Source organism: Aestuariivirga sp. (genome assembly GCF_046093005.1).
GTDB lineage: Bacteria > Pseudomonadota > Alphaproteobacteria > Rhizobiales > Aestuariivirgaceae > Aestuariivirga.
Map to the genome: position 1 here is coordinate 1 of NZ_JBJTER010000162.1, position 52,218 is coordinate 52,218.

Sequence of the window (52,218 nt, forward strand, 5' to 3'; positions counted from 1 at the left end):
CCCGGCTGCGGCACATAGCGGGGACCCAGTGGTCAACGAAACGGTACATGAACATGCGGCCTCTGTTTCAGGCCGACGAAAACCCAACCGAAGCCGCCGTGGCTTGAAAAAATGTGCGAAAGAATCTGGACACTGCCCAGATTCGAGATGCTGGAGAACAAGACTATGCCTAAAACAATACACCAGCTTCACTGTCTTGCAACCCTCATGTGACCATGATACAATCGATTACATCAGGGTAAGTTTGTTGGGGTTCCAGGCTGGCGGCCTCATTTTGTTACGACAAGAAAGCTGGCTTAAACACATCTTCTAGGAAAGATCTGATGATGCTACGGTACGGAACTAAAGTTACTTTAAGTCTCTTCGCGCTCGCCGCCGTCATGGGGCAGACGTCAGGAAGCGCTCAGGCGCAAGCATGTGTGCTTGGGACAAACAGCACGGGGACGTTGACCTGCATCGGAACGAATTCTCTCGACTCTAACACAACTGGCGAGAGGAATAGCGCGTTCGGAGTAGATTCGCTGACGGCCAACACGGCTGGCAGTGAGAACAGTGGTTTTGGCTTCAACTCATTGCTGCTGAACACAACGGGGTCCAGGAATAGCGCTTTTGGTAGGTCTGCTCTAGCAGCCAACACCACTGGCGTTGACAACAGTGCTTTTGGCAACTTGGCTCTTTCAACAGGCAACGGCAGCAACAACAGCGCGTTTGGGTCTAACGCGCTCAGGGCAAATTTAGGCGGCGGGTCTAACACCGCTGTTGGCACCAATGCGCTGCAACTTAATACCTCCGGTAACAACAATGTCGCCATTGGCTCAGCTCTTGGATCGAACACCCAAGGCAGCAGCAATATCGCGATTGGAGTAAACTCGCTCAATGCGAACCTGACTAACAATGACAACATCGCGATCGGCGTAAGCGCACTGAGCGTCAGCGTATCGGATGGTAACACGGCGGTCGGTCGGTTGGCTCTAGCTGGCAATACCGTCGGAGGTCAAAACACCGCCATAGGCTCGCAGGCTGCGCAAAACCAGACCGGCACCGCTACCCGAAACATCGCCGTCGGGTTCCAAGCGGGTTTAAGTTGGACGACGGGGTCTAACAATATTGCCATCGGCAGCTTCGGCGTGAGTTCGGATAACGGAGTAATGCGCCTTGGAACGCCGGGATTGCATAGCACGACGTTTATCGCGGGCATACATACAACACCGATCACCAATGGCCGTATCGTGGTAGTCGATGCGTCAAACCGGTTGGGCGTTGCGTCAGGTTTCCTCGGCTCAAACACCGGCTTCGGAAACAACGTCTTTCTGAGGTCCCCCACAGGCTCCAGCAACGTTGGGCACGGCCAGAGCGCTCTTCAGGAGTTGACCACGGGCAGTTTCAATACGTCGATGGGCACGTCTGCCTTGTATAGCCTCGCAAACGGCAGCAGCAACACCGCGGTTGGCTTCGAAGCGGCGGCCAATCAGATTGCTGCGAGCAATAACATCGCGATTGGCTTCCGGGCTGGCTCCAACTGGATTACGGGCAGCGACAATATCGCCATCGGGAGTCTGGGCGAAGAAATCGATTTGAGGACGATTCGCATTGGCCAACAGGGCCTTCAGAAGAAAACCTACATCGCTGGCATCAGGGACAACACGATCGTCGGCGGGTATGCCGTTGTTGTCGACGCCAACGGAGAGCTTGGCGTCGCCTCCGGTACTTCACCCATACCAGGCGAGAACAATACCGCACTGGGTGTCAGCGCCCTCTCAAGCAATACCGTAGCTGGCAGTAATAATACAGCCGCGGGCTGGTCGGCGCTCTCCTCAAACACGACCGGCGTTCTCAACACCGCGAGCGGCGCCGGCGCCCTGCGCGCAAATACGGGAGGCAGCTTCAACACCGCGAGCGGCGTGAATTCGCTCAGCAAGAACACGGGCGGCGGCGCCAACACCGCAAGCGGGGTCGCGGCGCTACAGGAGAACACCACCGGCAACAACAACACCGCAGGCGGCATCAACGCGCTGAACAAGAACACGACCGGAAGCAACAATACGGCCAACGGCTCCGGGTCCATGTTCAATAACACCACCGGCAGCGACAACACCGCTGTTGGCAACAGCGCCGGCAGCAACTGGACCACGGGCAACAACAATGTGGCCATCGCCGCGCCCGGCGTGGCCGGTGAAGCCGCCACCATCCGCATCGGCGTGCAGGGAACCCAGACCCGCGCCTTCATGGCCGGCATTCGCGGAACGCGGGTTACCGGCGGGCAGGCCGTGCTGGTGAACGCCCTGGGGCAGCTTGGCGTCGCCAGGAGCTCGCGCCGCTACAAGGAGGACATCCACACGATGGGCGATGCCAGCAACGGGCTCATGGACCTCCGCCCCGTTACCTTCCGTTACAAGGAAGCGGAAGACGACGGCAGCAAGCCCATTCAGTTCGGGCTGATCGCCGAGGAGGTCGAGAAGGTGATGCCGTCGCTCGTTGTCTATAACAACGATGGCACGCCGGAGTCGGTGGCCTATGATGTTCTGCCGAGCCTGCTGCTCAACGAGTTTCAGAAGCAGGGCCGCGAACTTGCCGCCGCAAACGCGAAACTCGAAGCGATGGAGGCCGAGATGGCCGCTCTCAAGCTGGCAGTGAGCCGCCTCGCGGCAGCTTCATCGCCGGAGGGTTCGTCCTTCGCGGCGCTGGAACCCGCCACGCTGAACGTTCCGGCGCAGCCATAGGCGCGCCGCTCCGCCAGGCTTGAACAGCAATCTGCGGCCGGGTCACTCCGGCCGCAGTTTTTTTTTCCGACGCCGCTACTCACGCTCGTCAGGGCGGCCCAGAGCAATTACCGGCCTGATCCACAAGCCATCCATCTTTTCATGGCTATTGAAGTGGATGCGCCATTGCTGCCGGCCCTTCTCAAAGACGGCATCGTAGACATCCCAGCCGTCCGGCCCCACGCCTTGGAAGCACAGAGACAGCAATGAACCAGCCTTAACGATATCGCGTGCGATGGCGGTTTGCTGCTTCCGTAAGGCCTCCGCCATCTGAGACGTCATTTCCGCCGCATCCATGCTGCCAGCCTGCGCATCGGCGATCAGCCCGCGGATTGCGGTTTCGCTCCGCGCGAATGGCCTCTGATTGGAAAGTCTCTCCGCGAAGGCCGTGGCGGCGGCATTCGCTTCGGAAACCGCGGTCCGGCCTGCCCTGTGCTCGGCGCCATGCTGGTGAATGACGAGACAGCTGACGGCGCCGTCTGCATCGCGTTCGAAAGTGACTTGCAGCGGCATCTGCTTGCTGAAAAACTTGTCAGGCGCTTCCGGCGACAGGGTCACAGCGCTTTGTCCGGTTACGGCAAGGCTGATCGCATGATCGCCCGGCTCTATTGTCACAAAGACGTTGTCATCCAGCTTGTAGCAGCCCGCATAATCCTTCAGCAGCGCAGGCGAGAGCCTGGTTTCGGTCCGGGGCCGGGCCTGCTCGTAGCGGCGCCAGGCGGTATCATCGGCGGGGGTCTTTGTCATGGTCATCTCCTTGGCGAGTTTGGTCAGCGCCGAAACGGTGGCGGCGCCGCCGGAGAGTTCCCGGCGCGCCCCGGCAATGGTCATGAGGCTCTGGTCGATATGGCCGCGCTGCCGGGTCAGCGCCTCGGCCTGGGTGGCCAGCACGCCGTCAAGGTTGGCCTCCTTGCCGACCAGAAGCCGCGCGATTCGCGCCAAGGGCAGGCCGAAGCTCTTGAGGATGATGATTTCGTTGAGCCGTTCGATCTCCCTAATGCCATAGAGACGCCAGTTCTTGGCGGTGCGGCCGGGCGAGATCAGCCCGTATCGCTCATACACCCGGAGCGCGCGCACGGTAAGCCCCATGCGCGCCGCGCAGTCGGCGGCAGTCAGGGTTTCATCGGGCGGGGGCTTTGTCATGGCGGCAAGGATAGGGTGTGACCCAGGGTCCGGCGCAATAGGAAGACCTGGGCGCTGACCGGTGCTTGTGTTGCCGGCGGCCGGGCGATAGATTTGCAAGTGCGGGGCTTATCCCGGCAGCAAGGATTGCGGCGAACAGCACCTATGACATCCGCCATGAAGAACCTCGATGTACGCTGCGCCGCTGACAGCCGCGACGATCTTGGTGAAGGGGCAATGTGGTGCCCCGCCGAGCAAGTCTTGTATTGGCTGAATATTCCCATGCCCTCCCGGCTGCATCGCCATGATCCGGCCACGGGCCGGCACGAGTCCTGGGCGATGCCCGAGATGATCACCGCGCTCGCCAAGCGGCGTGACGGCACGCTGCTGATCGCCTCCCACCATGGCCTTAACCGTTTCGACCCGCGCGAGGGGCGGCTGATACGTGTTGCCGTGCCGGAGGCGGACAAGCCTGAAAACCGCAGCAATGACGGCGCGCCCGATGCGCAAGGGCGGTTCTGGATGGGAACCATGATGAACAATCTGGGGCCCTCGGGCGAGGACCTGCCGATCGCCGCGGCCACCGGCGCCCTATGGTGCGTCAACCCGGATTTCACCTTTCACAAGGCGATCGACGGCATCATGATCACCAATGGCGTGGCCTGGAGCCCGGACCAGCGCACGCTCTATGTCGCCGATTCCGCGGCGCAGGTGATTTACGCCTATGATTTCGACCCCGCGAGCGCAACCGTCTCTAACCGGCGGGTGTTCAGCGATGACAAGAGCCTCGGTTATCCGGACGGCGCGGCGGTGGACAGCGAAGGCGGATTGTGGAGCGCCCGCTGGGAAGGGCAATGCGTGGCGAGGTTCCGGCCCGATGGCAGATTGGATTTCACTGTGCCGATCCCGGCGCCGCGTGTGACGTCGATCGCGTTCGGTGGCCGGGATTTCCGCACCGCTTATGTCACCACCGCGCGCCACGGCGCCAGCGCCGGAGAGCTGGCGCGTTTTCCGCGGCAAGGCAGCCTGTTCGCTTTCGACTCGCCCATCGCGGGGCTGCCTCGCCCGCAATTCGCCGGGTGAGCGCGGCCCCGCAGCCCCGTTAATCGAGATCCGCCTGCTTTTCCTTCAGCACCTGGGCATAGACGTTGATGATCAGCGCTGCCAGCAGGATCAGGCCGCGGATGAGGATCTTGAGGAAGGAATCGATCTGGATGTGGTCGAGCCCGTTGTTGACGACGCCCAGCACCAGGAGCCCGATGATGGTGTTGCCAATGCCGCCCCGCCCACCGAACAGAGACGTTCCGCCCACCACCACCGCCGCGATGGCGTCCAGCAGGAAGGTGTCGAACTGGTTCTGCTGGGCTGAGCCGAAATAGGCCACGCCCAGCATGCCGGCGATGCCGGAGCATACGGCGCAGATCACCATCACCGAGCCGATGATGAACTTGACGTTGACGCCGGAATATTCCGCCGCCTCGCGGTTGCCGCCCACCATGTAGATGTAGCGGCCGTAGCGGGTGTATTTCAGCACCAGGTGCCCGACCAGCAGGAAGATCAGGCAGACGATGATCGTCCAGCCGATGGGGATGAACATCGCCTTGCCGGCGGCATCGACGCCGAGCGGAATGGTGAAGGCCGTGCCGGAGCCCAGCGTGGTGATCAGATCAGGATATTGATAGGCGATCTGGCCGCGCACCAGCATCGCCGAGACGCCGTTGGCGATCTGCATCATCGCCAGCGTCATGATGAAGGAGGGGATGCCGATGATGGTCATGCCGCCGGCTGTGACCAGGCCGAAGGCGAAAGCGGCGGCCAGCGCCAGGATGATGGCGATCCAGCCCTGCACCGGCACATTGGCGATGTTCACATAGTCGGGCTGGATGGTGAAATAGGCAACCGTGATGCCCACCGCGTTCGCGACCGCCGCCACCGAAAGGTCGATCTCGGCGCAGAGGATCACATAGGTGAGGCCCACGGCGATGATGCCGGTGATGGAGAGCTGGCGCACGATGTTCAGCGCATTGTCCAGCGTCAGGAAGGAATCGCTGGCGAAGCTGAAGAAGACCACCAGCGCCACCAGCGTGAACACCGGCGCGATGTTCCGGAGCTGGTCGCCCAGGAAGCGCTTCAGGTTGAAGCTCTTTGGCGCAGAAGTTTCCGCCGTCGACATGTGTGTTCTCCCCCCAGCGTCCTCAGGCTGCCGACAACAGATCGGCTTTCTCGATATTGCCGGACGCGAACTGGCGCGCCACGGTTCCCTTCTTGATCACCGTCACCCGGTCGGCGAGCGTCAGGATGGTTTCCGGCTCGGTCGACAGCACCAGGATGGCCACGCCGCGGTCCCGCAGCGACTTGACGATGCGGATCACGTCTTCCTTGGCGCCCACATCCATGCCGCGGGTGGGCTCCGACAGGATCAGCACGCGCGGCAGATGGGTGAGCCACTTGGCGAGCGCCACCTTCTGCTGGTTGCCGCCGGACAAGGAGCCCAGCGGTATGGCGGTGCGGGGCGGCCTGATCTGCAGGTCCTTGATGTGGTCTTCGGTGATCTTCTTTTCCTGGCGCGGTTTCACCAGCAGGCGGTGGATGCGGCCGAGAATGGCGATCGAGACGTTCTTATAAACAGGTTCCTGGCGGAATAGCATCATGCGCCGGTTCTCCGGCACGAAGGCGATGCCGGCGGAACGCGCCGCCGCCGTGGACTTGAACTTCACCGGCTTGCCGTCAAGCCTCACGGTGCCGCGGCGCAATGGCACCTTGCCGAACAGCGCGCGTGCAAGCTCGATCTGGCCCGAACCCATGAAACCATAGACGCCGGTGATCTCGCCGGCGCGGAGCTCGACCGAGAAATCACGCAGGTTGCGGCCGTCGCTCACCCCCTCGACGGACATGACGACGGGCTTGGAATCGTCGCTCTTGAGGGCGGCCTCCTCGCCCATGTGCATGCCTTTGGAGCCGCGGCCGATCATGTGCGAGATGACCGAATCCTTCGTCAGGTTCCTGGTATCCTCGGTGATCACCTTTTGGCCGTTGCGAAACACCGTGACGCGGTCCGAGATCGCCAGCACGTCGTCGAGGAAGTGCGAGATGAAGATGATCGAGCGGCCTTCCTTGCGCAGCCTCCGCAGGACTTCGAACAGCTGCTTCACTTCGGGCGGCGAAAGCGCCGAGGTGGGCTCATCGAGAATGATGATCTGCGCGCCGGAAAACAACACGCGTGACAGCTCCACCAGCTGCTGCAGGCCAACGGGAAGCGAACCCATGGTGGTGGCCGGATCGATGTTGAGGCCCAGGCTGGCGAGAAGCTGTTTCGCCTCGCGGTTCATGCGCCGCCAGTCCACCGCGCCGATGGCATTGAGCGGCTGATTGCCGAGAAAGACGTTCTCCGCCACCGTGAGATCGGGAACGATCGAGAGTTCCTGGTGCACCATGCCGATGGAATTAGATAGCGCATCGCGCGCCGAGCGCAGCCGCACTTCGCGGCCCTTGATCTTCATCACGCCGTCGAATTCGGTATGCACACCGGCGATGATCTTCATGGTGGTGGATTTGCCGGCGCCGTTCTCGCCCACGAGACCGTGGATCTCGCCCGCCCTGAGCGAAAAATCCACGTTCTGCAGCGCCATCACGCCGCCGAAGTGCTTCGAGACGTTGGTCAGTTCGAGCAGGGGCGTGTCGCCCCCGCTCGCGGTTCGTGTGGAGTCCTGCATCCGTCTGAGATCAGATCAGGAAGTTCTTCTGCAGCCACAGGTGGCCCGGCGCTGTGTCCTTGGTGATGACCGGGCCGTCGGCGAGGATGAAGTCCGGAATGTCCTTGCCGGCCTGCTCGCCGCCCTGCACCGCCGCCACGCCAGCCGCCACCGACCAGCCGTGGATGCGGCAGGACGGGTTGCGCACGGTCGCCACCATCACGCCCTCCAAGACCGCGTTCACCGCGGGCGGCATGGCGTCGACGCCGGCGATCAGGATGTCGGTGCGGTTCTTGGCCTTCATCACGTTGTGGGCGGCAAGCGCCATGTCGTCATTGTGGAAGAAGGCGCCCTTGATGTCCGGATACTGGGTGAGGAGCGAGTCCCAGATGCGGGCCACCTTGGTCACATCCCAGTCGGCGGGCTGCTCGTCCAGCACCTTGATGTTGGCGTTGCCGTCGACAACCATGTGGAAGCCCTTGGCGCGGCCCTGGGCGCCCGAATGGCCGAGCGCGCCCTGGGTCATCACCATGTTGCCGGCACCACCCATGGCGGCGACCAGCGCCGAGGTGACGACCGAGCCCATCATCACGTTGTCGGGCGCGATGAAGGTGTGGATCGGAACCGTGCCGGGCGGGGCCACCAGCGTATCCATGGCGATCACCGGCGTGCCGCCATCGATCATCTTCTTGATGGGGTCGGTGAGGGTGCCGATGCCGAAGGTCTGGATGGCCACGAAATCCCATTTCTGGGAGGCCATGTTGTCAATGGCGGCGCGCTGCTTGGTGGCGGAAAGCTCGCCGTCGAACCAGGTGATCTCGACATTCATCAGCTTGCCCCAGGCCTCCGCCGCCTGCTTGCCCTGGGCGCACCAGGTGGCCTGAAGGCCGGCATTCGAGAACGCGGCTTTCATCGGCTTGCCCGCCGGGGCCAGGGCCTGGGCCATCGCAGGATCAAAGCCGGCATCGGCGAGCAGCGCCGCGCCGAGCGCCGTGGTTCCCAGTTTCTTGAAAACATCGCGGCGGTTTGCCGCTTCCTTGATGAGATCGTTGAGCATTGCTTGGGTCCTCCTGGAACTTTGTGGGTCGATCGCGCGTCCGGAACGCCGATCGTGAAAACATCCAACAGAGGCCTCGCTTTGTCCAGCGCAATTGTCCGGCGGCCATGCATTGCTGCAGAGCATCATGGCTGTTGCGGTTGCGAAAGCTCCAGACCTGCGGTGCGTTGTACTTGCATTTCCGGCCGGTTTCGGTGCTCATATGCCATCAGCCAACAGCAATGTGTGACTGCCATGATCGAAACCCGCGAAGGATATGCGCCGCAATCGCCAGCCACACTCGCGGCCTATCTGGGCGGCATTCCGCGCGTCGCGGCGCTGCTGGGCGGTGCCCCTTCCGGCTGGAACATCGCCGAAGTGGGCGATGGCAACCTGAATCTCGTGTTCATCGTCAAGGGGCCGGCGGGCGGCGTGGCGGTGAAGCAGGCGCTTCCCTATGTGCGGCTGGTGGGCGAAAGCTGGCCGCTGCCACTGTCGCGCGCCCACTATGAGCACATGGCGCTCTCCGAACAGGCCCGCCTGACCGGCCGGCTGACGCCCGAAATCTATCATTATGACGAAACACTGGCGCTGATCGTCATGGAACTGCTCGAGCCTCATATCATCATGCGCCGCGGCATGATCGCCGGCATCGAATATCCGAAGTTCGCCGAGGATATTTCAACCTTCATGGCGCGCACACTCTATTTCACCTCGGACCTGGCGCTGACGGCCGATAAGAAGAAGGCCATGATCGCCGCCTTTGCCGGCAACACCGCGCTGTGCAAGATCACCGAAGACCTGATCTTCACCGACCCTTACCGGGTGGCGCCGCTCAACCGCTGGACTTCGCCGCAGCTTGACGCCTATGCCGCCGAGTGGCGTGACGACGGCGACCTCAAGGTGGCGGTGTCGCGGCTCAAGCTCAAGTTCCTGTCCTCGGCGGAGGCCATGCTGCATGGCGACCTGCACACCGGCTCGATCATGCTCACACCCGCCGATACGCGGGTGATCGACCCCGAATTCGCCTTCATGGGGCCGATGGGCTTCGATGCGGGCGCGGTCATCGCCAATTTCCTGCTCAACTATTTCTCGCAGGACGGGCATGAGAAAGAGCCGGGCGGCCGCGATGGCTACCGCGAATGGGTGCTGGCGACGCTGCAGCAAATCTGGGTCTTCTTCCGCGCCAAGTTTCTGGCCCTGTGGCGGGGCGACGGGATGGGGGACGCCTATCCGGCTGCGCTGTTCGAGGATGCGGAGGGCCAAAGCCGCCTCGAGCAAGAACGGCAGGCCTATATGGACCGGCTGTGGACAGACACGGTCGGTTTCGCGGCGGCCAAGATGACCCGCCGCATTCTGGGCCTCGCCCACAACATCGATCTCGAATGGATCGAGGACAAGGACCGCCGCGCCCTGTGCGAGGCGCGGGCGCTGATCCTTTCCCGCGACATGATGGTGAACCCGGGGAACTACGCCTCGGTTGAAGCCCTGGCCGAGGCGGCGCGGCGGACGCGGCGGAATGTGTTGAACTATTGAGGCGTTGACTGCGCTGCCGCAAGCTGTTGCGTTGCCAGTTCTAGCTCGACGGCCTGCCCGCGAGCGCGGCGTCTAGCTTGCGGTCTCGTCCATAAATGTCCGGACGGAACTCGAGGGTGCCACCGTCGCCCTCGAACGCCGTGGCATAGACGAGATGCACGGGAATGAGCTGCGGCAGGCTCACCCGCGTGGTCTTTCCGCTGGCGAAGGCGGCGTCAATTCTGGGCTTGGGCCAGCCGGCGATTTCGCCAACCAGCCGGTAAGCCAGGTCCATCGGCCGCGACAGCCTGATGCAGCCATGGCTGAAGGCCCGCGTCGTGGCCAGGAACTTGTCCTTTGCTGGCGTATCGTGAAGATAGATGTTGTGCGGGTTCGGCAGCATGAACTTGACCTTGCCCAGCGCATTTTTCGGGCCCGGCTTCTGGCGAAACGTGAAGGGAAACTTGCCAGGGCCATAGGCATTCCAGTCGATGCCGCCCCAGGATGAAAGCTTGCCATTGGCGAAAATCTCGAAATCGCCCGAATAGGCATAGGGATTGCGGCGCAGCTTCGGCAGCATTTCCTTGGTTGCTATGGAGTAGGGCACCGTCCAGGTCGGATTGATCTCGACATATTCGAGATCATCCGAGAACTCCGGCGTCTGGGTGGCGACCGCGCCGACCACCACGTCCATGCGGTCCACGAGATCGTCATTCTCGATCTCGCGCATGTCGAAGGCGGCCAGATTGACCATGAAATGATGTTCGCCCAGATTCTCGGGCATCCAGCGCCAGCGCTCCATGTTGAGCATGATCTGGCGGGCGCGTTCGGCGGGCGGCACGTTGAGTGCAAGGATCGTTTGTTTGCCGATCAGTCCCTTAGCCTCCAGCCCATGTCGCGTCTGGAAACTCTTCATCGCAAGCGCGGTTGAAGCATCGTAAACATCACCCTCGACACCGCCCGGGTGATCGCCCGTGAGAATCAGGCGCTCGCGGATCTGGCGAACGCGCGGGTCCTTGCCGCCAGGTTCGATGTTGTCGCCCGCCGGAATCGCCGGCCATTCGACAGACTCCGCCATCGCGCGGTAAAGCACGAGCATGCGCTTCAGCGCCTGGTAGTGCGGGTTTTGCGATTCGAAGCCGGCGAGGAACGCGATTGGATCGCCGCTGGCAGCCAGATCATTCAGAATGCGCAGTACATCGACTGTTCGGCGGTTGCGGAACAGCCGCGGATCGACCTTCTGGGGCGTGGTTCGCCCGATCTTAAGGTCGGTTGCATAGGACACGAGGAAGGCGGCAAAGTAGAGTTCTGTGGCCGCCGCAGTTTCAGCATCGTCGGGCTCCAGGCTGTCGCGCAGGTCGATCAGCGCATCGATGGGATAATCAGCGGGATTGAGCCCATCGTCGGCGGCATCGGCGAGCCGCTGCAGGAACGGCGTCATGCGGCCGGTGCCGACCCAGAAAACCCTTGCGCCGTCACGCAGATAGTGGGCCGCGAGGGCGGGCCGTATGCGCTCAAGCGGCAGCGGCAGACGGTCCTGCGACTGGATGATCTCGGTGATAGCCACAATGATATCGGCCTCCGGTGGAACCTGGCGGCCGCTCTGGGCCGTTGCAGGAACCCAAGACACCACGCAGAGCAGCAGGACAAGAAACGTCGTCTTTACCGCACGCATGCCAGCTCCTCACACATTGAGCAGAAGATATTCGCGTTCCCAGGAACTGATCACCCGGCGGTAATTCTGCATCTCCTGGAACTTGACGTCGTTATACGCCTCGCAGAATTTTTCTCCCAGCACCTGCTTCAGGGGCTTGGTGTAGTTCAGCTTGTCGAGGCTCTCGTCGAGGCTGATGGGCAACGTGTGAGCATAGCGGTAGGCTGATCCTTCGACGGGGTCGGATGGCTTGATGCGCTCGACCATGCCCAGATAGCCGCAGGCCAGCGATGCCGCGAAGGCCAGATAGGGATTGGCGTCAGCCCCCGGCACGCGGTTTTCGACCCGCGTGTTGCCCGGATCGGAGGACGGCACGCGCAGCGACACCGTGCGGTTATCGATGGCCCAATGGACGTTGGTCGGCGCGTCCGAGTCCGGCACCAGACGCCTGTAGGAATTGACGTTAGGCGCGCAGAGAGACAGCGCCGCCGCAAGATAGCGCTGCAGGCCCCCAATATGGTTGAGGAACTGTTTGGAGAACTTGCCATTCTTGTCAGCAAAGATGGTGCGGCCGGTCTTCGCGTCCATCACCGATTGGTGGATATGCATGGAAGACCCAGGCTCATTCTCATGCGGCTTGGCCATGAACGTCGCATACATGTCATGCTTCAAGGCGGCCTGGCGCACCGTGCGCTTGAACAGGAACACCTGGTCCGCGAGTTCCAGCGGGTCGCCGTGGTTGAAGTTGATCTCGAGCTGCGCCGGGCCACTCTCATGGCTCAGCGTATCGACATCGAGTTCCTGGGCCTCGCAGAAATCATAGATATCCTCGACGATCGGATCGAAATCATTGGCGGCGTCGATGCCATAGGCCTGGCCGCCCGGCTCCTTGCGCCCCGACCGGCCCACGGCAGCGTCCAGTGGATAATCCGGATCGATGTTCTTCTTCACCAGATAGAATTCGAGCTCCGGCGCCACAACGGGCTTCCAGCCCTTCTCGCGATAGGCGGCAAGCACCCGCTTCAGCACATGGCGCGGCGAGATATCCACCGGGCTGTCGTCAAGGTGAAAGGCATCGCAAATCACCTGGGCGGTGGGCTCGGCATACCACGGCACCACGCGGATCGTGTTGGGATCAGGTTTCAGGTAGACGTCGATCGCACTGTCGCTGACGGCGCGTGTGTCCTGGACGAAGCGTCCGTTGATGGTGAGCGTGAACACCTCCTCCGGAATGCGCAGGCCCCGCGAGCGATTGCCGGACAGGAACTTCTTGGGCGGCAGGATCTTGCCGCGCGCCGTTCCGTTCATGTCGGCAACGAGGCATTCAACCTCGCTCACCTTGCGTTCGTTCAGCCAGTCCTCGAATTGCGCTTGGGTCATGATGTTCCGGATATTGTTACCAGTCCGGTAATCTAACCCGGAAGCTTGACCCAGCAAAAGGGGGGCGGCTAAACCCTTCACATCATGCGGAAATCCATCAGCGCACCGAGCTACTACCAGGCCACCGCGCAGGCCGCTTCGGTTCATGCGCCACTTTCAGGCGATGTGACGGCGGATGTGTGCATCGTGGGCGCCGGATACACGGGGCTTTCGGCGGCGGTCGCGCTGGCCGAGGCTGGACACAAGGTGGTGGTACTCGAGGCGGAAACCGTAGGCTTCGGGGCATCTGGCCGCAACGGCGGCCAGATCTGCACCGGCTTTTCGGCGGGGCAAGAGAAGATCGAAGCCCAGCTCGGCAAGGATGATGCCAGGAAATGCTTTGCGCTTGCTGAGGAAGCGAAGCGCTTGCTCGTGGATCGTATCACCCGCTACGGCATCAACTGCGATCTGCGCTGGGGCTATCTTCATGCCGTGCCCAAGGCCAGCCGCTTTGACAGTCTCAAGGCCTGGAAGGATGAATGGGACGGGCTCGGCTATACCGATACCCAAATCCTCAGCCGGGATGAGCTGGCAGAAAAACTCAAGACCGATGTCTACCACGGCGCGCTGCGCGAGGGCGGTGCGGGGCATTTCCACCCGCTCAACTATTGCCTCGGCCTGGCGCGGGCTGCCACTGCGGCCGGCGCCGTCATCCACGCACATTCGCGTGCCCTCGAGGTTGATACCGGGACCAAACCCTTTGTACGCACCGCGCAAGGCAAGGTTGCCGCCAAATTCGTGATCATCGCCTGCAACGCCTATCTCGGCCGGCTGGTGCCCAAGCTCTATGGCCGGGTGCTGCCGGTGACGAGCTACATCATCGCCACGGAACCGCTGGGGGAGACGCGCGCCCACAGCCTGATCCGAGATGGCGAGGCGGTGGCAGATACCAATTTCATTGTCGACTATTTCCGCCTCACGCCTGACACGCGCCTGCTGTTCGGCGGCAGGGCGAGCTATACGACCCGCGAACCGCCAGACCTCGGCGCCTACATGAAGCCACGCATGACCAGGATCTTCCCCCAACTTGCCGATGCGCGGGTTGACTTTGGCTGGGGCGGCTACATCGCCATCACCGTCAACCGTATTCCCGATTGCGGCCGCCTGAGTCCGACCGCCTATTACGCCCATGGCTATTCCGGCCAGGGTGTGGCACTGGCGGGGCTCTACGGTTTGCTGATAGCAGAGGCGATCCGCGGCACGGCAGAGCGCTTCGACCTGCTCTCCCGTGTGCGCCACCTGCCTTTCCCGGGCGGCCCGGTCCGCGTACCGTTGCTTGCCGCAGCCATGCTGTTCTACAGACTGAAGGATATGTTGAGCTAATGAGCAAGCTGTTTTCGCCTGTGACCTACCGCGGCCTCACCCTCAAGAACCGGGTGATTGTCGCGCCCATGTGCCAGTATTCCTGCCGCCACGGCTTTGCCAATGACTGGCATCTTGTGCATCTCGGACGCTTTGCGCTGGGAGGCTTCAGCCTGGTGATCGCCGAGGCGACAGCGGTTTCACCGGAGGGGAGAATTTCCTACGCCGATCTCGGGCTGTGGGAAGATGGGCAGATTGCTCCTTTGAAGCGGGTGACGGAGTTCCTGCGCGCCCACGGGGCGGCGGCAGGGTTGCAACTCGCTCATGCCGGGCGCAAGGCGTCCGCTCCGCTGCCATGGCGCGGTGGCTTTACCGAGACCGAGGCGGAAAAGGAAGCGCTGGGCTTCGAAAGCTGGACGCCCGTGGCGCCTTCGGCCGAGCGGCACAGCAGTTCCTACGCCATGCCCGAAGCGCTGGACGAGGCTGGCATGACAAGAATCCGCGACGCTTGGGCGGCGGCGGCGCGGCGCGCTGATGCGGCGGGCTTCGACATGATTGAGCTGCACTCGGCGCACGGCTATCTGCTGAACCAGTTCCTCTCGCCGATCGCCAACAAGCGAACAGACAAGTATGGCGGCAGCCTCGAGAACCGTATGCGCTTTCCGCTCAGCGTGGCGGAAGCGGTGCGCGCCGCCTGGCCCGCCGCCAAGCCTGCCTTCGCGCGCATCTCGGTGACGGACTGGATCGAGAGCGGCATGACCGCCGATGACAATGTCCTATATGCCAAGGCGCTCAAGGCTATTGGCTATGACCTGATCCACTGTTCATCCGGCGGCTTTGACGGCGCGAGCGTGCCGGTAGGGCCGCTCTACCAGGCGCCGCTCGCAGAAGCCATTCGCAACCGGGCCGATGTGCCCACCGCCGCGGTGGGACTCATCACCAAGGCGCAGGAAGCTGAACAGATCCTTGAGCGTGGCCAGGCCGACCTGATCGCGCTCGCGCGTCAGGCACTCGACGACCCGAACTGGCCCGTCCATGCCATGCGTGAACTGGGTGCTGAAAATAGCTATGGTCAATGGCCGCAGCAGGCCGGCTATGCGGTGCGCGCCAAGGACAAGGCTTTGGGCGTCACTCGCTGAACGGTGCGGCCCGCGCCCCGCGCGCAGCCGCCTTGAGGCAGAGATATTCCATCACCAGCGACGCCGCGGCAAGCGATGTGATCTCGGCATGGTCATAGGGCGGTGAAACCTCGACCACGTCCATGGCTATGAAATGGATGCCCATGAGCCTCCGGATGATCGAGGCTGCCTGGTGATAGGTCAGCCCACCAGGAATAGGTGTTCCAGTCCCCGGCGCGGCGGACGGATCGAGGCAGTCGATATCGAAGGTGAGATAGGCCTTGTTGCCGCCGACCACCTGCCTGATGATATCAGCGACGGCGGCGGGAGAGCTGTCATGCACCTCATCGGCGTAGACGATGCGAAAACCATAGGTACGCTCGCCGGTGAACACGGTGCGGATGCCGATCTGCACCGAGGCACGCGGATCGATGAGCCCTTCCTTCACCGCGTAGTTGAACATCGTACCATGATCGATACGGCCGCCATCGTCGGGCTCCACGTCCCGGTGGGCATCGAAATGAACGAGTGACAGCGGCCCATGCTTGCGGGCATGGGCCCTGAGCAGCGGATAGGTGATGTAGTGATCGCCGCCCAGCGCGATCATTTCCGCGCCGGATGCAAGGATTTCGGCTGCGTGATCCTCCAGCCGCTGCGGGAAGTTCTCCTTGCGGCCCCAATCAAAGAAGCAATCGCCATAGTCGGTGACCGCCAGGGTGTCGAAAGGATCGAAGTTCCATGGCCAGAACGGGCCCCAGGCATTCTCCGCGGAGGCCTTGCGGATACCCTCCGGGCCCAGGCGGGTGCCGGGGCGGTGCGAGGTGGCCTGGTCGAAGGGAATGCCGGTGACCGCGATGTCAACGCCCGTCAGATCACGGGTGTATTTGCGCCGCATGAAGGACAGCGCACCGGCATAGGTAGGCTCCCACTGCGTGCCTTTGAGGGACTCGCGGCGAAAGGCATTGTCGCCCGGCAGCGGGCCATGTGGGTTCATCTCCAGCGTCATGCCCCTACTCCGTGAGTACGATCGAATCTTCAGGCGCCCAATGCACCCAGACTTGCTGGCCCCGCTCCACGCCTGCGCCACCGCTGCGGCGGTCATTCTGGACGGTCACCGACAGGCCGAGGCCATCCACAGCCTCGATTGTCACATGGCTGGTATCGCCATAATAGGCGACATTCTGCACCACGCCGCGCACCCGGATGCCGTGGGCCGGCTCAGCCATGGATAGCTTGAGTTTCTCTGGCCGAACCGCGACCGCAACCTTGGCGCCGACCAGCCCATCGCTCTGTAATTCGAGGCGGCCGAGCCCCCGCGCCTCACAATCGAGCTTGCGGCCGATCTGGCGCAACACGCGGGCCTCGATGAGATTCACCTTGCCGATGAAGTCCGCCACGAAGCGGTTACGCGGGTGCTCATAGAGTTCCGCGGGCGTCGCCACCTGCTGCACGGCGCCCTTGTCCATCACCGCGATGCGGCTCGCCATGGAGAGCGCCTCGTCCTGGTCATGGGTGACGATGATGAAGGTGATGCCCACGGTTTCCTGCAGCCGAGTGAGTTCCATGCGCATGTCATCACGCAGCTTGGCATCGAGCGCCGACAGCGGTTCGTCGAGCAGCAGAACCTTGGGACGCTTCACCAATGCGCGCGCCAGCGCCACGCGCTGGCGCTGGCCACCTGACATCTGGTCCGGCTTGCGGTTGGCCAGCGCCTGCAACTTCACCATCTCGAGCGCTTCGCCGACCCGTCGCCGCGTCTCGTCCGCCGGTACGCCCGTCACCTTGAGGCCATAGGCCACGTTCTGCTCCACCGTCATGTGCGGGAACACCGCGTAGGACTGGAACACCATGTTGGTCGGCCGCTTGTTGGGCGGCGTGAAGGCCATATCCTCGCCGCCGATGATGATCTGGCCGGAGGTTGGCGTCTCAAGCCCCGAGATCATGCGCAGAAGTGTCGTCTTGCCGCATCCCGATGGCCCCAGCAAAGCGAAGAACTCGTTCTGCGCGATGTCGAGAGAGACATTATCGACTGCGGTGACCCCTCCCGGAAAGGCCTTGGTGACGTTGCGGATCGAAACGATGATGTCGGACATGTGTTCTAACCCTTGTCCGCCTTGGGTGGCGCCTGGAGTTTCATTGCGATGACGGTAGCGATCACCGTGATGACGATCAGCACGGTGGAGGCGGCATTGATCTCCGGCGAGACGCCGCGGCGCACCAGCGAATAGACCTTGACCGGGAAGGTGACGGTTTCAGGACCCGAGGTAAAGAAGGTGATCACGAAATCATCAAGCGACAGGGTGAAGGCGAGCAGCGCCCCGGCGATGAGGCCTGGCTTCATATAGGGCACGATGATCGACCAGAAGGTCTGCCATTCGCTGGCGCCCAGGTCCTTGGAGGCTTCCTCAAGCTGGCGATTGAAGCCCACGAGCCGGGAGCGCACCACCACCGCCACGAAAGGAAAGCAGAAGGTCACATGCGCGAACACGATGTTGCCGAGGTTCAGCGGCCAGGGCATGCCCACAAAGAACTCCATCATGCCGCTGTTGACGAAGAACAGCAGCAGCGCCACGCCCATGCAGATTTCCGGAATGACGATGGGAAGCGCCATCAGGCCTTCATAGCCACCCTTGAAGGGGAAGCGGAACCGCCACAGGAGCAGCGCTGCCAAAGCGCCCAGAACAGTGGCGAAGACAGTGGCGATAAGGGCGATGACCAGGGAGTTGGTGAGTGCCTCGATCAGCGCGGCGTTGTTCCATGCCTTGACATAGTTGTCGAGGGTGAAGCCCCGCCAGACGACACCGCGCTTGTCGGTGTTGAAGGAAAAGGCGATCAGCGTGACGATCGGCGCATAAAGTACGAAGAAGATCGCCGCGAACAGCAGCTTGAGCCAGGCACGGCTGCCATAGTCGAGGGGTCCCTGCCCCGGTTTCAGCCGCGCGGCCATCACACATCCACTCCCTTGCTGCGGAGCGTGAACAGATAGCGCAGCGCCAGTGCGCCAAACGTGGCGTACATCAGCAGGAAGGACAGGGCTGCGCCGAAAGGCCAGTCATTGGCAGACTTGAACTGGCGCTCGATGACGTTGCCGATCATCAGCGCATTGGCGCCGCCCAGGAGATCCGGCGTCAGGAACGACCCAAGGCACGGAATGAAAACCAGGATGATGCCGGAGATGATGCCGGGCATGGTAAGCGGCACGGTCACCCGGAAGAAGGTCTGGGCCTGCGAGGCGCCAAGATCGAGGCTCGCTTCGAGATAGGATTTCTCAAGTCGTTCAATGGTGGCATAGAGCGGCAGCACCATGAAAGGCATGTAGACATAGACCAATCCGAAGATCACCGCGAAATTATTGTAAAGCATGTCGTAGGGGCCGAGCCCGACGACCCCCAATATCTTGTTCACATAACCCTGGGTGCGGAATACCGCGATCAGCGCATAGGTGCGGATCAGGAGATTGATCCAGAACGGCAGGATCACCAGCAGCAGCAGCAGCGGCTTCCATCGGTCCGGCGCGAAACAGATGCCGAAAGCGATCGGATAGGCCAGTAAAAGGCACAGTGCCGTGGCCAGCGCGCTGATCCACACCGACTTCCACATGATCCCGAGATAGAGAGAGTCGAAGGAACGGATGTAGTTTCCGAAGCCCGTCAGATAATCGTATTCGGTGATCGAAACCTGGCCGTCGATCACCGCCTTGTCACTGAACGACATGACAAACAGAAACGCCAGCGGGATGACGAAGAACACCAGCAGCCAGAACGAAGTCGGAAGGCCTAGGGTCCAGAACACCCGCGGGTTCTGCTTCCAGTTCTCCAAGGCGACGTCACTCCGTTGCATTAACTGTTAAGGGAAGCCTAGCCCAGCACCGCCCCGCCCGGCAACCCCGCCCTAGAGCCGGTTCAGCGCCCGGTCCACCGCAGCAACGGCGATGTCGGCATGCGCGCGGGTAAACACGATGGGCGGCCTGATCTTCAGGATGTTACCATGTTTGCCCTCACCGCCGATGAGGACGCCCTCGTCACGCAGTAATGACAGGAGACGCGTGGTTTCCGCTGGGGCAGGCTCCTTGCTGGACCGGTCCCGCACAAGTTCAACGCCGGTCGCGAGCCCCACCCCGCGCACATCCCCGATCAGCGCATGTTTGTGCATGAGGGAGGCCAGGCCTTCACGGAGATAGGTCCCTGTCACGCGGGCATTCTCGACCAGGTTCTCATCGCGGATCACGTCCAAAACGGCGATGCCGGCGGCACAGGCCACGTTGTTGCCGCCGAAGGTTGAGAAGAAGGGGCCGAATTTGAGGAAATGGGCGAGAATCTCCGGCCGGGTGATCACCGCGCCCACCGGATGGCCATTGCCGGCCGGCTTTCCAATGGTGATGAAATCCGGCGCAACGCCATGGTGGCGGTGGCCCCAGAAGGCGGTTCCCATCCGGCCGAAGCCGGACTGCACCTCATCGGCGATGAACAATCCTCCGGCGCGCCGCACGCGATCCACAATGCCCGCAAGATAGCCCTGTGGCGCATCAAGAATGCCGTTGGTCATGAAGGCAGAGTCGATCATCGCGGCGGCGACGCCCAAGCCTTTCTCTTGCAGTTCGGCAATCGGCGCATCGGCGAGCGCCGCGTAGCGTTCCCCAACTTGCGGATCGTCCGCGCCGAAGGGGCCGCGATAGATATCGGGCGGCGTCAACAGCCGGATATGCGGCGCGGTCCAATGCTCCGGCGAATTCGACGGCGAGAAGGCGTCGATCGCCTCGCTCACGCCATGATAGGCGAAATCCATAGCAAGCCCGCCCGTATGGCCGGTGAAGGCCTTGGCCATGCGCCAGGCAAGATCATTGGCCTCGCTGCCGGAATTGACGAATACCACGGATGATAGGCCGTCTCCGGCAAGGTCCACCAGCCGCTCGGCATAGTCGACCGCCTGGTCTGTAATGTAGCGGGTGTTGGTGTTGAGCGTTGCAGCCTGGCGGGCGATGGCGGCGGTCACATAAGGGTGGCAGTGCCCCACATGTGGCACGTTGTTGTAGCAATCGAGATAGCGCCGCCCATCGGAAGCGGTCAGCCACACACCCTCACCCTTCACGATGTGAAGCGGAGGCTTGTAGAACACATAGAGCTTTTCACCCATCACCTTGCGGCGGCGGGCGATCAGCTCAGCGGCATCGCTGGAACTCCGAGGCGGCCGCGGCGGAAAGGCCGCGGCGCGGCGCACCAGCCCGTGGAGGCGGTCATGGCCGATGCGGCGAAGTTCATGGATCATGGGCAGGCTACGGCCGTTGAAATTCTCGAAATAGCCCTGGGATGCAATACCGTTGGCACGTTTCAGTGCATCAATCAGCGGCGTCATCAACAGGCGTACCTCGATCAGATCGACCAGTACATCGGCTTCGGCCTCCTCCAGCGGTGTCACGCTGTGAAAGCCGCGCACCATCTCGAAGATCGTCTCGGCAGGGTCTTGCAAAGGCGTGAGGAAGTCGCCCGCCGCATTGGCAAGCTCGAGGATCAGCGCGCCATGCACCATATCGCCAAAGTCGATGATCCCGCCTATCTGGCCGTCAGACGCCACCAGTGCGTTGTAGGGGTGGACATCGCCATGCACGATCTGCGAGCGCATGTGGCGCATGGCGGGCACGGTGACCTCGGCATGGCGGGCCAGAATACTCCGGGCGAGTGCGCGGTCTTCCGGCGGCAGGGCGTCCACATGCGGGGCAAGCCGCATCACATGGCGGATGTCCCACACGAGATCGCGAGTAGCCGGAGCGCCGTTTACGAAGCCACGCAGGGCCAGACCCAGCCGGGCCAGCATCCGGCCAAGTTCATAGAGACCCGGTGACGTCAGGTTGGCTTCGCCCAGTACCTGACCATCCAGCCAGCTCAGCACCATCACCGGATAGGAGATGTTCTCCTGGATGAAGCGGCCAAGAGGCTGGCCATCACGGGTCCGGATCAGTCGCGGCACCGGCAGGGAGGGATCGGTCGCCGCGATATGCTCAAGCGCTTCGGCCTGGCAGAGGAGAACGCTGTCTCCTTCCGCCGGGTGGCAGAGCTTGAAGACGACGCTGGCGCCAGCGGCCGACAAGACTCGGAAATTGCGGTCGCGCTCACCTTCGAGTGGGTTCCACGCGCCAACGAGCCCATAGACGGAGGCTGCGAAAGCCTTCAGTGCCTCACTATCGACGGAAGGTGGCCGGAGCGTTGCAAGCATCAGCTCCCAATAGCAAAAAATTCGCTGGGCGGCACCCTATTCAGGCACCGCCCACTTGTTGACTATCTTAGGCCGCCCGGATGCGCGTCATGATTTCATCGCGGAGCTTGGTAGCCTCCTCGCCGAGATAGAGGCCGGGCTCGCATTTGGCGATGGTTTCGGGCGACGGGAAGATCACCGGATTGTTCTTGTAGTCGCCCGGCATCAGCTCCTTCGCCGCCTTATTGGCAGTGGCGTAGAGGATGGTGGCGACGATCTCCTTGCCGGCTTCGGCGCCGAGGACGAAGTTCATGAAAGCATGCGCGTTCTCAGGGTGCGGGGCGCCCTTCGGGATGGCCAGCGTATCCTGCCACAGGAGCGAACCTTCCTTGGGAACAACGTAGGCCACGTCATCGTCCTCCAGGATCACCTGCTTGATGTCGCCGTTCCACTCCTGACACAGCTTCACCTCACCCGCGGCCAGCAGGTCCTGGCCGTTGTCATTGGCGAACACCTTGATGTTCTTCTTCTGTCTGATCAGCAGGTCCTCGACCTTCTTCAGCTCGTCCGGGTTGGTCGAGTTCCAGGAGAAGCCGAGATACTTCAGGCCGCCTCCCAGCACGTTCGACTGGTCACCCAGGAGCGAGATGGCCCCGGCATACTCATCCGAGTCATAAAGAACTTTCCAGCTGTCCGGCGTCCCATTCACCGCCGACTTACGGTAGCCGATACCGACCGTGCCCCACATATAGGGAATCGAAAACTTGCGGCCGGGGTCGAAAGCCGAATCCTTGAACGGCTCGTCGATGTTCGACATGTTGGGGATCTTCGTGTGGTCGAGCGGGATCACCATATCCGCCTTGATCATGCGTTCCAGCGTGTCATTGGTCGGCACGATCACATCGTAGCCCGGGTTGCCGCCCTTGAGCTTGGCGAACAGTTCGTCATTATCGGCGTAAAGGTCGAGCTTGACCTCGATGCCAGTGTCCTTCTCGAAATCGGCAAGCGTGTTCTCGCCGATGTAAGTGTCCCAGTTATAGAAGTTGAGCTTCTTCTCCTCCGCTGCCAGCGAGAAACGCGGCAAGAAGGTGAGGCCGACGGCAGCGGCGCCGCCCGCTTTCAGGAGCGCGCGGCGGTTGGGGCGGAAATACGGACGGAATGTCGACATGGCTTTTGACCTTACAGAAAAATCTGCACCGATCTTGGCAGCCGCCCGGTGCCGTGGCGGTTCCTATTCGTGGCAAAGATAACCGCCGCTCTTCCCCACGCCAACGGGGAAAGCACTTAAGTTTCGTTAATCAGGCAACCTCGGCCTTGACCTCGGCATAGGTCGCATCCAGCGCTACACGCGCCAGTTGTACGATCTTGTCGATTTCCTGCCGGCTGATCACCAGTGGCGGCGAAAGCACCATGGTGTCCCAGCAGGCCCGCATGATGAGGCCGTTGCGGATGCAATTATCGCGGCACATGGAGCCGACCCGCCCTGGCTTGGCGAAGCGTCCGCGCTTGGCCTTGTCGTTGGAGATCTCGATCGCCCCGATGAGCCCCACGGAACGGGTTTCACCGACAATCGGGTGATCGCGCAGCGAGGCGAGCGCGGCGGCGAAATAGGGGCCCAGTTCGCGAGCCCGCTCAACCAGTTTCTCCTGCTGGATGATTTCGATGTTCCGCAACGCCACCGCGCAGGAAACCGGATGCCCGGCATAGGTCATGCCATGGTAGAACTCGCCGCCCAGTTCGAAGAAATCCTTGATCAGGTGGTCGGCGAAAGCCACCGCGCCGATCGGCAGATAGCCCGACGACAGGCCCTTCGCCATCGGCACGATGTCCGGTGAGAAGCCCATCGTCTCGAAACCCCACCAGTTGCCGGTGCGCCCGAAGCCGCAGATCACCTCATCGGAAATGATCAGGATGCCATATTTGCGGCAGATGCGCTCGACTTCCGGCCAGTAGGTAGACGGCGGAATGATGACGCCGCCCGCCCCCTGGACGGGTTCACCGATGAAGGCAGCAACGTTATCCGGCCCCACTTCGAGGATCTTATTCTCCAGCGCGGCGGCGGCTTCGAGGCCGAATTCTTCCGGCGTCTTGTCGCCGCCGAAATCGAACCAATGCGGCTGCTGCACATGGTGGAAGCCTGGAAATTCCGTGCCCACCTGCTCATGCATGCCCTGGAAGCCGCCCAGATTGGCGGCCACCATGGTCGAGCCGTGATAGCCCCTGACGCGGGCGATGAAATGCTGCCGGTAGGGCTTGCCCTTGAGCTTCCAGTAATGGCGCACGAAACGCACGATCGTGTCATTCGATTCCGAGCCGGAATTGGTGAAGAAGATATGCTTGAAGCGGTCCGGCATCACCGAGGAGATCTTGGCCGCAAGCTCGGTTGTCGGCACCGTCGTCGTCTTGAAGAAGGTGTTGTAATAGGGAAGGTCGAGCATCTGCCGGTAAGCGGCTTCCGCCAGTTCCTTGCGGCCGTAGCCGACGTTGACGCACCACAGCCCCGACATGGCGTCGAGAATCTTGTTGCCCTTGCCATCCCAGATATAGACGCCCTCGGCCTGGGTCATCACCCGCGGGCCGCCCTCGGCGTGAAAGGCTTTGTGGTCGGTGAAGGGGTGGAAATGATGTTCGATGTCGTTCCGCACGACTTCGGCGATGTCGATGTTCTTGTTGAGCACGTTCATGGGAAAGTCTCCCGGATTGAATTGGTGGTAGCCGCCTTCTGGAGACAGCCGAATGCAGAGCAATGAATCGAGAGATTCTAAGGTTTGAAGCCGATGCGCGCGCAGCGCAGCATCACCTCATCGTAGGTGGTGCGGGACCAGACGGGCAAGATTACCCCGGAGGATGTGGCATGGAAGCACATAATGGGAATATCGCATAATGGCGTGATCTCCGCAACCAAGCCCCGGCCTAGCGCTTTTCTCAAACGGAGCGGCGCTTGGCGACCTCTGGTTCAGTGAGGGCGCTCAGCCAGCGCGCCATGGCGGGGACGAGGACCGCAACGAGAAAGGCGGCAATTATCATGAGCAGTGTAAGTGCCGCACCCAATTCAGCGACCGCCGGCCGCGAAGAGATCATCAGCGGCGCAGCGGCGAATGCCAGCGTAACCGGCGCCAGCACCGCGGCGCGCAATGGCAGGGCGGCAGGCTTCACAGGCGCGCCGGCGGCGGCGAAGCGCCGCGCCAGCAGCATCGAACACGCCATCAGCACGGCGATTGCGGCGCTGATGCCAGCCAGCATCGCGGCATTGAGGCTGATGCCGAGCAGCACGGTGACGGCCGCCGCGAGCGTGATGAAGGCCGCCGCCGGGGCTACTGTCATTATGAGGCCGCGAACGCTCCGCAATGCCGCCAGCACCAGCATCGCAGCCGCCACCAGCGCGGTAGCGACCGCCAGATAGGCTTCATGCTGAATCATCTCATTGCGCATCAGGGCGACGACCGGTTCCCCCGCCGCTTGTGGCACGGTCTGCCGCAACGCCGCCGCGAAGGACAACTCGCCAATGCCGCTGCGCGGCATCACCTCGATGCGCCATAAGCCATCCGGTGAAACAAAGCGGCGCAATAGCTGCGGGTCGAGATCTGAAACGGACGGAGGCTGCAGCACGGCCAGCTCCTGGACGCGCGCGGCTACGCCGCCAAGACCGCCGAACAGCGCGGCCTCCAGGCCAGTGATGGCTTCGCGCATTGGCGGCTGGGGCGCCGCGAACAGCTCGATCGCCCGGCGCAGCCGGTTCGCAGCCGCCCGCAATTCATCGGATGAGGCGGACGCCTGCGTAATGGCCGCGAGTTGCTCCTGAAGGTCGGCAATACTATCGCGCAGCATCGTCTCGTCGGGCGCCGGGCGCCGCGCGAGTTCAAACGGCGTGAACGCCGCAAGCCGGCGCAAGGCGGCGACCTTGGCCCCGGAATCGGGCGGCAGGAATTGCGTGGCGGTGCGGATCGCGCCCACCTCGGGCAGTGCGGAAAGCTTGTCGACCAGTTCCGGAACGTCTTTCGCAGCCGCCAGGATGTGAATGGCGCCGCGGGCATCGGGTGTATCGAGCAGGGCCGGGGGCGAGGATGGCAGCTGCCGCTCTCCAAAGCGCGTGGCAGGCAGAAATATCGTCGAGAGCACCGCCAGGGCCAGCACGGCGACCGCCAACAAATCGGCGGCGGTGCGCGCCTGCGAAGGCCGGTTACCGCCGAACGCATCATCAAGCCAATGCGGCACCGCCTCCGCCTGGCGGGTGGCCGTCAACCGCAGAGCGGCCGGAAGCACGAGGAGAACGGCCATCCAGGCGGACGCGCAGCCTGCCAGCGCTCACACCGCAAAAGGACCGCGCGATGGCAGCGGCCGCGCCAACCACCCCACCCACACCGCTGCCAATAGCAGCGCCGCCGCCGTGACAAAGCCGCCTTGCCGCTGCGCCGCGAGCATCACCGCCTGATCCGGCGCCAGCCCGCGAGACCGGCCCTCGCCATAAGTGACGGCCGTCACCCCGCCGGTCACCATGAGGGGCGCCAGAACGGCGAGTGCAAATGACCAGGTCGCGCCATCGAGCGGCCGGCCCATCGCCGCCGCCGCAGCGCCGGTGACGCACAACGTCACCGCCGCGCACAGCATGACCGCCCCCGCCTGCCGGAACGACCCTAGCCCCGCCCACAACAGAACGAGAGTCAGAAGTACCGACAAGGACGCCGGCACCACGAAATCGCGCAGTGTGCTGGGCGCCGAAGCCAGCGCGCGGCGCGGCCACAGCCAGCGTACCTCCTGCATGCCTTGCGATGCCTGGCGTGCGGCGGCAGCCGCTTCGCGTTCCTTGCCCGGCACGGGTGCCGCCAGCACGTACCAGCGCTTGGCTTGCACACCGCCATCGAGGCCAGCCAGAAGCTCCCAGTTCACAGGCCGCGGTTTGCCCTTCGCCTGGGCTTCGATAGCGCCCGAGGCGGCCAGAAGCACTTCGGCCAAACCCGGCGGAGACCGGCCCTGCTCCACCGCCGTGGCGATCTCTCGCACCAGCGTAGCAAGGCCCAGCATGTCCGGAGACGCCGCCAGCGCGTGGTAGAGCGGCTCCATCCGCAGGAACGCGTCGACGCGGGCGTTGACCTCCGCGGCATCGCGGTAAAGCAGACCGCGCGTCTCGTAGAAAACACCGGTGCCGGGCACGAAGGCCGAGAGGAATACATCGTCGCGCCGGCTCAAGGTGGCTGCCAGCGCCAGCGCTTGCTGGCGCGCGGTTTCAGGATCGCGGCTGGTGACGAGCGCCAGAAATGTCTGCTCGATACCGGGGAAGGCGCGCTCAAGAGCGACCTGCAATTTGGCGGTGGTCTCGTCCAGGGTGATGCGCGGCCGCTGATCGGGATCAATTTCCAGCCGGGAGACCGCGAAACCACCGGCGAGGCTCGCCAGCAAGGCGGCCAGTATCACGGCCACGGCCGCGTGGCGCGCGGCAAACCGCGCCAGCTTCGCAAAGCCATTGGGCCGCAGCTTGCGCCGCGGCGGCTCGCTCAGCTGTGGCCTACCGCTCCAATGGGGCTGATCCCACTTCATGTCGCGCCGTGAACCATTCCCCGTGAGCTGGCGTTGCAGATTCGTTTCGCGTTGTTCATCATAGGCCAAACCGCAGGGAAAGGAAAAACCACATCATGGCCGGACGCCAAAAGGGAAATCGCGACTGGCAGCCCGAAACCGCCGCCGTTCACGCCGGCGAGTTTGTCGACCCGGCGACCCGCGCCTCCTCACCCAATCTGGTGATGTCCGTAACCTTCGCGCCGGAAGCGGTGGCCGGGTTCTCGGCCCGTGACGAGCAGGGATATGACGGCTATGTCTACAGCCGGGTGGCCAGTCCGACCGTGGCTCAACTCGAGGCCAAGCTTGCCGCGCTGGAAGGGGCGGAGGCCGCCTGTTGCTATGCCTCGGGCGTTGCCGCGGCGCATGCGCTGATCTGCGGCAGGCTTGGCCGCGGCGACCATGTGATCCTGCCCGATGCCAATTACGTGGCCATCGCCGAGCTGGCGCGCGACACGCTGCCACGCTTTGGGATCGAGGTGTCGCTCGTTGATCTGGCGAACCCGGATGAGGTGGCGTCCGCCATCGGCCCCAACACCCGCATGTTGTGGCTTGAAACACCCGCCAATCCGACGATGAAACTCTGTGACATCGCCTTGCTCGCGCGGCTAGCCCATGACCGTGGCGTACGCGATGTGGCGGTTGATTCCACCTACGCTTCGCCCATCGCCACCAAGCCGCTGGCGCTGGGCGCCGATTTCGTCGTTCATTCCCTCACCAAATACATCGGCGGGCACGGCGATGCGATGGGCGGCGCGGTGTTGGGCCGCAAGGCCGAACTCGACGCCCTGCGGCTGGAAGCCAATGTGCATTTCGGCGGCGTATTGTCACCGTTCAATGCCTGGCTGATCCTGCGCGGCGCAGCCACCTTGCCGATCCGCATGCGCGCGCATGAAGACGCAGCTCTGCAGGTCGCGCGGTTTCTTGAAACGCATCCGGCCGTGAGCCGGGTTCTCTATCCCGGTCTTTCCTCTCACCCCCAGCATGAGCTGGCAAGACGCCAGATGCGCAACTTCTCCGGCATGATGACGTTTCAGACCAAGGCCGCGGGGCCAGAGGTCGCCGCCCGCATGGTCAAGGAGCTCGAAATCATTCATTACGCCGTATCGCTCGGCCATCACCGCAGCCTGATCTACTGGATCGGCACGGAGGATATCGAGGCGTCGAGCTTCCGCCACGATGCCGAAGGACGCCGCCGCTACCGCGACTATGCGGGAGATGGCGTCTTTCGCCTGTCGGTGGGAATCGAAAGCGCGGATGACCTGATCGCCGATCTGTCGCGCGTCCTGTGAGAAGCCCTGGTCACCCGCTGGAGCGGGGTGTGGTTGCTGTCTTGTGCCGCCGGTAGGAGCGGATGCTCACCGGAACGAGCGCCAGATAGGCGATGCTCATCAGCGTCAGAAGCTCCCACGGATAGGCGATCAGCATGATCACCGCCAGAACCGCCAGCCCCAGCACCGGCAGCACGAACTCGCCGCGAATGCGGCCCAGGTTCTTGCCCGAATAGGTGGGGATGCGGCTCACCATGAACAGCGCGATCAGCGTTACATAGGGGCCGATCACCGGCGCCCAATTATGACCATCGTCAATAATGCCGAGAAATCCGAGGTAAAAAGGCAGCAGTGCGAGCCCCGCACCTGCCGGGGCCGGCGCGCCGCTGAAGAAGCCGGCCGCCCAGGCGGGCTTTCCGGGATCGTCCAGCGCCACATTAAAGCGCGCCAGCCGCAGCGCGCAGCAGATCGCCAGGATCAAGGCGATGACCCACCCCAGTGTCTTCAGCGAATTGAGCGACCAGACATAGAGCAGCACCGCGGGCGCCACGCCAAAATTCACGAAATCAGCAAGCGAATCGAGTTCGGCGCCAAACCGCGACGTGCCTTTGAGAAGCCGCGCCAGCCTGCCGTCCACGGCATCGAGCACCACCGCGACGATGACACTGGCCACCGCCAGCTCGTAGCGCGCCTCGACCGCAAAACGGATAGCGGTCACCCCGCTGCACAGCGCCAGAAGGGTGATCATGTTGGGCAGGAGATAGCGGACCGGCACCATGCGGAAGCGGGACTGGCCGGCTTCAAGCGAGCGGTCAATGTTGCGCGGGCCGCCCTCCATCAGCTGCTGCGCCCCGGACGGGACGGCTCTGACGAATCGAGGTCGGCCAGCACGGTCTCGCCCGCCACCGCCCGCTGGCCGACGCAGACCAGCGCTTGCGCGCCTTTCGGCAGATAGACATCAACCCGGCTGCCGAAGCGGATCAGGCCGAAACGCTGGCCCGCTGACAGATGTTCGCCCTCGTTCACGAACTTGACGATGCGGCGGGCCACCAGCCCGGCAATTTGCACAACGCCGATGCGCTGGCCGTTGGCGCGCTCGAGGGTCAGGGCCTGGCGCTCGTTGTCGAGTGAGGCCTTGTCGAGATCGGCATTGAGGAACAGCCCCGGTATGTAGACGATGCGGCTGATCGCGGCATCAAGGGGCGCACGGTTCACATGCACGTCGAAAACATTCATGAACACGGAGATTCGGATGATGGGGTCGCGGGGCAGATCGAGTTCGGGGGGCGGCACCACCTCCTCGATGGCGCTGACGCGGCCGTCGGCCGGAGAAATGACCAGCCCGTCGCGCAACGGCGTCACCCGCTCCGGATCGCGGAAGAAATAGGCGCACCACAGGGTCAGCACCACGCCGAGCCAGGCAAGCGGCGTTAAATGAAGCCAGAACAGGGCAATCGTCACCGCGGCGAAGATAGCCACGAAACGGTAGCCTTCGCGGTGGATGGGAACGAGAACCTGAGAAACCGATTGAAATACTGACATCAGCGCACCTCTAGCGGCTTAAGCGGAATTTGCAAAGTGCTGTGAGCGCGCAGCCTATCTCAGTTTGCGGGCTGGCGCTCGGCATCGCGGGCGCGCGGGGCAGCTGCCGTCTCGCCCTCGACTTCCTTGAGGATTTCGCGCGCCTGCTCGGCCTGGCGCTGGCGGTTCCACATCGCGGCATAGAGGCCATTGCGGGCGAGCAGTTCCGTGTGGGTGCCGCGCTCGGCCACCTCGCCGCGCTCCAGCACCACGATATCGTCGGCATCGACGACGGTCGAAAGCCGGTGCGCGATGACCAGCGTCGTGCGGTTTTCCGAAACCTTGCGCAGCGCCGCCTGAATCTGGTTCTCGGTGAAGCTGTCGAGCGCCGAGGTGGCTTCGTCAAGGATCAGGATGGGCGGACCCTTGAGAATGGTGCGGGCGATCGAAACCCGCTGCTTCTCGCCACCTGACAGCTTGAGGCCGCGCTCGCCGACCAGCGTGTCATAGCCCTTGGGCAGGCTCATCACGAAATCATGGATCTGGGCCATGCGCGCCGCGTCTTCGACTTCGGCATCGGTGGCGTCGGGCCTGCCGTAGCGGATATTGTAGCGGATGGTATCGTTGAACAGCACGGTGTCCTGCGGAACCATGCCGATAGCGGCGCGGAGCGAAACCTGGGTAACATCCGCGATGTCCTGCCCGTCGATCATGATACGTCCGCTATCAGCCTCATAAAAGCGGTAGAGCAGACGCGAAATGGTGGATTTGCCGGCGCCCGAAGGTCCGACGATCGCCACCGTCTTGCCCGGCGGCACGCGCAAGGAAAGATTGCGGAGGATTTGCCGCTCCGGGTCGTAGGAGAAGTTCACCCTGTCGAAGACGACATCCGCCGCCGAGACAATCAGCGGTTTGGCGCCCGGACGGTCGGCGATCTCGGCGTTGACCCGGAGGAGCGAGAACATCTGCTCGACATCGATCAGCCCCTGCTTGATCTCGCGATAGGACGACCCGATGAAGTTGAGCGGCATGTAGAGCTGGATCATCAAGGCGTTGATCATGACGAAATCGCCCACCGTCGCGGTACCGGCCCGGACCGCCAGCGCCGACATGGCCATGACGAATGTGAGACCCACCGAGAAGATCACCGCCTGACCGGCGTTGAGCACGGCGAGCGACACCCAGGTCTTGACCGCCGCCTTTTCATAGCTGTCCATCGACCTGGCGTAGCGCCGGGCCTCGTGTTCCTCATTTCCGAAGTACTTGACGGTCTCGAAGTTGAGCAGGCTGTCTACCGCCTTGGTGTTGGCCTCGTTGTCTGCGGCATTCATGTCGCGGCGGATGTTGATGCGCCACTCCGTTGCGGCATAGGTAAACCATACATAGGCTACCACGGTGACGAGGATCACCGCCGCATAAATCCAGCCATAGGACCAGGCCAGCACCCCGGCGACCAGCACGATCTCGAGGATCGTCGGGAAGGTATTGAAGAGGGAAAAACGCAGCACCGTATCGATGCCCATGGTGCCGCGCGAGACGATACGCGACAGCCCGCCGGTGCGCCGCTCGAGGTGAAAGCGCAGTGAGAGCGCATGCAAATGGCGGAAGGTGCGCACCGCAAGGTCGCGCACCGCGCGCTGGCTCACTTTGGCGAACACCGCGTCGCGGATCTGCGCCAGAACCACCATCATGATGCGCCCGAAGCCATAGGCCAGCACCAGGAACAGCACCGTGGTGACGGCGATGGCCGCCGCGCTGGCCTGGCCGGTCAGGGCGTCCGTTGCGTATTTGAATGCATAGGGCGTGGCGACGGTGACGACCTTGGACAGCACCAGCGCCAGCATGGCCAGCACCACCCGGGCCTTGAGGTCCGGGCGGCCTTCTGGCCAGAGATAGGGCAGCAGGTCGCGCAGCACGGCAAGCTGATCGCCGTCGCTTGCCGGCGCATCAGCGGTGACGGGCGTCTTGCGGCTCATCGCGCGCGCCTGTTGCAGGATGGCACTACTGACCGGCTGCCGCGTTCTCGTCAGGCTTCAGCGGCTCGCGGCGCTTGGGATCGACCGTCTCAAACTTGGCCGCCACATCGGGCGTCTTGAACACCTGTCCGGGATATATCAGGTCAGGATTGCGGATCTGTTCCTTGTTGGCCTCGTACAGCACGGTGAACTTGGCGCCGGTCCCGTAGAGCACGCGCGAGATACGCCACAGATTATTGCCCGGCTGAATCACCACCCTGCCTTCGCGCGGCGGCGGCGTGGCGGCGGCGGTGGCCTCCGCGGCAGGGGCTTCGGCCGGCGGCTGCGCCTCAGCCGTGGCAGCGGGCGCTTCTGCCGCGGCCTCGGTATTGGCGGCGGTCTGATCCGGCGCCGGCTGCGTCGCCTCCGCTACCTTGCTCTGCGCCTCGCGGAAGAAGGGAACCTCGACCCGGTTCACGACCTCGCCCTTGGCATCGAGCCCGTCAACGCGAAGCGTATGTACGCCAGGCGCCACATCGGCGGTGCCGGAGAAGCTCCAGCGGCCATCAGCGCCCACAGCGGCGTCACCGATGAAATTGTTGTCGATATAGATACGGGCGGTGTTGCCCTGCTCACCCTGGCCGGAGAAGACGATGTCGCCAGCCGCGTCATAATCGACGGCGTCGATGCTCACGAGCTTGGCTGGCTTGGCCGCCGCCTCGGGCGCTTCCGGGGCTTCGGCCTGGGTCTCCGGTGCTGGCGCGGCGGCGGGCTGGGGGGCGGCCGCGGCGGGCTTCTGGAGAACCTTGGTCGGCTGGTCGGGGCTCACCACGGCGACCAGCGCCTCCTGGCTTGCCGCTTCCGGAACGATCACCGCCACACTCTGTGCAGACGCCGTCGCAGCCGGCTCGCCCGGCGCCGTGGCATCCAGTGTCAGCGCGCCGCTCCCAGGTGGCAGGGGCTTTTCCAGAACGATGACAAAGGCGCCATCGTCATTGGCGGTGGTGCGGCCGATCTCCTGGCCATCGATTTCAGGACCACGTCCGCATTGGGCGCGGCGGCGCCGGCGATCACCGCTTCGCCAGTCTTTTCGACGCGCACCGTGTCGAAGGCAGGAACCACAAGCTTTGGGGCGGGGGCGGCAGGCGCTGCCTCCGGCTGCACCTCGGCTGCGGGTGCCGCCGCGACTTGCTCGGCGGTTTCCGGCGCGGGAGCGGCGGGCGCGGGCTGTTCGGCGCTGGTCTTCGCGGCGGGCTGTTCGGCGGTCGCCCCCTGTTCTGTGGCCTGCGTTGCCTCGGGGACCGCGGCTGGCGCGGGCGTGGCCGCCTGCTCAGCGGGTTGCGTTGTTTCCGGAGCCGCAGCCTGCTCAGCGGCGGGCGCGGGTGTCTCGGGCGCTGCGGCCGGCTGTTCGGGGGCAGCGGCCTGTTGGGTTGCCGCCGGCGCTTCAGGCGCGGCGGTTTGCTCCGTGGTTGCTGGCGCTTCCGGCGTGGCTGGCGGTTCCGCCGTGGCCGGGGCTTCCGCGGTGACTGTCGTCGCCGGCGGGGCAGGTTCGCCCATCCAGCGGTCACGGGTCAGGCCGGCGATGGCGGCCGCCGCCACGATGGCGAGCCCGGTCAGCACTAATATCGGAGTCTTATTCTGCATTTCCTAGCCGTTCCATATTCTTGCTGGATGAGGCGAATGGCCTCTTTGCGCCCGAAGTTCAACCCCTTAAATAGGCCGCAGTTGCAGATTACGCAAAGATTCGCCGAGGGTGCGCCGTTCCGCGGGGGAAAGGCAGTCCCGCCAAGGCCCGGCATCACCTGAGGAGTTAGACCATGAATCCTGCCCGAACACTGTGCGTCTATTGCGGCTCCGGCAATGGCCGTAACCCCGCCTATGTCGCGGCGGCACAGCAGTTGGGTCAGGCCATGGCGGCATCCGGCATCGGCCTGGTCTATGGCGGCGGCAGCCTCGGGCTGATGGGCGAAGTGGCTCGCACCGTCCTGGGTCATGGTGGCCATGTAACTGGAATCATTCCGGAATTCCTGGCCAACCGGGAGCGTATGCTGACCGATGTGAACGATCTTGTGGTGACGCCGGACATGCACAGCCGCAAGATGACGATGTTCGCCAGGGCCTCAGGCTTCGTGGCCCTGCCGGGCGGGCTCGGCACGCTGGAGGAGCTGGCAGAGATCACCACCTGGGCGCAGCTGGGCCAGCACCGCAAGCCGATCATCCTGTGCAACATCGATGGCTACTGGAACCCGCTGGTGACGCTGCTGGACCATATGCGGGCCGAGGCCTTCATCCGTGACGGGCTGGAATTTCAGATGGACGTGGTGGCGAGCGCTGCAGAGGTAATCCCGGCCTTCGAGCAGCGGCTGCGGCTCAGCCCGGACAAGGCTCACCCGCACCCGATCCTTGACAAGATGTAGGGGTCAGGCCGGTTCAGCCTCGCGCCGCCGCTGACGTTCGTCGCGCAAGGCCGAAAATGAGAAAATGGCCAGCGCCAGCCAGATGATCATGAATGACGAGAGCTTCAGCGCGTTCATCGGCTCGCCGAAGATGAACACGGCGGTCAGGAACACCAGCGACGGTGAGATGTATTGCAATAGCCCCGCCGTCGAGTAGCGGATGCGGCGGATCGAGGCGGCATAGAGCATGAGCGAGGCCGCCGTCATGACGCCGCAGCCCATCAGCATCAGTGTATCATGGCTGTTGGTACCGAAATACGCCTCGCCTTTGGAAACCAGCCACCATTGCGCTGCCAGAAGCGGCAGGGTGGAGATCGCCACCTCGATGAGAAAACCCTGGGTGGGCCCGACCGGTATGGTCTTTCGGAGGAAACCGTAGAGGCAGAAAGTCGATGCCAGCATCAGCCCGAGCCATGGAAAATGGCCCAGCGCCACGGTCTGTATGCCAACCGCCACCACCGCGAGACCCAACGCCAATTTCTGCGGCGCGGTAAAGCGCTCGCCGAGGAACAGATATCCCATCACCACGTTGAGCAGCGGATTGATGAAATAGCCGAGGCTCGATTCCAGCGTCCGGCCAACCTCGATCGACCACACATAGAAACCCCAGTTGAACACGATCAGGGCTGAAGTGAGCGTCAGGATGGCCAGGTTGCGCGGACGCGCGACGGCGCGCCACACATCTCCCCACTGGCCCAGATACCAGACCACCGCGACGGCGATGGGCAGCGACCAGACCCCGCGGTTGACGGCGATTTCGAGCGGCGAAATATAGCGGATGAGGCCAAAGTAGTAGGCCATCCCACCCCAAACGATATGGGCCAGCACGGCCAGCAGCACGCCGGTTTCGGCAGTCGTCAGCGTACGCGGCATGGGGGCGTCGTCCCGGGCAATCGACATGACCGGCCTTTAGCCCCGCGGCGGCTCGCTTCGCAAACCCGCTCCGGGCATGGTCTCATGTGCACCGCGCATGCCGCCCTGGCCAAATGCTAGGCCGCCACGCCCTCGCGCACCAGCTTGTAGACAAGCGAGTCGGACAGCGCCTGGAATGACGCATTCACGATATTGGGCGAAACGCCAACCGTAAACCAGCGGTTGCCCTTGCCGTCGCGGCTTTCGATCAGCACCCGGGTGGTGGCGCCGGTGCCGCCATTGAGGATGCGCACCTTGAAATCGACGAGTTCCATGTCGCTGATGAAGCTCTGGTAGCGGCCGAGGTCCTTGCGCAGCGCCACGTCCAGAGCGTTCACGGGGCCGTTGCCCTCGCCTGCGTTCAGATAGACCTGATCGCCCACCTTCACCTTGACCACGGCTTCAGAGACCATTTCACGGTCACGTTCCTCGACGATCACCCGGAAGGAGAGGACGTCGAAATACTTCGGCACATTGCCCAGCGTGCGGCGCGCCAGAAGCTCGAAGGAGGCATCCGCACCATCATAGGCATAGCCCTGGGCCTCGCGTTGCTTGACCTCGCCAAGCAGGCTGTCCAGCCGCGGATCGTCCTTGGCGACGGCGATGCCGATGCGCTCGAGCGCCGCCAGCAGGTTGGATTTGCCGGCCTGGTCGGAGACCAGCACCTCGCGGCGGTTGCCCACCGCCTCCGGGGGCACATGCTCATAGGTTTCGGGTTCCTTGAGCAGTGCCGAGGCATGAATGCCGGCCTTGGTCGCAAACGCACTCTTGCCCACATAGGGCGCCTGCTTGTTGGGCGAGCGGTTCAGGAGCTCGTCGAAGGCCCGCGAGATGTGGGTGAGCTGCGAAAGGCGTGCCGCGTCGATGCCGGTCTCGAAGCGCTCCGCGAAATGCTTCTTCATGACCAGGGTTGGAATGATCGAGACGAGATTGGCGTTGCCGCAGCGCTCGCCGATGCCATTGAGCGTGCCCTGGATATGGCGCACGCCGGCATCGACAGCGGCCAGCGAATTGGCGGCAGCCTGGTCCGTGTCATTGTGGGCGTGAATGCCGAGGTTGCCGCCAGGCACGCGGGACGTGACCGCGCGCACGATGTCGCCCACCTCATTGGGCAGCGTGCCGCCATTGGTGTCGCACAGCACCACCCAGCGCGCGCCCGCCCGGTAAGCTTCCGCGGCGCAAGCCAGCGCATAGGCCGGGTTGGCCTTGTAGCCATCGAAGAAATGCTCGCAGTCGATCAGCACTTCCTTGCCCGCCGCCGTGGCTGCCTCCACCGTCTGGCGGATCGCATCAAGATTTTCCTCATTCGTGCAGCCCAGCGCCACGCGCACGTGATAGTCCCATGACTTGGCCACAAAACAGGCGGCCGGCGCCTTCGCCGCCAGCACCTGCTGGAGGCCTGGATCGTTCGACACGGAGCGGCCCGCCCGCTTGGTCATGCCGAAAGCGGTGAAAGTAGCCCGCGTGTTGCGGGGCGTTGCGAACAGCTGCGTGTCGGTGGGGTTGCCGCCGGCATAGCCGCCCTCGATGTAGTCCACGCCCAGCTCATCGAGCATGCCCATCACCACGAGCTTGTCCTCGAGCGAGAAATCGATGCCCGGCGTCTGCTGGCCGTCGCGCAGCGTGGTGTCGAACAGGTAGAGCCTCTCGCGGGTCATCGGATGCACTCCCTGACATGGCCGTCATCCCGGCGAAGGCCGGGATCGAGCTTTCCGCTGGGTTGCCGTCCGAAGCTGGATCCCGGCCTTCGCCGGGATGACGGGATATTGAGGGAGACTGCGGGAATCATCGCTTCACCTCCCAGCTGGTGGTTCCATCCTTGTTATCCTTGATGGCGATGCCCATCGCGGCGAGCTCGTCGCGGATCCGGTCGCTCTCGGCCCAGTTCTTGGCCTTGCGGGCGGCGAGGCGGGCAGCGATCAGGAAATCGACCTTAGACTCCTCCGCCTTGTCAAGATTGCCCATGCCGCGATGCTGGAGTTGGTCCAGATTTGCAAATCCTAAGAGACGAAGAGCATTAGAGAAACGGTTTCGCACACGGTGCTGCTCAGGGTCATTTGCCCTTTCCAGTTTCACAATTGCGGCGAGCATCTCATGAAGAACAGCGATGGCAGATGGCGTGTTGAGATCGTCTGATAGCGCATCAATCAACTCAACCGGAGCCTCAGGACCGTAAGTCCGGTCCAGTCCCGGGGTGTAGTGCTTCTGAAAATTCAGCAGAACACGCCGCGACTCCTGAAGAGACTGTAGCGTCCAGTCGATCGGCTGGCGGTAATGCGTGCGGAGCATGTTGAAGCGCAGCACATCCCCCGGCCAATCATCGAGAAGCTGGCGGATGGTCAGAAAATTCCCCAGGCTCTTCGACATCTTCTGGCCTTCCACCTGCAGGAAGCCATTGTGCATCCAGTACTTCGCCATGATCGGGTGGCCGAAGGCGCAGCGGGTCTGGGCGATTTCGTTCTCGTGATGCGGAAACACGAGATCGATGCCGCCGCCGTGAATGTCGAATTCCTCGCCCAGATGCTGCCAGCTCATCGCCGAGCATTCGATGTGCCAGCCCGGGCGGCCGCGGCCCCACGGGCTGTCCCAGCCGGGCGTTTCGGCATCCGACGGCTTCCACAGCACGAAATCCATCTCGCCGCGCTTGTAGGGCGCCACATCGACGCGGGCACCCGCCAGCATCTCATCGAGCGAGCGGCGGGAGAGCTGGCCATAATCCGGCATCGAGGGCACGTCGAACAGCACATGGCCATCGGCCACATAGGCGTGGCCGGAGGAAATCAGCCGCTCGATGATGGCGATCATCCCGGCAATGTGCTGGGTGGCGCGCGGCTCGACGGTGGGCGGCAGCACACCCAAAGCCGCGATATCCTCATGGAACTGTCTGGTCGTGCGTTCCGTCAGTTCGCCGATGGCAATGCCCTCGGACCGCGCCCGGGCATTGATCTTGTCATCGACGTCAGTGATGTTGCGCACATATTTAACGTGATCTGCCCCGTAGATCTGGCGCAGCAGCCGGAACAGCACGTCGAACACGATCACTGGCCGGGCATTGCCGATATGCGCGTAATCCCACACCGTCGGACCGCAAACATACATGCGCACATTTGCAGGGTCCAAGGGAACGAACTCCTCCTTGGTGCGGGTCAGCGTGTTGTAGAGGCGGATCGGCATGTCAGTCCTCAGGCTTGCCGGCCCGGGTTCGCTTCGTCTTGGATTTAGGTCAAGCGGCGCCCTGCCAGCGGTTGTCTGCTAGCTGCAAATAATAATGCCGCGGCAAGCGGCGGTGGCGGGGCGGCGGGTCATAACGGTTCGGAACATGCGTCAGTTGCCACGCAAGGTCAAGGGCTTGCGCGAAACCGGGGGGCGGCATGCCGTTTGTAGCCTACCGGACAGGACCCAGCCCGGCTATGGCCATGGAGACCCACCTTGCCAGCCGGATTGCCGCCAGCCATGACCCGCGACGAACAGAAACAGCACCGCATCGGGCTTCTGCTGGTGGCGGGGGCGGCGCTCGCCTGGTCGACCTCCGCCCTGTTCGTGCGCAACATCGACGCCGGCCTCACCACCATGCTGTTCTGGCGCGGACTGTTCTCGGGGCTTGCCGTCTTCGTGCTGTTCCTGGTCATGGAGCGCGGCCGCGCAGCCGCCATTCTCCGCTCGCTCGGCTGGCCGACCCTGGCGGTGGCGCTGCTGTCGGCGGCGGGCATGATCACTGGCATCGGGGCGCTGCGCCTGACCACCGCGGCCGATGCCATGGTGATCTACGCCACGGTGCCGTTCATGACGGCAGCACTCGCCTATCTGGCGATCGGCGAGAAACCGTCCCGGTCCACCCTGTTCGCCAGCCTCGCGGCGCTCATCGGCGTGGGCGTCATGCTGTGGGGGGCCAAGATGGGCGGCAGCCTGCTGGGCCAGGCCCTGGCGGTGCTGATGACGCTGTCGATGGCGGGCTTCACAACCGTGATGCGCATGCATCGCGAAGTGCCGATGCTCCCGGCCATGGCCTTGTCGGCCTGGATCTGCTCCTTCGGCTGCTTCTGGTTCGCCGAGCCGCTGTCGATTTCCACGCATGACTTCCTGCTCTGCGTGGCTTTCGGCATCGTTCAGAACGCGGCCGGGCTGGCGCTCTACACCTTGGGCTCGAAGCGGGTACCGGCGGCGGAGGCTACCCTGCTCGCCGCCCTCGAAGTGCCGTTCACGCCGTTCTGGGTGTTTGCCTTCATGGGCGAAGTGCCCGCGGCGCAGACGCTGCTCGGCGGGGCGATCGTGCTTGGCGCCCTGTTCCTGCACATCCTGCTGGAGTTCCGCCGCAAGCCCAGCGCCGAAGCCGAGCCAATCATCGCGCCGTGAAGATTTCTATCGTTTCGCGGTCTGGCCGAACAGCACGCCGCGTTCTTCGTCGCACATCGGCTTCGCATAGGACGGCGCCACACTGGCATAGACGCGCGCCACCGCGGGCCTCGCCTTGATCGCCTCGAACCATCGCTTCAGATTTGGAAAATCGTCCAGGTTCTGGCTGTAGCGCTCATAGGGCACTACCCACGGGTAAGAGGCAATGTCGGCAATCGAGTATTCGCCCGCCAGATAGGGCCGGTCAGCGAGACGGCGGTCCATCACGCCATAGAGGCGGTTCACTTCCTTGGTATAGCGCTCAATGCCGTAGGGGATCTTCTCCGGCGCGTAGATTGCGAAGTGGCCCGCCTGGCCGGACATCGGACCGAGGCCGCCGACCTGCCAGAACAGCCATTGCATCACCTCGTTGCGCCCGCGCAGATCACCCGGCATGAACCGGCCCGTTTTCTCGGCGAGATAGAGCAGGATGGCGCCGGACTCGAAGATCGACAGCGGGGCGCCGCCGTCAGCCGGCGCGGTATCGATGATGGCTGGAATCCGGTTGTTAGGCGAGATCGCCAGAAACTCCGGCTTGAACTGCTCGCCCTTGCCGATGTCCACGGGATGCAGGCGGTAGGCAAGACCGGCCTCCTCGAGGAAGATGGTGATCTTGTGCCCGTTCGGCGTCGGCCAGTGATAGAGTTCGATCATCGCTTACTCTGCGGCTTCGACGATCTCGTCGTCGTCCGGCCGCGGCCTGGAGGCCATTTCCTTCTTGATCTCCTCCGCCACCAGGAATGAAAGTTCCAGCGCCTGCGATGCATTGAGCCGCGGGTCACAGAAGGTGTGGTAGCGGTCGTTCAGGTCCTCGTCGCGGAGCGCGCGGAGACCGCCCGTGCACTCGGTCACGTCCTTGCCGGTCATTTCCACGTGGATGCCGCCGGCATGGGTGCCCTCAGCCTGATGAACGCCCATGAAGCGGCGCACCTCGCCCAGCACCGCCTCGAACGGACGGGTCTTGTAGCCTGAGGTGGACTTGATCGTGTTGCCGTGCATCGGATCGCAGGACCAAACCACCACCCTGCCCTCGCGCTTCACCGCGCGGATCAGGTCGGGAAGGTGCTTTTCCACCTTGTCGGCGCCGAAACGGGCGATCAGGGTGAGGCGGCCCGGCTCGTTGTCGGGGTTGAGCTTGTCGATGAGCCTGACCAGCTCGTCGGGCTTCAGCGATGGGCCGCATTTGAGGCCGATCGGGTTCTTGACGCCGCGCATGAACTCGACATGCGCGTGGTCCGGCTGGCGGGTGCGGTCGCCGATCCACAGCATGTGGCCCGAGGTGGCATACCAGTCGCCGCTTGTTGAATCGACGCGGGTCAGCGCCTGTTCATAGCCCAGCAGCAGCGCCTCGTGGCTGGTGAAGAAGTCCGTGGTGCGGAGCTGCGGCGCGGTATCAGCATTGATGCCGCAGGCGCGCATGAAGCCCACCGCCTCGGTGATCCGGTCAGAAATCTCCTGATAGCGCTCATAGGCCGGCGAATCCTTCAGGAAGCCGAGCGTCCACTTGTGCACATGCTCAAGATTGGCATAGCCGCCCTGGGCGAAGGCCCTGAGCAGGTTGAGGGTTGCCGCCGACTGGCGGTAGGCCATGATCTGGCGCTCGGGGTCGGGCCGGCGCGCCTCGAGGGTTGCCTCGGCGGCGTTCACGATGTCGCCGCGATAGATCGGCAGTTCCACGCCGCCGACAGTTTCGGTGGGCGAGGACCGCGGCTTGGCGAATTGCCCGGCGATGCGGCCCACCTTCACCACCGGCTGGCCGCCGGCAAAGGTCAGAACCACCGACATCTGCAGGAAGACGCGGAAGAAATCACGGATGTTATCAGCCGAATGCTCGGCGAAGCTTTCGGCGCAATCGCCGCCCTGCAGGAGGAACCCTTTGCCTTCCGCAACGCGCGCGAGCTTGCGCTTCAGCTTGCGCGCCTCGCCGGCGAATACCAGCGGCGGGTATCCCGCCAGCTGCGCCTCAACCGACTGCAGCTTCGCCCTGTCCTCATACTCCGGCATCTGCATGACCGGAAAATGCCGCCAGCTGTCAGGTGCCCAGGTCGTGGTCATTACACATACTCCAACAGGGCAGATCCCTGCCCATTCGCCAAAAGAGGCATGGCTATACACGTCCCGGCGCTGCAATTCCAGTCACAGCGAGGCCGCATGCGTCACCGGCCATGACCTGGCGTTCTTCACTTGTTCCGGTTGCGCGGATGTCCGCCGAAGGCCATGGCAGCAGAAACGAAGGGCTGTTGCCGCGCCACGTCCCAATAGCGGAGATCGTCCAATGCGATCGCCTGTCCGGTGACGGCGCAGCGCACGAAATCCCCTTCCCGGAGGATCTCGATGTCGGCGGGCAGATATTTGAGCACCGCTTCGGTGCGCGGCGCGAGCGATAGAGGAACGATCATCAGGGCAGAGCAATCAGGCCATGGATTGAGCATGAACTATAGGACGAGCCCTTGGATTCCGCCATCCCTCCGGTGTAGATGACAGGCCATGACACAGCATGATCATCTCCTCGATGCCTACGCCCGGCTCGTCGTCAAGACCGGCCTCAACATTCAAAAGGGCCAGCAGCTCCTGGTAACGGCGCCGCTCGATGCCGTACCTCTGGTCCGGCGCATCACCGAGCATGCCTACCGCGACGGCGCCAGCCTGGTCACCACCATCTATTCCGACAACGCGGCCACGCTGGCGCGCTTCGCCCATGCGCCCGAGGAGGCGTTCGACGTCGCACCCGGCTGGCTGTTCAACGGCATGGCCGAAGCCTTCAAGGCAGGCGCCGCGCGGCTGGCGATCGCCGGTGAAAACCCCTCGCTGCTGGCCGGCCAGGACCCGAAGAAGCTCGCCCGCGCCAACAAGGCCCGCTCGCAGGCCTACCGCCCGGCGCTGGAACTGATCACCGGTTTCGCCATCAACTGGTGCGTGGCGGCGGCGGCAACGCCCGCCTGGGCCAAATCGGTGTTTCCCGGCGTGCCGGAGGCCGCGGCAATGGAGCAGCTGTGGAAGGCGATCTTCGCCTGCACCAAGGCCGACCAGCCGGACCCCATCGCCGTGTGGGAGAAGCACAACGCCGACCTGCACCGCCGCACCGATTTCCTCAACAACCGGCGCTACCGGGCGCTTAAATATTCGGGGCCGGGCACCGATCTGATGCTCGGGCTTGCCGATGATCACTTCTGGAAAGGCGGCGGCGGCAAGGCGCTGAATGGCGTGTTCTGCAACGCCAACATTCCGACCGAAGAGGTATTCACCGCACCCCATAAGGATCGCGTTGACGGCACGCTCTCTTCCACCAAACCGCTCTCCTATCAGGGCTCGCTGATCGATGGCATCCGGGTGCGCTTCGAAGCGGGCCGGATCGTCGAAATGACAGCCGAAAAGGGCGAGGAAGCGTTCCGCAGCCTGATCGGCACCGACGAAGGCGCGGCGCGGCTCGGCGAAGTGGCGCTGGTGCCGCATTCCTCGCCGATCTCGGCAAGCGGCATTATCTTCAACAATACGCTGTTCGACGAGAACGCCGCCAGCCATGTGGCGGTGGGCCAGTCCTACACCGAGAACATCCGCGACGGCTCGAAGCGCTCCAAGCAGGAGCTTGCCGCACTGGGCGCCAATTCCAGCCTTGTCCATGTCGACTGGATGATCGGCTCGGGCAAACTCGACGTCGATGGCATCCTGCCGGACGGCACGCCGGAGGCCCTGATGCGCAAGGGCGAGTGGGCGATCTAGGGCGGGACAGCGGTTTTGCAATCTTGGCCGAATCCTGTCCGGTTGGTCGCGCGCCGCCGGCGATTGAAGCGCTCCATCAGAGCGCCACGCGCGCTCAATACATCCGCCCGCCATTGGGGACCGGACGCTCGACGGCCACCAGCACCACATCGCCAGCGCCGTCCGGAAAGCCCAGGGTCAGCACCTCCGACATGAAAGGGCCGATCTGGCGCGGCGGGAAATTGACGACCGCCGCCACCTGGCGGCCCATCAGCGTTTCGGGCGTGTAGTATTTGGTGACCTGGGCGGAGGACTTGCGCACGCCGATCTCCGGCCCGAAATCGATGCGCAGTTTCAAGGCTGGCTTGCGCGCCTCGGGAAACGGCTCGACGCCCACGATGGTGCCGACCCGGATGTCGACTTTCTGAAAATCGTCAAAGCTGATGGTCACCCGGGGCCTCAGCTTGCCAGTTCGTGCGAGCGCCTGGCGGCGGCGGCTACGGCCTTGTCGAGCAGCGGCTGCATGCCGTCCGCCGCCATCAGGATTTCGAGCGCCGCGAATGTGGTGCCTTTGGGCGAGGTGACGTTCTGGCGCAGTGTGGCGGCGTCAATCCCTGACTGGCGCATCAGTTCTCCGGCGCCCGCCACGGTGGCGCGCGCCAGCTGCACGGCGAGTTCCTTCGGCAGCCCTGCTTTTTCGCCCGCCGCCGCCAGGCATTCGGTGAGATAGAACACATAGGCCGGGCCGGAGCCCGACACCGCCGTCACCGCGTCGATCATCGCCTCGTCCGGCACCGTCACCACCTCGCCGATCGCCGCGAGCAACGCCTGGGCCAGCACCGTCTGTGCCGGTGAGACATTGCGGTTGGCGGCCATGGCGGTGATGCCGCGGCCCACCGCGGCGGGCGTGTTGGGCATGCTGCGGATGACCGCCGCATCGGCGCCGAAATGGCGCTCGAAGGAGGCGATGGTCTTGCCCGCCGCAACGGAAAGTATGAGCGGCCGCGATGCCCTGAGGCCGGTGATGCCGGGCAGCACCTCTTCCATGAATTGCGGCTTCACGGCGATCACCACCACCTCGGCATCCGTAATGGTGGCCGGATCGGGGTTGAGCTTCACCCCGGCGCGCGCCGCCAGGTCCCTGGTTTCGGCGGGTGGCGCGGGGTCGAGCGCCACGATCTTCGCTGCCTCGGCGCCGCTTTTCAGCCAGCCTTCCAGCATGGCGCCGCCCATCTTGCCGGCGCCGACCAATACCAGGGTTCCGGCCAGCTTCACCATCACGCCTCTCCCCAGGTGTCGATCATCGCCGCCTCGAGGGCCTCCGCCGCGCTCTGGCCCGCCCAGACCACGAACTGCACAGCCGGGAAGTAGCGCTCGGCCGATTCGATGGCGAGGCGGATCAGCGCCTCGCATTGCGCGTCATTGGCGGTGGCCTGACCGTTGAGCAGCAGGCTGTTGCGGAACAGGAGGCTGCCGTCAGCATGCCACAGGTCGAAGTGCCCAACCAGAAGTTGCTCGTTGATACGGGCGATCAGCTTTGCCATTTCCTCGCGCCGGGCCGCCGGGACCTTCAGGTCAAGGCTGGCCGCGACATGCAGGATTTCGAAATCCTCCTGCCAGTTGAGCGTCACCGTCATGTCGCTCCAGCCGCCGGACACCGCCATCATGACTTCGCGCGCGTTGGTCCGCGAAAACGCCCATTCATAGGCCTCGGCGATGCGTTCAACCCGGTCCAGCGGATTTCCGATATTCTCGTTTTCGCGGGCCTCGAGGGCCATCCGTTATTCCTCCGTAGGCTGACGAATTCGCCATGCGCCAGCCTATGGAGCGAAACTGCCGAAGCGGGTGAGTCGCCGCAAGGCCGGGGGCAGGAAAACACATGATTCCTCCACAGCCTTGTCACGCTGGCGCAAACTTCAGCCAGTGGTCGAATCAGCCTTGGGGGCGATGCCGAGCCGGGCTTCGAGCGCGGCGATGCGCGCGGCCAGCGCGTCATTCTCTTCGCGGGCCTTCTGGGCCATGGCTTTCGCGGCCTCGAACTCCTCGCGCTTTACGAGATCCATGTTGTTGAGCACACGCTCCATTTGCGTCTGCACCAGCGTGTCGAATTCGCGGCGCATGCCCTGCGCAGCGCCTGCCGCGTTGGTCATCAGCTTGGCGAGTTCGTCGAAAATCCGGGTCTGGGTGGTGTTCATGTGGATAACCCTTTCTGATCTCTAACTATGTCCTGCTGGCTCCGGCTTCAAGATGCGGCTTGACGCCGGGCCTGCCCGCTTCCACTGTCCGGCGCCATGATGACTGACGCCGGCAGCCTCGCCGTCCTGCCTTTTCCCGGCATCGGCCCGGTGGCATTCGAGATCGGGCCGTTCGCGGTGCGCTGGTATGCGCTGGCCTATATCGCGGGGCTGGTTTTCGCCTCCTGGTACATGAAGCGGCTGGTCGAGACGCCCCGGCTGTGGGGCCAAACCAGGCCTTCCATGACGGTGGCCCAGATCGACGAATTCTTCATCTGGACAGTGCTCGGCGTGGTCCTCGGCGGCCGGCTTGGCTATGTGCTGTTCTACAAGCCGTGGTTCTATCTCACCCACCCGGTGGACATTCTCCGGATCTGGGATGGCGGCATGTCGTTCCATGGCGGGTTTCTGGGCGTGGTGGTCGCCTGCCTGTTTTTCGGACGCCGGATCGGCACCAGCCTTGACCGCATGCTCGACCTCGGCGCCGCCTCGGTGCCGGTGGGGCTGGGGTTGGGGCGGCTCGCCAATTTCGTCAATGGCGAATTGTGGGGCAGGCCGACGGACGTGCCCTGGGCCTTCGTGTTTCCGCATGACGCGCTGCAGCTGCCCCGTCACCCGAGCCAGCTTTACGAAGCGGTGCTCGAGGGGCTGCTGCTGTTCCTGGCGGTGCGCATCGCCACCCACCATTATGGCGCCCTGCAGCACCCCGGCCGCGCCTCGGGCATTTTCGCGCTGGGCTATGGGCTGTCGCGGATCCTCGTCGAATGGGTGCGTGAGCCGGACCCGTTCCTCGGCTATTTCGCGGGCGGGCTCACCATGGGCATGATGCTGTCGCTGCCGCTCTGCGCGGTGGGCGTCTGGCTGCTGCTGCGGTCGCGCCATGACCCCGCTTGAACGGCTCATCGCCGAAACCATCGCCGCCGAAGGCCCCCTTACGATTGACCGCTACATGGGCCTGTGCCTCGGCCATCCGCGCTATGGCTATTACATGACGCGCGATCCGCTGGGCGAGAAGGGCGATTTTCTCACCGCCCCGGAAATCTCGCAGGTGTTCGGCGAACTGATCGGGGTGTGGGCGGCTGAGCTGTGGCGGATGATGGGCGGGCCCGATCCGGTTTCCATCATCGAACTTGGCCCGGGCCGCGGCACGCTGATGGCGGACATGCTGCGCACGTTCAAACGGGCGGCTCCCGGCCTCGCCGCTGCGGCGCGCGTGCATCTCGTCGAAACGAGTCCGGTTCTGGAAGCGCGGCAGCGCCAGCTGCTGGGTGCTGCGGCGCGCTGGCACGCCAGGCTTGAGGATGTGCCGGACGGTCCCGCGATCGTCATCGCGAATGAGTTTTTCGATGCCATCCCCAACCGCCAGATCGAGAGGCGGCAGGGCCGCTGGCATGAACGTGTGGTGGGCCTCGCCGACGGCCAGCTGGCGATCGGGCTGGGCGCGCCGGTTGCGGCACAGGGCGGTGAAGACGGCGATATCCGGGAACCAGCACCCGCCCGCGGCGCAATCGCTGGCGCCATCGGCGCGCGTCTCGCCCGTGACGGCGGCGCCGCGCTGGTCATCGATTATGGTCATCTCGCTGGCCAGGCGGGCGATACGCTGCAGGCGATGCGCGGCCACCGCTTCGTGCCCGTCACCGCGGCGCCGGGCGAATGCGACCTGACCTCACATGTCGATTTCCAGGCGCTGGCGCAGGCGCTTGCCGAAAGCGGCGCATCGGTCTGCCGGCCGCTCAGCCAGCGCCAGTTCCTGCTCGCCATGGGGAGCGAGGCACGCTTCGCGCAACTGGCGGCCACCGCTGACGCGCCAACCCGCGACATGCTCGCCCGCCAGCAGGCGCGGCTTGCGGAGCCTTCGCAAATGGGTAACCTGTTCAAGGTCCTGGCGGCAACCGCGCCCGGCCTTGAGGCGCCATACCCATTCCAATGATGATGATCGAATCGGAAGATCTCAGGATTGACGGCATTTCCCACGGCTTCTTCACCCGCCTGGGCGGCCATTCGACGGGCGTGTTCGCCGCGCTCAATTGCGGCCTGGGCTCAGGCGATGACCGCGCCAAGGTGCTGGCCAACCGGGCCATGGCGGCGAGGCGGCTTGGCGTCGAACCCGGCTCCCTGGTTTCGGCCTGGCAGGTGCACAGCGCCGAGGCGGTTGTGGTTGACGAGCCGTTTCCCGAAGACGAACGGCCGCGGGTGGACGGGCTCGTCACCCGCAGGCCCGGCGTGGCGCTGGGCGTGCTCACCGCCGATTGCGGCCCCATCCTGTTCGCCGATCCCGTGGCGCGGGTCATCGGCGCCGCGCATGCCGGCTGGAAGGGGGCGCTCGACGGCATCACCACCCGGACCCTGGCGCTCATGCAGCAGGAAGGTGCTGATCTGCGTCGAATCATCGCAGTCATCGGCCCGACCATCTCCCGGCAGGCCTATGAGGTGGGACCGGAGTTTCGCGAACGTTTCGGTCAAGCTGACGCGGCCAATATGGCATTCTTCGCGCAATCTCCCCGCCAGGGCCATTTCATGTTCGACCTTCCTGCCTACCTCGCGAACCGGCTGCGTTCCGATGGTGTGGGCAGGGTTGTCGACCTTGGGCTGTGCACCTATGCCGACGAGGGCCGGTTCTTCAGCTACCGGCGCACCACGCACCGCAACGAGGCGGACTATGGCCGGCTGATCTCGGCCATCGCCATCGTCTGACGGAGGAGAGAGATCATGGCCCTGCATTTCACCCGGCCCGAATACACCCGCCGCATCGCGGCCACCTGCGCCGCCATGGCGCGGCGGGGCCTCGATGGCCTGCTGCTGTTCCAGCAGGAAAGCATGTACTATCTGACCGGCTACGACACATTTGGCTTCTGCTTCTTTCAATGCCTGTATCTGGGCGCTGATGGCAGGCTCGCTTTGCTCACCCGGTCAGCCGATCTGCGCCAGGCCAGGCACACCTCGATCATCGAGGACATCCGTATCTGGACCGATGCGGCGGGCGCCAGGCCCGCTGGCGAACTGCGGACCATGCTGGAAAGCCTGGGCTGCAAGGGCAAACGCCTGGGGATCGAAACCCAGTCCTATGGCCTCACCCATTTCAACGGCAAGCAGGTGGATGAGGCGCTCTCCGGCTTCGTCAAGCTCGCTGACGCGAGCGATCTCGTGAACATGATCCGCGTGGTGAAGTCGCCAGCCGAACTGCGCTATGTGCGCAAGGCCGGCGAATTGGGCGATGCCGCGTTGAAGGCAGCGGTGCGCAAGACCAAGGCCGGCGCCGACGAGGGCGAGATCCTCGCCGCCCAGCAAGGCGCGGTGTTCGCCGGCGGCGGCGATTATCCCGGCAATGAGTTCATCATCGGGTCCGGGCGCGACGCGCTGCTCTGCCGCTATAAGTCCGGCCGCCGCAAGCTTTCCAGGCGCGATCAGCTCACCCTCGAATGGGCGGGCGTCTACCGCCACTACCACGCCGCTTTCATGCGCACGCTCATCGTCGGCAAGCCCATGAAACAACACCTGGCCATGGACGAAGCCTGCCGCGAGGCGCTGGCCGCCGTCGAGGAGCAGCTGCGTCCGGGCCGGACGGCCGGTGACGTGTTCGCAGCCCATGCCCGGGTCATGGACCAGCGCGGCATGCGCAACCACCGGCTCAACGCCTGCGGCTATTCGCTGGGCGCCAAGTTTACACCAAGTTGGATGGATTCACCCATGTTCTATCAGGGTAATGAGATCGAGATCGAGCCCGGCATGGTGTTTTTCGCGCACATGATCCTGATGAATTCCGAGGCCGGCGCCGCCTATTGCCTGGGACGCACCTACATCATTGGGGAAAAGCGGCTCGAGGCGGTTTCGAAGGCGCCGCTCGGAATGATAACCCGATAGGCGATGCGGTACGGGGCAGCCATCTTATGCGACGTGGCGCCGCGGGCATGGCCAGCCGCGGCGCTGGCCTTGTTGGTGATGATATTAACTGGCTGCTCTGCCGCATCGCTATTGAGGGACGCCGGGCCGCCCGGAAGCGCCAAAGGCAAGATTCTGCCGCAGGTGGCCGTCCAACAGATCGCTGGCATGCCAGCGGATCGCTTGGCCGCATTCAACACAGCGCTTGTGGAGGCTGGCGCCCGCCATGACATAGCGATCCTTGCGGGCGAGAGCGCCTTCGGGTTGCTGAGCCTGGGTGGCGGCATGCGAGCCTTGCCTTCCAGCAACGGCGTGCGTGTGATCTATGAGCTTCAGTTCCGCGATCCTGATGGCGCGCTGATCGGCACGATCGGCGGCGAAGATAATGCCGGTGTATTCGCCGGTGCTGATCCCTGGCAGGCCGTGACTCCGTCGGTGTTGGACCGGGTAGCACGGCGGACCGCCGATGAGCTGGCGCGCAGGCTGGCGGAGATGGGCTATGCGGCGCGGGTCGCCTCACTCATTGCGCCGCCACCCGACCTGTTCGCCAAGGCAGGTGAGGGCGCTGAGCGCCAGATCGATTTCGAAACCGTGCATGGCCCCGGCCTCGCGGCGCTGGGAACCTTTGGCCTCGAAGAGGCTGACAAAGTGGTGGCGCACGAGGATTTTCTGCCGGCAGTCGCCTCGGTCGCGCCGCTCCCCGGCGAGGGAATGTTGCCCACTGTAGCGGTTTCGGATGAAGGTCTGGCCCCGGCTCCCTCAGGCGAGGATGAGCCGCAACTGCCCCAGCGTACCGTGACAGCGGCGGCCGGCAACGTCAAGGATGGCACCGCCGTTCAAGCCAGATCCGATCCAGTTAAGCAGGCGATCCGCGCCGTGGCCGTGGTGCCGGTCAAAGGCTCGCCTGGCGGCGGCGATGCGGAACTGACCACGGTCGTGCGGAAAGTGCTCTCCGAGGCGGGCTGGCCAGTGGTGAGCAAGCCGCAGCACGATGCGCTGACCGTGGAGGGCCGCGTCAAACTGTCGAAGAAGGACGCCGAAACCGAGACAGTGTCGATCCGTTGGCTGGTCAAGACGCCGGATGGCAAGTTGCTGGGCGATGTGAAACAATCCAATGATCTGCCAAAAGGCGCGCTCGACCAAGGCTGGGGGCCGGCCGCGAGGGCGGTAGCGGAAGCAGCCGCCACCGGTATCTTCGACGTGGTCAAGAATTACCGTTAGCGCAAGCCCCCCGGCCATAAGGGGCCGCAATGGCTGCATCAGCGGAATCACGCTTTGCAGGGCTTCACGCGGTTGTTATAGACCCCTCGAACCGGCCGCTTTGGGGGATTTCGCACATGATGAAGATCGTGGCAGGCAACAGCAACCGGCCACTGGCGGAAGCCATCTGTTCTTATCTCAATATGCCGATGACCAACGCCACGGTCCGGCGGTTCAACGACATGGAGATCTTCGTCGAGATCCACGAGAATGTGCGCGGCCAGGACATGTTCGTGGTGCAATCGACCTCGTTTCCGGCCAATGACCACCTGATGGAACTGCTGATCATCATCGACGCGCTGAAGCGGGCGTCGGCCCGGCGCGTGACCGCGGTGATCCCTTATTTCGGCTATGCCCGCCAGGACCGGAAGCCCGGCCCCCGCACCCCGATCTCGGCCAAGCTGGTGGCCAATCTCATCACAAGGGCTGGCGCCGACCGGGTATTGACCATGGATCTGCACGCCGGCCAGATCCAGGGCTTTTTCGACATTCCCACCGACAATCTGTTCGCAGGCCCCGTCATGGTGCGCGACATCAAGAATCACCTGAACGTGTCCAACGCGGTGGTCGTCTCGCCCGACGTGGGCGGCGTGGTGCGCGCCAGGGCGCTGGCCAAGCGCCTCGATACGCCACTGGCAATCGTCGACAAGCGCCGTGAGCGGGCCGGCGAATCCGAGGTCATGAACATTATCGGCGATGTCGCCGGCATGTCCTGCATCCTGATCGACGACATCGTCGATTCCGGCGGCACGCTGGTCAACGCCGCCGAGGCGCTGCTAGCGGAAGGCGCCAAGGACGTGACCGCCTACATCACCCACGGCGTGCTGTCGGGCGGGGCGGTCTCGCGCATCACCAATTCGAAGCTGAAGGAACTGGTGATCACCGATTCGATCCAGCCCACCGAGGCGGTGAAGATCGCGCGCAACATCCGCACCATTCCGATTGCATCGCTGCTGGGCGAAGCGATCGGCCGCACCAACCGCGAGGAAAGCGTTTCGAGCCTGTTTGAGTAAAGGCGTCGTCCGGCTGAGCGTGACGAGCCGAATTCTTGCCGCCGGCACGCCCGGAAGGCCAGCGGCTTTCTCTCTCTCGCGGCGAAAATCCCCCGGTGGCGCAATTCAATGCGGCCGAGCCTGGATCTAGAGCAATTTTCAGTCTGATTGAATCGAAAGGGGATTCCCAAATCACCTGAGGTCTGATTCAAGCTGGCCACTGGGTTGGAGGCCAGTTTGCATGACCAAGCCTTATCCGATGGAGATGCGCGTTCGTGCTGTGCGGTT

General features: G+C 63.7%; 45 protein-coding genes. 15 read left to right on the forward strand and 30 right to left on the reverse strand.

Annotation, left to right across the window (positions count from 1 at the left end; genetic code table 11):
- Positions 1 to 323 precede the first annotated feature (323 nt).
- Complete coding sequence (locus tag ACKOED_RS13755) at positions 324 to 2,720, forward strand: tail fiber domain-containing protein (RefSeq protein ID WP_408917177.1); 2,397 nt, start codon at positions 324 to 326, stop codon at positions 2,718 to 2,720.
- A 75-nt stretch (positions 2,721 to 2,795) separates the two neighbouring features.
- Here the strand turns inward: ACKOED_RS13755 and ACKOED_RS13760 are convergent, their stop codons facing one another.
- Positions 2,796 to 3,902 (reverse strand): MerR family transcriptional regulator, encoded by a 1,107-nt coding sequence (locus ACKOED_RS13760; RefSeq protein WP_408917178.1) that lies wholly within the window; start codon positions 3,900 to 3,902, stop codon positions 2,796 to 2,798.
- Between the two features lie 156 nt (positions 3,903 to 4,058).
- Here ACKOED_RS13760 and ACKOED_RS13765 point away from each other — a divergent pair, with 156 nt between their 5' ends.
- On the forward strand, positions 4,059 to 4,964 hold the full coding sequence (locus ACKOED_RS13765; RefSeq protein WP_408917179.1) for an SMP-30/gluconolactonase/LRE family protein: 906 nt from the start codon (positions 4,059 to 4,061) through the stop codon (positions 4,962 to 4,964).
- Positions 4,965 to 4,983: 19 nt separating this feature from the next.
- Here the strand turns inward: ACKOED_RS13765 and ACKOED_RS13770 are convergent, their stop codons facing one another.
- From ACKOED_RS13770 to ACKOED_RS13780, 3 genes are read right to left on the reverse strand one after another with little or no spacing between them, the layout of a single operon-like run.
- Positions 4,984 to 6,054, reverse strand: a complete 1,071-nt coding sequence (locus ACKOED_RS13770; protein WP_408917181.1) for an ABC transporter permease — start codon at positions 6,052 to 6,054, stop codon at positions 4,984 to 4,986.
- A 22-nt stretch (positions 6,055 to 6,076) separates the two neighbouring features.
- Positions 6,077 to 7,594 (reverse strand): sugar ABC transporter ATP-binding protein, encoded by a 1,518-nt coding sequence (locus tag ACKOED_RS13775; protein WP_408917182.1) that lies wholly within the window; start codon positions 7,592 to 7,594, stop codon positions 6,077 to 6,079.
- A 10-nt stretch (positions 7,595 to 7,604) separates the two neighbouring features.
- Positions 7,605 to 8,630 (reverse strand): sugar ABC transporter substrate-binding protein, encoded by a 1,026-nt coding sequence (locus ACKOED_RS13780; protein ID WP_408917183.1) that lies wholly within the window; start codon positions 8,628 to 8,630, stop codon positions 7,605 to 7,607.
- A 234-nt stretch (positions 8,631 to 8,864) separates the two neighbouring features.
- On the opposite strand from ACKOED_RS13780, the gene mtnK reads away from it, so the two are divergent.
- On the forward strand, positions 8,865 to 10,145 hold the full coding sequence (gene mtnK, locus ACKOED_RS13785; protein ID WP_408917184.1) for an S-methyl-5-thioribose kinase: 1,281 nt from the start codon (positions 8,865 to 8,867) through the stop codon (positions 10,143 to 10,145).
- Positions 10,146 to 10,185: 40 nt separating this feature from the next.
- Here the strand turns inward: mtnK and ACKOED_RS13790 are convergent, their stop codons facing one another.
- The gene (locus ACKOED_RS13790; protein ID WP_408917185.1) at positions 10,186 to 11,799 is read right to left on the reverse strand and encodes a murein L,D-transpeptidase; all 1,614 of its coding nucleotides are present in this window, start codon (positions 11,797 to 11,799) and stop codon (positions 10,186 to 10,188) included.
- Between the two features lie 9 nt (positions 11,800 to 11,808).
- The gene (locus ACKOED_RS13795) at positions 11,809 to 13,158 is read right to left on the reverse strand and encodes a glutamine synthetase family protein (RefSeq protein WP_408917186.1); all 1,350 of its coding nucleotides are present in this window, start codon (positions 13,156 to 13,158) and stop codon (positions 11,809 to 11,811) included.
- An 84-nt stretch (positions 13,159 to 13,242) separates the two neighbouring features.
- On the opposite strand from ACKOED_RS13795, the gene ACKOED_RS13800 reads away from it, so the two are divergent.
- Positions 13,243 to 14,520, forward strand: coding sequence for an NAD(P)/FAD-dependent oxidoreductase (locus ACKOED_RS13800; protein WP_408917187.1), 1,278 nt, complete (start codon positions 13,243 to 13,245; stop codon positions 14,518 to 14,520).
- Entirely contained in the window at positions 14,520 to 15,638 is a 1,119-nt protein-coding gene (locus ACKOED_RS13805) for an NADH:flavin oxidoreductase/NADH oxidase (protein ID WP_408917188.1), read from the forward strand. The genes ACKOED_RS13800 and ACKOED_RS13805 overlap by 1 nt, the downstream gene beginning before the upstream one ends.
- Here ACKOED_RS13805 and speB read toward each other — a convergent pair.
- The 9 genes from speB to ACKOED_RS13850 all read right to left on the reverse strand — a co-directional run bounded on the left by speB (position 15,628) and on the right by ACKOED_RS13850 (position 27,341).
- The gene (speB, locus tag ACKOED_RS13810; protein ID WP_408917189.1) at positions 15,628 to 16,623 is read right to left on the reverse strand and encodes an agmatinase; all 996 of its coding nucleotides are present in this window, start codon (positions 16,621 to 16,623) and stop codon (positions 15,628 to 15,630) included. The two genes, ACKOED_RS13805 and speB, sit on opposite strands and share 11 nt — an antisense overlap.
- A gap of 4 nt (positions 16,624 to 16,627) precedes the next feature.
- On the reverse strand, positions 16,628 to 17,710 hold the full coding sequence (locus ACKOED_RS13815) for an ABC transporter ATP-binding protein (protein ID WP_408917190.1): 1,083 nt from the start codon (positions 17,708 to 17,710) through the stop codon (positions 16,628 to 16,630).
- Positions 17,711 to 17,715: 5 nt separating this feature from the next.
- Positions 17,716 to 18,564, reverse strand: a complete 849-nt coding sequence (locus ACKOED_RS13820; RefSeq protein ID WP_408917191.1) for an ABC transporter permease — start codon at positions 18,562 to 18,564, stop codon at positions 17,716 to 17,718.
- Positions 18,564 to 19,436: an ABC transporter permease gene (locus ACKOED_RS13825; protein WP_408917192.1), complete on the reverse strand. Its 873-nt coding sequence runs from the start codon at positions 19,434 to 19,436 to the stop codon at positions 18,564 to 18,566. The genes ACKOED_RS13820 and ACKOED_RS13825 overlap by 1 nt, the downstream gene beginning before the upstream one ends.
- A gap of 72 nt (positions 19,437 to 19,508) precedes the next feature.
- Positions 19,509 to 21,827 (reverse strand): aminotransferase class III-fold pyridoxal phosphate-dependent enzyme, encoded by a 2,319-nt coding sequence (locus tag ACKOED_RS13830; protein WP_408917193.1) that lies wholly within the window; start codon positions 21,825 to 21,827, stop codon positions 19,509 to 19,511.
- A gap of 67 nt (positions 21,828 to 21,894) precedes the next feature.
- On the reverse strand, positions 21,895 to 22,974 hold the full coding sequence (locus ACKOED_RS13835) for a PotD/PotF family extracellular solute-binding protein (protein WP_408917194.1): 1,080 nt from the start codon (positions 22,972 to 22,974) through the stop codon (positions 21,895 to 21,897).
- Positions 22,975 to 23,104: 130 nt separating this feature from the next.
- On the reverse strand, positions 23,105 to 24,490 hold the full coding sequence (locus tag ACKOED_RS13840; protein WP_408917195.1) for an aspartate aminotransferase family protein: 1,386 nt from the start codon (positions 24,488 to 24,490) through the stop codon (positions 23,105 to 23,107).
- 241 nt (positions 24,491 to 24,731) lie between these two features.
- Positions 24,732 to 26,084, reverse strand: a complete 1,353-nt coding sequence (locus ACKOED_RS13845) for a hypothetical protein (RefSeq protein ID WP_408917196.1) — start codon at positions 26,082 to 26,084, stop codon at positions 24,732 to 24,734.
- Positions 26,085 to 26,111: 27 nt separating this feature from the next.
- Positions 26,112 to 27,341, reverse strand: a complete 1,230-nt coding sequence (locus ACKOED_RS13850; RefSeq protein ID WP_408917197.1) for a hypothetical protein — start codon at positions 27,339 to 27,341, stop codon at positions 26,112 to 26,114.
- Between the two features lie 95 nt (positions 27,342 to 27,436).
- On the opposite strand from ACKOED_RS13850, the gene ACKOED_RS13855 reads away from it, so the two are divergent.
- Positions 27,437 to 28,651, forward strand: a complete 1,215-nt coding sequence (locus tag ACKOED_RS13855; protein ID WP_408917198.1) for a trans-sulfuration enzyme family protein — start codon at positions 27,437 to 27,439, stop codon at positions 28,649 to 28,651.
- 10 nt (positions 28,652 to 28,661) lie between these two features.
- On the opposite strand, the gene ACKOED_RS13860 is transcribed toward ACKOED_RS13855, so the two are convergent.
- The 5 genes from ACKOED_RS13860 to ACKOED_RS13880 are packed head-to-tail and all read right to left on the reverse strand — an operon-like array spanning position 28,662 to position 33,750.
- On the reverse strand, positions 28,662 to 29,468 hold the full coding sequence (locus tag ACKOED_RS13860) for a CDP-alcohol phosphatidyltransferase family protein (RefSeq protein WP_408917200.1): 807 nt from the start codon (positions 29,466 to 29,468) through the stop codon (positions 28,662 to 28,664).
- Positions 29,468 to 30,172, reverse strand: a complete 705-nt coding sequence (locus tag ACKOED_RS13865) for a phosphatidylserine decarboxylase (protein WP_408917201.1) — start codon at positions 30,170 to 30,172, stop codon at positions 29,468 to 29,470. Before ACKOED_RS13865 ends, ACKOED_RS13860 begins: the two co-directional genes overlap by 1 nt.
- A 59-nt stretch (positions 30,173 to 30,231) precedes the next feature.
- Positions 30,232 to 32,127, reverse strand: a complete 1,896-nt coding sequence (locus ACKOED_RS13870) for an ABCB family ABC transporter ATP-binding protein/permease (protein ID WP_408917202.1) — start codon at positions 32,125 to 32,127, stop codon at positions 30,232 to 30,234.
- A gap of 25 nt (positions 32,128 to 32,152) precedes the next feature.
- Positions 32,153 to 32,980: a LysM peptidoglycan-binding domain-containing protein gene (locus tag ACKOED_RS13875; protein ID WP_408917203.1), complete on the reverse strand. Its 828-nt coding sequence runs from the start codon at positions 32,978 to 32,980 to the stop codon at positions 32,153 to 32,155.
- A gap of 59 nt (positions 32,981 to 33,039) precedes the next feature.
- Entirely contained in the window at positions 33,040 to 33,750 is a 711-nt protein-coding gene (locus ACKOED_RS13880; protein WP_408917204.1) for a hypothetical protein, read from the reverse strand.
- A 173-nt stretch (positions 33,751 to 33,923) separates the two neighbouring features.
- Here ACKOED_RS13880 and ACKOED_RS13885 point away from each other — a divergent pair, with 173 nt between their 5' ends.
- Complete coding sequence (locus tag ACKOED_RS13885) at positions 33,924 to 34,523, forward strand: TIGR00730 family Rossman fold protein (protein WP_408917205.1); 600 nt, start codon at positions 33,924 to 33,926, stop codon at positions 34,521 to 34,523.
- Between the two features lie 3 nt (positions 34,524 to 34,526).
- Here ACKOED_RS13885 and rarD read toward each other — a convergent pair whose 3' ends face one another.
- The 3 genes from rarD to cysS form a co-directional block, all read right to left on the reverse strand.
- A complete protein-coding gene (gene rarD, locus ACKOED_RS13890) occupies positions 34,527 to 35,435 on the reverse strand; it encodes an EamA family transporter RarD (protein ID WP_408917206.1) in 909 nt (302 codons plus the stop codon).
- Between the two features lie 116 nt (positions 35,436 to 35,551).
- The gene (cimA, locus tag ACKOED_RS13895; protein ID WP_408917207.1) at positions 35,552 to 37,132 is read right to left on the reverse strand and encodes a citramalate synthase; all 1,581 of its coding nucleotides are present in this window, start codon (positions 37,130 to 37,132) and stop codon (positions 35,552 to 35,554) included.
- Positions 37,133 to 37,259: 127 nt separating this feature from the next.
- Positions 37,260 to 38,648, reverse strand: a complete 1,389-nt coding sequence (gene cysS, locus ACKOED_RS13900; protein WP_408917208.1) for a cysteine--tRNA ligase — start codon at positions 38,646 to 38,648, stop codon at positions 37,260 to 37,262.
- A 279-nt stretch (positions 38,649 to 38,927) separates the two neighbouring features.
- On the opposite strand from cysS, the gene ACKOED_RS13905 reads away from it, so the two are divergent.
- Positions 38,928 to 39,827 (forward strand): DMT family transporter, encoded by a 900-nt coding sequence (locus tag ACKOED_RS13905; RefSeq protein WP_408917209.1) that lies wholly within the window; start codon positions 38,928 to 38,930, stop codon positions 39,825 to 39,827.
- Between the two features lie 6 nt (positions 39,828 to 39,833).
- Here the strand turns inward: ACKOED_RS13905 and ACKOED_RS13910 are convergent, their stop codons facing one another.
- The 3 genes from ACKOED_RS13910 to ACKOED_RS13920 all read right to left on the reverse strand — a co-directional run bounded on the left by ACKOED_RS13910 (position 39,834) and on the right by ACKOED_RS13920 (position 42,265).
- Positions 39,834 to 40,520 (reverse strand): glutathione S-transferase N-terminal domain-containing protein, encoded by a 687-nt coding sequence (locus ACKOED_RS13910; protein ID WP_408917210.1) that lies wholly within the window; start codon positions 40,518 to 40,520, stop codon positions 39,834 to 39,836.
- Positions 40,521 to 40,523: 3 nt separating this feature from the next.
- Complete coding sequence (locus ACKOED_RS13915) at positions 40,524 to 41,921, reverse strand: class II 3-deoxy-7-phosphoheptulonate synthase (protein ID WP_408917211.1); 1,398 nt, start codon at positions 41,919 to 41,921, stop codon at positions 40,524 to 40,526.
- Positions 41,922 to 42,046: 125 nt separating this feature from the next.
- Complete coding sequence (locus tag ACKOED_RS13920; protein ID WP_408917212.1) at positions 42,047 to 42,265, reverse strand: DUF2093 domain-containing protein; 219 nt, start codon at positions 42,263 to 42,265, stop codon at positions 42,047 to 42,049.
- A gap of 88 nt (positions 42,266 to 42,353) precedes the next feature.
- On the opposite strand from ACKOED_RS13920, the gene ACKOED_RS13925 reads away from it, so the two are divergent.
- Positions 42,354 to 43,586 carry an aminopeptidase gene (locus tag ACKOED_RS13925; protein WP_408917213.1) on the forward strand — a complete coding sequence of 411 codons (1,233 nt, stop codon included), beginning with the start codon at positions 42,354 to 42,356 and terminating at the stop codon, positions 43,584 to 43,586.
- A gap of 94 nt (positions 43,587 to 43,680) precedes the next feature.
- Here ACKOED_RS13925 and ACKOED_RS13930 read toward each other — a convergent pair whose 3' ends face one another.
- The 4 genes from ACKOED_RS13930 to ACKOED_RS13945 form a co-directional block, all read right to left on the reverse strand.
- Positions 43,681 to 44,016, reverse strand: a complete 336-nt coding sequence (locus ACKOED_RS13930) for a tRNA-binding protein (protein WP_408917214.1) — start codon at positions 44,014 to 44,016, stop codon at positions 43,681 to 43,683.
- A gap of 8 nt (positions 44,017 to 44,024) precedes the next feature.
- Positions 44,025 to 44,846, reverse strand: coding sequence for a pyrroline-5-carboxylate reductase (gene proC / locus ACKOED_RS13935; protein ID WP_408917215.1), 822 nt, complete (start codon positions 44,844 to 44,846; stop codon positions 44,025 to 44,027).
- Positions 44,843 to 45,343 (reverse strand): YbjN domain-containing protein, encoded by a 501-nt coding sequence (locus tag ACKOED_RS13940; protein ID WP_408917216.1) that lies wholly within the window; start codon positions 45,341 to 45,343, stop codon positions 44,843 to 44,845. The genes proC and ACKOED_RS13940 overlap by 4 nt, the downstream gene beginning before the upstream one ends.
- A gap of 138 nt (positions 45,344 to 45,481) precedes the next feature.
- Entirely contained in the window at positions 45,482 to 45,760 is a 279-nt protein-coding gene (locus ACKOED_RS13945) for an accessory factor UbiK family protein (protein ID WP_408917217.1), read from the reverse strand.
- A gap of 96 nt (positions 45,761 to 45,856) precedes the next feature.
- Between ACKOED_RS13945 and lgt the strand changes: the two genes are divergently transcribed.
- The 6 genes from lgt (at position 45,857) to ACKOED_RS13975 (ending at position 51,951) form a co-directional block, all read left to right on the forward strand.
- Entirely contained in the window at positions 45,857 to 46,693 is an 837-nt protein-coding gene (lgt, locus tag ACKOED_RS13950; RefSeq protein ID WP_408917218.1) for a prolipoprotein diacylglyceryl transferase, read from the forward strand.
- Positions 46,680 to 47,729 (forward strand): class I SAM-dependent methyltransferase, encoded by a 1,050-nt coding sequence (locus ACKOED_RS13955; protein ID WP_408917219.1) that lies wholly within the window; start codon positions 46,680 to 46,682, stop codon positions 47,727 to 47,729. The genes lgt and ACKOED_RS13955 overlap by 14 nt, the downstream gene beginning before the upstream one ends.
- Positions 47,729 to 48,493, forward strand: a complete 765-nt coding sequence (gene pgeF / locus ACKOED_RS13960; RefSeq protein WP_408917222.1) for a peptidoglycan editing factor PgeF — start codon at positions 47,729 to 47,731, stop codon at positions 48,491 to 48,493. The genes ACKOED_RS13955 and pgeF overlap by 1 nt, the downstream gene beginning before the upstream one ends.
- Positions 48,494 to 48,508: 15 nt before the next feature.
- Entirely contained in the window at positions 48,509 to 49,660 is a 1,152-nt protein-coding gene (locus ACKOED_RS13965; protein WP_408917220.1) for a M24 family metallopeptidase, read from the forward strand.
- A gap of 201 nt (positions 49,661 to 49,861) precedes the next feature.
- A complete protein-coding gene (locus tag ACKOED_RS13970) occupies positions 49,862 to 50,899 on the forward strand; it encodes a hypothetical protein (protein WP_408917221.1) in 1,038 nt (345 codons plus the stop codon).
- Positions 50,900 to 51,018: 119 nt separating this feature from the next.
- Positions 51,019 to 51,951: a ribose-phosphate pyrophosphokinase gene (locus tag ACKOED_RS13975; RefSeq protein WP_408917223.1), complete on the forward strand. Its 933-nt coding sequence runs from the start codon at positions 51,019 to 51,021 to the stop codon at positions 51,949 to 51,951.
- The last annotated feature ends 267 nt before the right edge of the window (positions 51,952 to 52,218 follow it).

Bases quoted from the DNA above. Each gene is read 5' to 3' on its own strand.
- ACKOED_RS13865 (WP_408917201.1), bottom strand. From the start codon at position 30,172: ATGTCAGTATTTCAATCGGTTTCTCAGGTTCTCGTTCCCATCCACCGC.
- ACKOED_RS13975 (WP_408917223.1), top strand. From the start codon at position 51,019: ATGAAGATCGTGGCAGGCAACAGCAACCGGCCACTGGCGGAAGCCATC.
- ACKOED_RS13885 (WP_408917205.1), top strand. From the start codon at position 33,924: ATGAATCCTGCCCGAACACTGTGCGTCTATTGCGGCTCCGGCAATGGC.
- ACKOED_RS13830 (WP_408917193.1), bottom strand. From the start codon at position 21,827: ATGCTTGCAACGCTCCGGCCACCTTCCGTCGATAGTGAGGCACTGAAG.
- ACKOED_RS13925 (WP_408917213.1), top strand. From the start codon at position 42,354: ATGACACAGCATGATCATCTCCTCGATGCCTACGCCCGGCTCGTCGTC.
- ACKOED_RS13965 (WP_408917220.1), top strand. From the start codon at position 48,509: ATGGCCCTGCATTTCACCCGGCCCGAATACACCCGCCGCATCGCGGCC.
- ACKOED_RS13790 (WP_408917185.1), bottom strand. From the start codon at position 11,799: ATGCGTGCGGTAAAGACGACGTTTCTTGTCCTGCTGCTCTGCGTGGTG.
- ACKOED_RS13760 (WP_408917178.1), bottom strand. From the start codon at position 3,902: ATGACAAAGCCCCCGCCCGATGAAACCCTGACTGCCGCCGACTGCGCG.
- ACKOED_RS13880 (WP_408917204.1), bottom strand. From the start codon at position 33,750: ATGCAGAATAAGACTCCGATATTAGTGCTGACCGGGCTCGCCATCGTG.
- ACKOED_RS13855 (WP_408917198.1), top strand. From the start codon at position 27,437: ATGGCCGGACGCCAAAAGGGAAATCGCGACTGGCAGCCCGAAACCGCC.
- ACKOED_RS13805 (WP_408917188.1), top strand. From the start codon at position 14,520: ATGAGCAAGCTGTTTTCGCCTGTGACCTACCGCGGCCTCACCCTCAAG.
- ACKOED_RS13840 (WP_408917195.1), bottom strand. From the start codon at position 24,490: ATGAACGTGCTCAACAAGAACATCGACATCGCCGAAGTCGTGCGGAAC.
- ACKOED_RS13835 (WP_408917194.1), bottom strand. From the start codon at position 22,974: ATGTCGACATTCCGTCCGTATTTCCGCCCCAACCGCCGCGCGCTCCTG.
- ACKOED_RS13795 (WP_408917186.1), bottom strand. From the start codon at position 13,158: ATGACCCAAGCGCAATTCGAGGACTGGCTGAACGAACGCAAGGTGAGC.
- ACKOED_RS13945 (WP_408917217.1), bottom strand. From the start codon at position 45,760: ATGAACACCACCCAGACCCGGATTTTCGACGAACTCGCCAAGCTGATG.
- ACKOED_RS13845 (WP_408917196.1), bottom strand. From the start codon at position 26,084: ATGGCCGTTCTCCTCGTGCTTCCGGCCGCTCTGCGGTTGACGGCCACC.
- speB (WP_408917189.1), bottom strand. From the start codon at position 16,623: ATGACGCTGGAGATGAACCCACATGGCCCGCTGCCGGGCGACAATGCC.
- lgt (WP_408917218.1), top strand. From the start codon at position 45,857: ATGATGACTGACGCCGGCAGCCTCGCCGTCCTGCCTTTTCCCGGCATC.
- cysS (WP_408917208.1), bottom strand. From the start codon at position 38,648: ATGCCGATCCGCCTCTACAACACGCTGACCCGCACCAAGGAGGAGTTC.
- ACKOED_RS13820 (WP_408917191.1), bottom strand. From the start codon at position 18,564: ATGGCCGCGCGGCTGAAACCGGGGCAGGGACCCCTCGACTATGGCAGC.
- ACKOED_RS13870 (WP_408917202.1), bottom strand. From the start codon at position 32,127: ATGAGCCGCAAGACGCCCGTCACCGCTGATGCGCCGGCAAGCGACGGC.
- pgeF (WP_408917222.1), top strand. From the start codon at position 47,729: ATGATGATCGAATCGGAAGATCTCAGGATTGACGGCATTTCCCACGGC.
- ACKOED_RS13770 (WP_408917181.1), bottom strand. From the start codon at position 6,054: ATGTCGACGGCGGAAACTTCTGCGCCAAAGAGCTTCAACCTGAAGCGC.
- rarD (WP_408917206.1), bottom strand. From the start codon at position 35,435: ATGCCGCGTACGCTGACGACTGCCGAAACCGGCGTGCTGCTGGCCGTG.
- ACKOED_RS13755 (WP_408917177.1), top strand. From the start codon at position 324: ATGATGCTACGGTACGGAACTAAAGTTACTTTAAGTCTCTTCGCGCTC.
- ACKOED_RS13910 (WP_408917210.1), bottom strand. From the start codon at position 40,520: ATGATCGAACTCTATCACTGGCCGACGCCGAACGGGCACAAGATCACC.
- ACKOED_RS13850 (WP_408917197.1), bottom strand. From the start codon at position 27,341: ATGAAGTGGGATCAGCCCCATTGGAGCGGTAGGCCACAGCTGAGCGAG.
- ACKOED_RS13815 (WP_408917190.1), bottom strand. From the start codon at position 17,710: ATGTCCGACATCATCGTTTCGATCCGCAACGTCACCAAGGCCTTTCCG.
- ACKOED_RS13915 (WP_408917211.1), bottom strand. From the start codon at position 41,921: ATGACCACGACCTGGGCACCTGACAGCTGGCGGCATTTTCCGGTCATG.
- ACKOED_RS13940 (WP_408917216.1), bottom strand. From the start codon at position 45,343: ATGGCCCTCGAGGCCCGCGAAAACGAGAATATCGGAAATCCGCTGGAC.
- ACKOED_RS13800 (WP_408917187.1), top strand. From the start codon at position 13,243: ATGCGGAAATCCATCAGCGCACCGAGCTACTACCAGGCCACCGCGCAG.
- ACKOED_RS13860 (WP_408917200.1), bottom strand. From the start codon at position 29,468: ATGGAGGGCGGCCCGCGCAACATTGACCGCTCGCTTGAAGCCGGCCAG.
- mtnK (WP_408917184.1), top strand. From the start codon at position 8,865: ATGATCGAAACCCGCGAAGGATATGCGCCGCAATCGCCAGCCACACTC.
- ACKOED_RS13905 (WP_408917209.1), top strand. From the start codon at position 38,928: ATGACCCGCGACGAACAGAAACAGCACCGCATCGGGCTTCTGCTGGTG.
- ACKOED_RS13775 (WP_408917182.1), bottom strand. From the start codon at position 7,594: ATGCAGGACTCCACACGAACCGCGAGCGGGGGCGACACGCCCCTGCTC.
- ACKOED_RS13780 (WP_408917183.1), bottom strand. From the start codon at position 8,630: ATGCTCAACGATCTCATCAAGGAAGCGGCAAACCGCCGCGATGTTTTC.
- ACKOED_RS13765 (WP_408917179.1), top strand. From the start codon at position 4,059: ATGAAGAACCTCGATGTACGCTGCGCCGCTGACAGCCGCGACGATCTT.
- ACKOED_RS13955 (WP_408917219.1), top strand. From the start codon at position 46,680: ATGACCCCGCTTGAACGGCTCATCGCCGAAACCATCGCCGCCGAAGGC.
- cimA (WP_408917207.1), bottom strand. From the start codon at position 37,132: ATGACCCGCGAGAGGCTCTACCTGTTCGACACCACGCTGCGCGACGGC.
- ACKOED_RS13920 (WP_408917212.1), bottom strand. From the start codon at position 42,265: ATGATCGTTCCTCTATCGCTCGCGCCGCGCACCGAAGCGGTGCTCAAA.